General features: G+C 63.6%; 54 protein-coding genes (2 of these 54 only partly in view). 25 read left to right on the top strand and 29 right to left on the bottom strand.

Translation table 11 applies throughout. The annotated features are described in order from the left end of the window. From hflX to dusB, 9 genes are all read right to left on the bottom strand, one after another. A protein-coding gene (gene hflX, locus FHS78_RS15265; RefSeq protein WP_425500305.1) for a GTPase HflX crosses the window boundary here: on the bottom strand, window positions 1–780 show its 5' portion. The gene continues 654 nt to the left of window position 1, outside the view; 780 of the gene's 1,434 nt are visible here — the first part of the coding sequence; the start codon lies at window positions 778–780; its stop codon lies off the left edge, out of view. Window positions 781–789: 9 nt separating this feature from the next. Beyond that, window positions 790–1,038 (bottom strand): RNA chaperone Hfq, encoded by a 249-nt coding sequence (gene hfq, locus FHS78_RS15260; protein ID WP_167095237.1) that lies wholly within the window; start codon window positions 1,036–1,038, stop codon window positions 790–792. 205 nt (window positions 1,039–1,243) lie between these two features. Continuing rightward, a complete protein-coding gene (locus tag FHS78_RS15255; RefSeq protein ID WP_167095236.1) occupies window positions 1,244–2,095 on the bottom strand; it encodes a D-amino-acid transaminase in 852 nt (283 codons plus the stop codon). Between the two features lie 21 nt (window positions 2,096–2,116). Then, window positions 2,117–3,493, bottom strand: coding sequence for a Trk system potassium transporter TrkA (gene trkA, locus FHS78_RS15250; protein ID WP_167095235.1), 1,377 nt, complete (start codon window positions 3,491–3,493; stop codon window positions 2,117–2,119). A gap of 39 nt (window positions 3,494–3,532) precedes the next feature. Beyond that, on the bottom strand, window positions 3,533–4,921 hold the full coding sequence (gene ntrX, locus FHS78_RS15245) for a nitrogen assimilation response regulator NtrX (protein WP_167095234.1): 1,389 nt from the start codon (window positions 4,919–4,921) through the stop codon (window positions 3,533–3,535). Then, entirely contained in the window at window positions 4,911–7,268 is a 2,358-nt protein-coding gene (locus tag FHS78_RS15240; RefSeq protein ID WP_167095233.1) for a sensor histidine kinase NtrY-like, read from the bottom strand. Before FHS78_RS15240 ends, ntrX begins: the two co-directional genes overlap by 11 nt. Before the next feature lie 162 nt (window positions 7,269–7,430). Further along, a complete protein-coding gene (ntrC, locus tag FHS78_RS15235) occupies window positions 7,431–8,873 on the bottom strand; it encodes a nitrogen regulation protein NR(I) (protein WP_167095232.1) in 1,443 nt (480 codons plus the stop codon). A gap of 49 nt (window positions 8,874–8,922) precedes the next feature. Beyond that, on the bottom strand, window positions 8,923–10,062 hold the full coding sequence (locus FHS78_RS15230; protein ID WP_205305335.1) for a two-component system sensor histidine kinase NtrB: 1,140 nt from the start codon (window positions 10,060–10,062) through the stop codon (window positions 8,923–8,925). Next, a complete protein-coding gene (gene dusB, locus FHS78_RS15225; RefSeq protein ID WP_205305334.1) occupies window positions 10,062–11,081 on the bottom strand; it encodes a tRNA dihydrouridine synthase DusB in 1,020 nt (339 codons plus the stop codon). Before dusB ends, FHS78_RS15230 begins: the two co-directional genes overlap by 1 nt. A 144-nt stretch (window positions 11,082–11,225) precedes the next feature. Between dusB and FHS78_RS15220 the strand changes: the two genes are divergently transcribed. From FHS78_RS15220 to FHS78_RS15210, 3 genes are read left to right on the top strand one after another with little or no spacing between them, the layout of a single operon-like run. Continuing rightward, on the top strand, window positions 11,226–12,383 hold the full coding sequence (locus tag FHS78_RS15220; RefSeq protein WP_205305333.1) for a bifunctional 2-C-methyl-D-erythritol 4-phosphate cytidylyltransferase/2-C-methyl-D-erythritol 2,4-cyclodiphosphate synthase: 1,158 nt from the start codon (window positions 11,226–11,228) through the stop codon (window positions 12,381–12,383). A 19-nt stretch (window positions 12,384–12,402) separates the two neighbouring features. After that, window positions 12,403–12,903: a phosphatidylglycerophosphatase A family protein gene (locus FHS78_RS15215; RefSeq protein WP_167095230.1), complete on the top strand. Its 501-nt coding sequence runs from the start codon at window positions 12,403–12,405 to the stop codon at window positions 12,901–12,903. Further along, a complete protein-coding gene (locus FHS78_RS15210) occupies window positions 12,900–13,394 on the top strand; it encodes a CinA family protein (protein WP_167095229.1) in 495 nt (164 codons plus the stop codon). Before FHS78_RS15215 ends, FHS78_RS15210 begins: the two co-directional genes overlap by 4 nt. 121 nt (window positions 13,395–13,515) lie before the next feature. On the opposite strand, the gene FHS78_RS15205 is transcribed toward FHS78_RS15210, so the two are convergent. The 10 genes from FHS78_RS15205 to FHS78_RS15160 form a co-directional block, all read right to left on the bottom strand. Further along, window positions 13,516–13,989, bottom strand: a complete 474-nt coding sequence (locus FHS78_RS15205) for a type II toxin-antitoxin system RatA family toxin (protein WP_167095228.1) — start codon at window positions 13,987–13,989, stop codon at window positions 13,516–13,518. Window positions 13,990–13,997: 8 nt separating this feature from the next. Beyond that, window positions 13,998–14,975 carry a lipoyl synthase gene (gene lipA, locus FHS78_RS15200; protein WP_167095227.1) on the bottom strand — a complete coding sequence of 326 codons (978 nt, stop codon included), beginning with the start codon at window positions 14,973–14,975 and terminating at the stop codon, window positions 13,998–14,000. 117 nt (window positions 14,976–15,092) lie between these two features. Further along, window positions 15,093–15,839 carry a TerC family protein gene (locus FHS78_RS15195; protein WP_167095226.1) on the bottom strand — a complete coding sequence of 249 codons (747 nt, stop codon included), beginning with the start codon at window positions 15,837–15,839 and terminating at the stop codon, window positions 15,093–15,095. 8 nt (window positions 15,840–15,847) lie between these two features. Beyond that, complete coding sequence (lpdA, locus tag FHS78_RS15190; RefSeq protein WP_167095225.1) at window positions 15,848–17,248, bottom strand: dihydrolipoyl dehydrogenase; 1,401 nt, start codon at window positions 17,246–17,248, stop codon at window positions 15,848–15,850. Window positions 17,249–17,260: 12 nt separating this feature from the next. Then, window positions 17,261–18,664, bottom strand: coding sequence for a pyruvate dehydrogenase complex dihydrolipoamide acetyltransferase (locus FHS78_RS15185; protein WP_167095224.1), 1,404 nt, complete (start codon window positions 18,662–18,664; stop codon window positions 17,261–17,263). Between the two features lie 12 nt (window positions 18,665–18,676). Then, window positions 18,677–20,071: a pyruvate dehydrogenase complex E1 component subunit beta gene (locus tag FHS78_RS15180; protein ID WP_167095223.1), complete on the bottom strand. Its 1,395-nt coding sequence runs from the start codon at window positions 20,069–20,071 to the stop codon at window positions 18,677–18,679. A gap of 4 nt (window positions 20,072–20,075) precedes the next feature. Next, entirely contained in the window at window positions 20,076–21,212 is a 1,137-nt protein-coding gene (gene pdhA / locus FHS78_RS15175) for a pyruvate dehydrogenase (acetyl-transferring) E1 component subunit alpha (protein WP_167095222.1), read from the bottom strand. A gap of 148 nt (window positions 21,213–21,360) precedes the next feature. Continuing rightward, the gene (locus tag FHS78_RS15170; RefSeq protein ID WP_167095221.1) at window positions 21,361–21,699 is read right to left on the bottom strand and encodes an FtsB family cell division protein; all 339 of its coding nucleotides are present in this window, start codon (window positions 21,697–21,699) and stop codon (window positions 21,361–21,363) included. 93 nt (window positions 21,700–21,792) lie between these two features. Continuing rightward, window positions 21,793–23,067 (bottom strand): phosphopyruvate hydratase, encoded by a 1,275-nt coding sequence (gene eno, locus FHS78_RS15165; protein WP_167095220.1) that lies wholly within the window; start codon window positions 23,065–23,067, stop codon window positions 21,793–21,795. Between the two features lie 183 nt (window positions 23,068–23,250). After that, entirely contained in the window at window positions 23,251–23,796 is a 546-nt protein-coding gene (locus FHS78_RS15160; protein ID WP_167095219.1) for a PadR family transcriptional regulator, read from the bottom strand. Window positions 23,797–24,161: 365 nt separating this feature from the next. Between FHS78_RS15160 and FHS78_RS15155 the strand changes: the two genes are divergently transcribed. From FHS78_RS15155 to queF, 5 genes are all read left to right on the top strand, one after another. Further along, on the top strand, window positions 24,162–26,072 hold the full coding sequence (locus FHS78_RS15155; protein WP_167095218.1) for a DUF1302 domain-containing protein: 1,911 nt from the start codon (window positions 24,162–24,164) through the stop codon (window positions 26,070–26,072). Between the two features lie 139 nt (window positions 26,073–26,211). Beyond that, on the top strand, window positions 26,212–26,940 hold the full coding sequence (queC, locus tag FHS78_RS15150; protein WP_167095217.1) for a 7-cyano-7-deazaguanine synthase QueC: 729 nt from the start codon (window positions 26,212–26,214) through the stop codon (window positions 26,938–26,940). Then, window positions 26,910–27,584, top strand: coding sequence for a 7-carboxy-7-deazaguanine synthase (gene queE / locus FHS78_RS15145; protein ID WP_246220529.1), 675 nt, complete (start codon window positions 26,910–26,912; stop codon window positions 27,582–27,584). The genes queC and queE overlap by 31 nt, the downstream gene beginning before the upstream one ends. Then, entirely contained in the window at window positions 27,584–27,970 is a 387-nt protein-coding gene (locus FHS78_RS15140) for a 6-pyruvoyl trahydropterin synthase family protein (RefSeq protein ID WP_167095216.1), read from the top strand. Before queE ends, FHS78_RS15140 begins: the two co-directional genes overlap by 1 nt. After that, window positions 27,967–28,434, top strand: coding sequence for a preQ(1) synthase (queF, locus tag FHS78_RS15135; protein WP_167095215.1), 468 nt, complete (start codon window positions 27,967–27,969; stop codon window positions 28,432–28,434). The genes FHS78_RS15140 and queF overlap by 4 nt, the downstream gene beginning before the upstream one ends. Window positions 28,435–28,532: 98 nt before the next feature. Here the strand turns inward: queF and FHS78_RS15130 are convergent, their stop codons facing one another. Then, entirely contained in the window at window positions 28,533–29,495 is a 963-nt protein-coding gene (locus tag FHS78_RS15130) for a lysophospholipid acyltransferase family protein (RefSeq protein WP_167095214.1), read from the bottom strand. A gap of 301 nt (window positions 29,496–29,796) precedes the next feature. On the opposite strand from FHS78_RS15130, the gene FHS78_RS19690 reads away from it, so the two are divergent. The 3 genes from FHS78_RS19690 (at window position 29,797) to FHS78_RS15115 (ending at window position 32,738) form a co-directional block, all read left to right on the top strand. Beyond that, window positions 29,797–31,137: an ATP-binding protein gene (locus FHS78_RS19690; RefSeq protein WP_167095213.1), complete on the top strand. Its 1,341-nt coding sequence runs from the start codon at window positions 29,797–29,799 to the stop codon at window positions 31,135–31,137. A 91-nt stretch (window positions 31,138–31,228) separates the two neighbouring features. Beyond that, window positions 31,229–31,810, top strand: a complete 582-nt coding sequence (locus tag FHS78_RS15120) for a TetR/AcrR family transcriptional regulator (RefSeq protein WP_167095212.1) — start codon at window positions 31,229–31,231, stop codon at window positions 31,808–31,810. 28 nt (window positions 31,811–31,838) lie between these two features. Then, window positions 31,839–32,738 carry a phytanoyl-CoA dioxygenase family protein gene (locus tag FHS78_RS15115; RefSeq protein ID WP_167095211.1) on the top strand — a complete coding sequence of 300 codons (900 nt, stop codon included), beginning with the start codon at window positions 31,839–31,841 and terminating at the stop codon, window positions 32,736–32,738. Between the two features lie 215 nt (window positions 32,739–32,953). Here FHS78_RS15115 and kdsA read toward each other — a convergent pair whose 3' ends face one another. The 5 genes from kdsA to FHS78_RS15090 all read right to left on the bottom strand — a co-directional run bounded on the left by kdsA (window position 32,954) and on the right by FHS78_RS15090 (window position 37,365). Further along, on the bottom strand, window positions 32,954–33,787 hold the full coding sequence (gene kdsA, locus FHS78_RS15110) for a 3-deoxy-8-phosphooctulonate synthase (RefSeq protein ID WP_167095210.1): 834 nt from the start codon (window positions 33,785–33,787) through the stop codon (window positions 32,954–32,956). Between the two features lie 18 nt (window positions 33,788–33,805). Beyond that, window positions 33,806–35,434, bottom strand: coding sequence for a CTP synthase (gene pyrG, locus FHS78_RS15105; RefSeq protein ID WP_167095209.1), 1,629 nt, complete (start codon window positions 35,432–35,434; stop codon window positions 33,806–33,808). 120 nt (window positions 35,435–35,554) lie between these two features. Further along, the gene (gene secG, locus FHS78_RS15100) at window positions 35,555–36,058 is read right to left on the bottom strand and encodes a preprotein translocase subunit SecG (protein WP_167095208.1); all 504 of its coding nucleotides are present in this window, start codon (window positions 36,056–36,058) and stop codon (window positions 35,555–35,557) included. A gap of 195 nt (window positions 36,059–36,253) precedes the next feature. After that, complete coding sequence (locus FHS78_RS15095; RefSeq protein WP_167095207.1) at window positions 36,254–36,835, bottom strand: anti-sigma factor family protein; 582 nt, start codon at window positions 36,833–36,835, stop codon at window positions 36,254–36,256. Beyond that, a complete protein-coding gene (locus FHS78_RS15090) occupies window positions 36,832–37,365 on the bottom strand; it encodes an RNA polymerase sigma factor (RefSeq protein WP_167095206.1) in 534 nt (177 codons plus the stop codon). The genes FHS78_RS15095 and FHS78_RS15090 overlap by 4 nt, the downstream gene beginning before the upstream one ends. A 186-nt stretch (window positions 37,366–37,551) precedes the next feature. On the opposite strand from FHS78_RS15090, the gene FHS78_RS15085 reads away from it, so the two are divergent. Continuing rightward, window positions 37,552–37,956 carry a DUF4168 domain-containing protein gene (locus FHS78_RS15085; protein ID WP_167095205.1) on the top strand — a complete coding sequence of 135 codons (405 nt, stop codon included), beginning with the start codon at window positions 37,552–37,554 and terminating at the stop codon, window positions 37,954–37,956. Window positions 37,957–38,032: 76 nt separating this feature from the next. Here the strand turns inward: FHS78_RS15085 and tpiA are convergent, their stop codons facing one another. After that, a complete protein-coding gene (tpiA, locus tag FHS78_RS15080; protein WP_167095204.1) occupies window positions 38,033–38,791 on the bottom strand; it encodes a triose-phosphate isomerase in 759 nt (252 codons plus the stop codon). Window positions 38,792–39,439: 648 nt separating this feature from the next. On the opposite strand from tpiA, the gene FHS78_RS15075 reads away from it, so the two are divergent. The 11 genes from FHS78_RS15075 to lexA all read left to right on the top strand — a co-directional run bounded on the left by FHS78_RS15075 (window position 39,440) and on the right by lexA (window position 49,803). Further along, on the top strand, window positions 39,440–39,784 hold the full coding sequence (locus FHS78_RS15075) for a hypothetical protein (RefSeq protein ID WP_167095203.1): 345 nt from the start codon (window positions 39,440–39,442) through the stop codon (window positions 39,782–39,784). 185 nt (window positions 39,785–39,969) lie between these two features. Then, window positions 39,970–41,862, top strand: a complete 1,893-nt coding sequence (locus FHS78_RS15070; RefSeq protein WP_167095202.1) for a peptidylprolyl isomerase — start codon at window positions 39,970–39,972, stop codon at window positions 41,860–41,862. Window positions 41,863–41,871: 9 nt separating this feature from the next. Further along, the gene (gene trpE / locus FHS78_RS15065) at window positions 41,872–43,383 is read left to right on the top strand and encodes an anthranilate synthase component I (RefSeq protein WP_167095201.1); all 1,512 of its coding nucleotides are present in this window, start codon (window positions 41,872–41,874) and stop codon (window positions 43,381–43,383) included. 2 nt (window positions 43,384–43,385) lie between these two features. Beyond that, window positions 43,386–44,183, top strand: a complete 798-nt coding sequence (gene murI / locus FHS78_RS15060) for a glutamate racemase (RefSeq protein ID WP_167095200.1) — start codon at window positions 43,386–43,388, stop codon at window positions 44,181–44,183. A gap of 123 nt (window positions 44,184–44,306) precedes the next feature. After that, complete coding sequence (locus tag FHS78_RS15055) at window positions 44,307–44,900, top strand: anthranilate synthase component II (protein WP_167095199.1); 594 nt, start codon at window positions 44,307–44,309, stop codon at window positions 44,898–44,900. Beyond that, a complete protein-coding gene (gene trpD, locus FHS78_RS15050; protein WP_167095198.1) occupies window positions 44,897–45,934 on the top strand; it encodes an anthranilate phosphoribosyltransferase in 1,038 nt (345 codons plus the stop codon). The genes FHS78_RS15055 and trpD overlap by 4 nt, the downstream gene beginning before the upstream one ends. Further along, entirely contained in the window at window positions 45,931–46,728 is a 798-nt protein-coding gene (gene trpC / locus FHS78_RS15045) for an indole-3-glycerol phosphate synthase TrpC (RefSeq protein WP_167095197.1), read from the top strand. The genes trpD and trpC overlap by 4 nt, the downstream gene beginning before the upstream one ends. A gap of 6 nt (window positions 46,729–46,734) precedes the next feature. Continuing rightward, the gene (locus FHS78_RS15040) at window positions 46,735–47,256 is read left to right on the top strand and encodes a GNAT family N-acetyltransferase (protein WP_167095196.1); all 522 of its coding nucleotides are present in this window, start codon (window positions 46,735–46,737) and stop codon (window positions 47,254–47,256) included. After that, complete coding sequence (moaC, locus tag FHS78_RS15035) at window positions 47,253–47,735, top strand: cyclic pyranopterin monophosphate synthase MoaC (RefSeq protein WP_167095195.1); 483 nt, start codon at window positions 47,253–47,255, stop codon at window positions 47,733–47,735. Before FHS78_RS15040 ends, moaC begins: the two co-directional genes overlap by 4 nt. Window positions 47,736–47,751: 16 nt before the next feature. Then, window positions 47,752–48,963, top strand: a complete 1,212-nt coding sequence (locus tag FHS78_RS15030) for a molybdopterin molybdotransferase MoeA (RefSeq protein ID WP_167095194.1) — start codon at window positions 47,752–47,754, stop codon at window positions 48,961–48,963. 132 nt (window positions 48,964–49,095) lie between these two features. Continuing rightward, window positions 49,096–49,803, top strand: a complete 708-nt coding sequence (gene lexA, locus FHS78_RS15025) for a transcriptional repressor LexA (protein ID WP_167095193.1) — start codon at window positions 49,096–49,098, stop codon at window positions 49,801–49,803. 24 nt (window positions 49,804–49,827) lie between these two features. Here lexA and FHS78_RS15020 read toward each other — a convergent pair whose 3' ends face one another. Beyond that, window positions 49,828–51,930: a ComEC/Rec2 family competence protein gene (locus FHS78_RS15020; protein ID WP_167095192.1), complete on the bottom strand. Its 2,103-nt coding sequence runs from the start codon at window positions 51,928–51,930 to the stop codon at window positions 49,828–49,830. Between the two features lie 324 nt (window positions 51,931–52,254). Here FHS78_RS15020 and gltX point away from each other — a divergent pair, with 324 nt between their 5' ends. Then, window positions 52,255–53,667, top strand: coding sequence for a glutamate--tRNA ligase (gltX, locus tag FHS78_RS15015; RefSeq protein ID WP_167095191.1), 1,413 nt, complete (start codon window positions 52,255–52,257; stop codon window positions 53,665–53,667). Window positions 53,668–53,764: 97 nt separating this feature from the next. Next, window positions 53,765–55,078, top strand: coding sequence for a citrate synthase (gene gltA, locus FHS78_RS15010; protein WP_167095190.1), 1,314 nt, complete (start codon window positions 53,765–53,767; stop codon window positions 55,076–55,078). A 61-nt stretch (window positions 55,079–55,139) separates the two neighbouring features. Here the strand turns inward: gltA and FHS78_RS15005 are convergent, their stop codons facing one another. Together FHS78_RS15005 and lpxB are read right to left on the bottom strand one after the other, a co-directional pair. After that, on the bottom strand, window positions 55,140–56,114 hold the full coding sequence (locus tag FHS78_RS15005; RefSeq protein ID WP_167095189.1) for a phosphatase PAP2 family protein: 975 nt from the start codon (window positions 56,112–56,114) through the stop codon (window positions 55,140–55,142). Window positions 56,115–56,240: 126 nt separating this feature from the next. Further along, window positions 56,241–56,886 carry the 3' portion of a lipid-A-disaccharide synthase gene (lpxB, locus tag FHS78_RS15000; protein WP_167095188.1) on the bottom strand. 548 nt of this gene lie beyond the right edge of the window, so 646 of the gene's 1,194 nt are visible here — the last part of the coding sequence; its start codon lies beyond the right edge, outside the window; its stop codon occupies window positions 56,241–56,243.

Raw genomic sequence — 56,886 nt, 5'->3', positions numbered from 1 at the left:
CTCGGCGAAGACGCCCGCTTCCGTCACCCGGTTGAAGAGCGTGGACTTGCCCGCATTGGTGTAGCCGACCAGCGCCACCACGGGATAAGGCGCATCGCGGCGCGTCTTGCGGTGCAGTTCGCGGGTGCGCTTCACCGTTTCAAGCTGACGTTCCAGCTTGGTGATCCGCTCCTGAAGCATACGACGGTCGGCCTCGATCTGGGTTTCGCCGGGGCCGCCGACGAAGCCGAGGCCGCCGCGCTGACGCTCCAGATGGGTCCAGCTCCGCACGAGGCGGCTCTTCTGGTAGTTGAGGTGAGCCAGCTCGACCTGCAACGCGCCTTCGCGCGTATTGGCGCGCTCGCCGAAGATTTCGAGGATGAGGCCGGTGCGGTCGAGCACCTTCACCTTCCAGGCGCGTTCGAGATTGCGCTGCTGGACCGGCGTGAGCGCGTTGTCGACCACGACCAGCTCGACATCGAGCGCGGCGATCTCGCCCTTCAGTTCTTCGAGCTTGCCCTCGCCCACCAGCGTGGAGGGACGCACGGCCTGAAGCGAGACGACGGAGCGGCCGACGATATTCAGGTCGATGGCGTGGGCGAGCCCGACGGCTTCTTCAAGCTGCGTTTCCGCGGAACGGATCGGCACACCCTTGCGGCGCGCATCATGTTCGGCGGATTTCAGCCACGGCACCAGGACATAGGCGCGCGTGGGCTCGCTCCGCGTCACCTGAAAGGCGCGCTTGCCCGATTTCCCGCCATGATCGCGGTCGGTCCCGTCAGACTGTCCGTAGTCGCTCAACTAGCGCTCTCAGGCCTCTTCGCCGTCCTTGTCGCCTTCAAAAAGCTGGACGGGCTGGGCCGGCATAATGGTCGATATCGCATGCTTATACACGAGCTGCGAATGTCCGTCCCGACGCAACAACACACAAAAGTTGTCGAACCAGGTCACTACCCCCTGAAGTTTCACGCCATTGACCAGGAAAATGGTCAAGTTCGTTTTGTTCTTGCGAACGTGGTTGAGGAAAGTGTCCTGCAAGTTATGAGTTTTTTCGCTCATGGGTAAACCCCACTTTTCCATTCATCCGGCCGTCGCTGCACTGGCTCCGGCCTTATTAAAGAGGCGGTCCGGAACAGCCCGCCCTCATTAGACCCCGTATGTATAGTCTGGACGTTTCCCAAAATGCTGCAAGTGCGAAATAGCGTCTCGGCGGACGATTTAACAGAAAAGTGAACGAAATCGGCCGCTTTCCACCTGTTTTCGGTCAATTCAGCTCGGCCAGACGCCAATAGGCGGCCCGCAACCTGGCCCCGACGGGGCCGGGTTTGCCCTCTCCCACCGGTTTTCCGTCCAGACGGATGACGGGAATCACCGGCACGGAGGACGCACTGAGAAACATCTCGGCGGCCTTTGCGGCCTCTTCCACGGTGAAGGGGCGCTCGACCAGCTCGATACCCTCGGCCTTCGCCGCCTCGACCAGAACCTGCCGCGTGACGCCGTTCAGGATTTCGGGACCGAGCGGGCGCGTGACGAGCCGCCCCCCCGCATCGACGAGCCAGACATTGGTCGACGACCCTTCCGTGACGAAGCCCTCGCCGTCCACCAGCAGCGCCTCATAGGCGCCGGCCTCGCGCGCAGACTGCTTGGCCAGAATATTCGGCAGGAGCGACACCGATTTGATGTCGCGGCGCGCCCATCTCTCGTCGGGCCGCGTGACGACGGCAACGCCCGTCCGCGCCTTTTCCAGTTTCGCAGGGTCGCTCCGTTTCGCCGTTATCACGATGGAGGGGCGCAGGAAGTCCGGGAAAGCGTGATCGCGCGGCGCGACGCCCCGCGTCACCTGCAAATAGACGATGCCGTCGCGAACCCTGTTGCGGCGGATCGTCTCCCGCAGGAGGCAGTCCAGCGCCGCGCGCGCGACGGGCATGGGAATACGCAATTCAGCCAGGGAGCGCTCCAGCCTGTCCAGATGGCGGGTTTCGTCGATCAGCTTGCCGTCCCGAATGCCACAGACCTCGTAGACGCCGTCGGCGAACTGGAAACCGCGATCCTCGATATGCACCGCCGCTTCCCGGTGCGGGAGATAGCGGCCATTCACATATGCAATATGCGACAAGACTTCACTCCGCCCTTCGGATCAGAAAAATTCGAGACTGACGCGGAACATCTGCTCGACCTTTTTCACCTGGTCGAAACGGGCGAAGAGAACGACGCGATCTCCGGCCATGATCTCGGTCGTCCCGTCGGGAATGATGACCTCGCCGCTGCGCACGATGGCGCCGACAAGGATGCCGTCCGGCAGGTTGACCTCGCGCAGCGGCTTGCCGACCAGCGGCGAGGTGTCCAGCGCTTCGGCCTCGATGACCTCGGCGGCGCCGTCATGCACCGACTGAAGCCCGCGGATACGTCCGCGGCGCACATGCTGCAACACGCTGGAAACGGTGGTGGCGCGCGGGTTCATGAAGGCGTCGATGCCGAGCGAGCGCATGAGCGGCGTATAGGTGTGGTTGTTGATGAGGCTCATGGTGCGCCCCACCCCTTCGCGCTTGGCCAGCACGCAGGTGAGGATATTGGCCTGATCGTCATTGGTGAGCGTGACGATGGCTTCGGTGTCGGCGATGCCGGCTTCCTGCAACAGCTCTGGGTCCAGGCCGTCGCCGTTCAGCACGATGGTGCGCTTCAGATGGTCGGCGGCGTAGACCGCGCGGTCGCGCTGACGCTCGATCACCTTGACGCGGACGCCGGGATGGTTGCGTTCCAGCTCGAGCGCCACCGACAGGCCGATATTGCCCGCGCCGACGATGATGATGCGGCGGGCTTCCTGTTCCTCATGGCCGAAGATGCCGAGCGTGCGGCGGACATCGCGGATGTCGGCGGCGAAATAGACTTCGTCGTCAACGATCATCTGGTCTTCGCTGCGCGGCACGAAAAGCTTGCCGCCGCGCGAGATACCGACCACGCGGGAACGGAGATCGGGGAACAGCTCCGTCAACTGACGAAGCGGCGTATTGACGATGGGGCAGTCTTCTTCCAGCGTCACACCGACCACGGCGACCTTGCCTTCGGCGAAGTTCAGAATGTCGGACGCGCCCGGCAGAGAGAGGCGGCGCAGCACGGCGCGGCTGACCTCCAGTTCCGGCGAGATGATGACATCGATGGGCAGGTTGTCCTGCGAGAAGAGATCCTGAAAGCCCGGCTGGAGATAGCTCTGGGAGCGGATGCGGGCGATCTTGGTGGGAACGCGAAAGACGGAATGCCCCACCTGACAGGCGATCATGTTCACTTCGTCATGAAAGGTGACGGCGATCAGCATGTCGGCATCCGCCGCGCCGGCGCGGGCCAGCACATCCGGATGCGCGCCATGGCCGACGATCGCGCGGACATCCAGAGAATCCGAAATCTGCTGCACGAGTTGCGGCGACTGGTCGATCACAGTCACATCGTTCTGTTCCGCCGCGAGCTGCTTGGCGATGCCGAATCCGACCTGACCCGCACCGCAGACGATGACTTTCATTTTTCCGGCCTTTTAGTGGGCGCTGTATCTTGAGTTGTCTCAGGCTTCCTGCCTGTTCGATGTTGCCACACCCAGCGATTTCAGCTTCCGGTGCAGCGCCGACCGCTCCATACCGATAAAGGCGGCGGTACGCGAGATATTTCCCCCGAAACGGCTGATCTGCGCAATCAGATATTCGCGCTCGAAGGTTTCCCGCGCCTCGCGCAGGGGCAGCGCCATGATATGTTCGCCGCCCGTGCCGCTGACCGACATTTGCGAGGAGGAACTGACTTCCGCCGGCAGCATATCGGTCGAGATCACGGCATTGGAATCGCCGGAGGTGAGGATGAGCATGCGCTCCACATTGTTGCGCAACTGGCGGACATTGCCCGGCCAGTCATGCGACTGGAGTGCCGCCATCGCATCGTCGGAGACGCGGCGCGGCGGAAGGCCCGTCGCCTTGGACACCTGCGCCATGAAATATTCGACAAGAAACGGAATATCTTCCCGGCGGCTCGACAGCGAGGGCACATGGATCGGCACGACATTCAGCCTGTGGTAGAGGTCTTCGCGGAACCGGGCCTTGGCGATTTCCTCCGCGAGATCGCGGCTGGAGGAAGAGACGACGCGGACATCGACCTTCACACGCTGCGACCCGCCGACACGCTCGAAAGTCTGATCGACAAGCACGCGCAGGATCTTGCTCTGCGTCTCCAGCGGCATTTCGGCGACTTCGTCCAGAAAGAGCGTTCCGCCATGGGCCTGTTCGAAAACGCCGACCTTGCGCGGGCCCGAGGCGGAGGCCTCGGTGCCGAAAAGCTCTTCCTCCATGCGTTCAGGCGCCATATTGGCTGCGTTCAAGGCAACGAAGGCGTGGCCGGCGCGGCGCGAGCGCCCGTGCAGCAGCCGCGCGACGACTTCCTTGCCGGCGCCGGACGGCCCCGTAATCAGGACGCGGCTGTTGGTCGGCGCGACCTTGTCGATGGTCTGGCGAACCTGACCTATCGCGGGCGAGAAGCCGATCATGGTCATGTCGTCGCCGACGCGATTGCGCAGCTCGTCGTTTTCGCGGCGCAGGCGGTAGGCCTCGATGGCGCGCCGCACGATCAGGATGAGCCGGTCCGCCTTGAAGGGCTTTTCGACGAAATCATAAGCGCCTTTCTTGATCGCGGAGACGGCCGTTTCGACATTGCCGTGGCCGGAGATGATGACGACCGGCAGGTCCGGATGACGCTCGCGGATGATGTCGAGCAGTTCCAGCCCGTCGAGCCGCGACCCCTGCAACCAGATGTCCAGAATGACAAGACCGGGCAGCCGCGCCTCGATGGCGGCGAGCGCGCTGTCGCCGTCCCCCGCCATACGGGTCGTATATCCCTCGTCGTTCAATATGCCGGAAACGAGTTCCCGGATATCCGCTTCGTCATCGACAATCAGAATATCAGACGCCATTGACCGCCTCTTCCTTTACTTCTTCCCTGCCGGCCGCGTCGTCGGTGTTGTTTTCTCCGTCGGCCGATTTGCGCTGACGCGGGAAACGAAGCGTAATCCGCGCGCCGCTTTCCCATCCCTCGGCAGCCGGCGCATCGTCCAGCTCCAGCTGCCCGCCATGGTCTTCCATTACCTTGTTCACGATTGCGAGGCCGAGGCCGGTGCCCTTGGCCCGCGTCGTCATATAGGGCTCGGTCAGACGCCTCCTGTCCGTCTCGGGAAGGCCGCATCCTGAATCCGTCACCTGGATTACGATGTGTTCGGGCTCCGCGGACAGCACGACGTCGATGCGGCCGATCTGCTTTTTATCGGCTCCGCTTTCCGCCGCGCCGTCCTCGCCCTCTTCCTCGTCGTCCTCGGCATCGTGGCCGCGAATGGCTTCCGCCGCATTCTTCAGAATGTTGGTGAGGGCCTGGCTCACCAGACGTCCGTCGCATTCCAGCAGGGCCGAGGTCTCCGGCAGGTTGAGGGTGTAGTCGATGTCGGAATTGGCCACGCGCTGCAGGAAGACGGCCTGACGCAACACTTCGTTGAGGTCGACCGTCTTTATCATGGCCGAGGGCATGCGCGCGAAGGAGGAGAACTCGTCCACCATGCGGCCGATGTCGTTGACCTGACGGATGATCGTCGAGGTGCATTGCTCGAAGATTTCCGGGTCGGTGGTGATTTCCTTGCCGTATTTGCGCCGGATGCGCTCCGCCGACAATTGAATGGGGGTCAGCGGGTTCTTGATCTCATGGGCGATGCGGCGCGCCACATCCGCCCAGGCGGCGGTACGCTGGGCGTGGACCAGTTCGGTGATGTCGTCGAAGGTAAGGACGAAACCGCCCTGCCCGCTGCCGGTCATTTCGCGCGTCACGCGAATATTGAGGGTGCGTTCCTGACCGCTCTGGAGGAGGACGACCTGGCGATGCGCCGTGCGCTCGGGGTAAGCGCGCGCATCGGCGACGGCGCCGTACATTTCCGGCACGGCCACCATGATGTCGCGGCCGATCATCTCGTCCGCCGTCTTGCCGAAGAAGCGCAGCGCGGCGCGGTTGGCAAGGGTGATATGGCCTTCATTGTCGAGGCCGAGCACGCCCGCGCTGACGCCGGAGAGCACGGCCTCTGTGAACTGGCTGCGCTGGTCGAGCTGGTGGTTGGCGGCCACAAGCTCGGTACGCTGACCTTCGAGCTGGCTCGTCATGCGGTTGAAGGAGTTGGAAAGATCGTCGATCTCGTCGCCGGTGCCTTCCATCTCGACGCGGGTCGCCAGATCGCCCTCGCGCACGCGCTCGGAGGCCCGCACGAGGCGCGAAATGGGCTCCACGATGCGGTTCGCCGCCCAGAGGCCGAGCCAGATGGCGGCCAGCAACGTGATGAGCGCCACGGCGACATAGATGAGCGCGAAGGTAATCTGGAAGGTGAAGCGGCGCTTCTCCAGATCCTCATATTCGCTGACCGCCTCGCGCGACTGGGCCAGATGGCGCAGCACCTTGGCGTCCACGACGCGCGCGACATAGAGATAGGCGTCCTGATAGGCGTTGAGCTTCACCAGGGCGCGGATCTGGTTTTCGTCCTGCACGGTGATGAGCACCGCCTCGCCCTGATCGGCGCGGTTCATCTGCTCGCCGGTGGGCATGCCGATTTCCGGCGCCATGCCGGCCACCGCCTTGGCCAGGATGCGGCCGCCGGAATTGACCACATAGGCGGAGGGGAGCGAGCGCAGGACCGCCTGCGCGGCGACGAGCTTTTGCAGGCGCTGGGGATTGCCCGCGACATAGGGGGCCGCGCGGTCGAGGTCGGTCGCCATGGCCAGCACGTCGCCGCGCAGCACATGGTCGTGCTCGTTCATATAGGCTTCGGCGACCGACTGGGCGTTGGAAATGACGAGCTGCAAGCGGTCGGAGAACCAGCGGTCGAGGCCGCGATTGAGCGTCACGCCCGCGAAGACGGCCACGATGATGGCCGGCATCACCGCCACCAGGACGAACATCGTCACCAGCCGGGCATGCAGCTTCGCGCCCGCCGTGCCGCTGACGCGGGCCATGATGATGCGGATGATGCGCCAGCAGATGAGCGCGAACAGCAGCAGGACGATCGCCAGATTGGCGATCAGCAGGGTGATGATGAGGCCTTCGCTGGGCTTGAACGGGGTCAGCCCCGTCAGCAGCATATAGGTGAAGGCGCCGAGGACGATCGCCAGGATGACAAGCCCCACGGCGAACACGGTGGAAAAGCCGCGCCGCGCCATTATGCGCCACATCCGGCTCTCAACGGCCTTGAACCAGTCGGCCCCGACCTTGCCCGCATCGAATGTAGAGGTCATGTCACGTTCCCGCAGGCCGGTTTCCGACGGCGCCGATGCGCCGCGCCAGGTTCCGCTGTGCCTAATACGCCACGCACCCTGTGTGCCGCCGGACGATATTGTCTCGCCAATCGCGTCCGATCAACCACATTGTGGCTGTATTACATCACCATGACGTGAAGTTCACTTGATTCCGCGGATTACCTGTATGTCCAGCTCCCGGATCTTCTTGCGGAGCGTGTTGCGGTTGATGCCGAGAAGATGGGCGGCCTTGATCTGGTTGCCCCGCGTCGCGGCCAGAGACATGGAAAAGAGCGGCTTTTCGACCTCCAGCATGAGGCGCTCATAAAGGCCGGCCGGGGGCAATTCATCGCCATGGGCGGCAAAAAGCCGGCTCAGCGTGCGCTCGACCGCCGCCGAAAGCGGTTCGTCGGCGGGCGGCTGGGCCTCGGGCTTGCCGAATTCGGGCTCGGCCAGCTCCACCTCCAGAATATCGGCGCCGATGGTCTCCTCGGTATAGAGGGCCGCCAGACGCCGCACGAGGTTTTCCAGCTCGCGCACATTGCCCGGCCAGCGATAGCGCTTCAGGAGTTCCATGCCTTCCGCGTCGATCATCTTGGTCGCCAGGCCCTCCTGCTCGGCCAGGGCCAGGAAATGGCGGACGAGATCGGGGATATCCTCCGAACGCTCGCGCAGAGGGGGCAATCGAATGGGCACCACGTTCAGGCGGAAGAACAGGTCTTCGCGGAACAGGCCCTGATTGATGAGCTGGCGCAGGTCGCGGTTCGTCGCCGCGACGATGCGCACATCGGTCTTGATGGGGGTGCGGCCGCCGACGGTGGTGTATTCGCCCTGCTGAAGCACGCGCAGAAGACGGGTCTGGGCCTCCATCGGCATGTCGCCGATTTCGTCGAGGAAGAGCGTGCCGCCCTCGGCCTGCTCGAAGCGGCCCGTGGCGCGCTGGTTGGCGCCGGTAAAGGCGCCCTTTTCATGGCCGAAGAGTTCGCTCTCGATCAGCTCGCGGGGAATGGCGGCCATGTTCACGGCCACGAAGGGGCCCTTGCGGCGGCGGCCGTAATCGTGCAGCGCGCGGGCCACCAGCTCCTTGCCGGTGCCGGACTCGCCGGCGATCATGACCGTGAGGTCGGTCTGCATCAGGCGCGCCAGGACGCGGTAGATGTCCTGCATCGCAGGCGAACGGCCGATCAGCGGTATCTTTTCGCCGTCTTCTTCCTTGGAACGCGCCACCGCGGGTTCGCGCGGCTGCGTCATCGCCCTGTCCACCACGCGGATGAGTTCGTTGAGGTCGAAGGGCTTGGGCAGATATTCGTAAGCGCCCCGCTCGGCGGCGGTGATCGCCGTCTTGAGCGTGTTCTGCGCGCTCATGACCACAATCGGCAGTTCCGGACGCGCCCGCTTGATCCGGGGAATAAGGTCGAATGCGTTCTCGTCGGGCATCACAACGTCGGTGATGATGAGATCGCCGTCTCCCTGATTGACCCAGCGCCAGAGCGTCGAGGCATTGCCGGTGGAGCGAACCTCGTACCCAACCCGGCCAAGAGCCTGGTTCAGCACGGTGCGGATCGCTGCATCGTCGTCGGCCAGAAGAATGGTTCCACTCGGCATAATATACTCCGTTTACGGAACGCTTTTTTAAAGCGCTTGTTGAAATGCCTTACGGCATCCCCTCCTCGTCGTGTTCGATAGCGGCGGGAACGCCTCCCGAATGCATCGGCATCAAAACGCGGAAGAGCGCGCCATGCGGCTGGTTCTCGCATTCGATGATGCCGCCATGATCGCCGACGATCTTGGCGACCAGAGCAAGCCCGAGCCCCGTTCCCGAGGACTTGGTCGTCACGAAGGGATCGAACAGATGTTCCACCAGATCGTCGGGAACGCCCGATCCGTTGTCGATCACGCAAATTTCAAGCGGCAGGCTCACCCGGTCGCGGCTGCCCGGCATGGAAAGGCGCACGCCGGGGCGATAGGCCGTGGTCAGCGTGATTTCGCCGTCGGCGCGGTCGATCGCCTCGGCGGCGTTCTTCACGAGATTCAGGAAAACCTGGATGAGCTGGTCCTTGTCGCCCAGAACCGGCGGCAGCGAGGGATCGTATTCCTCGGCGATCTTCACATTGCTGGCAAAGCCGGTCTGCGCGAGCTGCTTCACATGGCCGAGCACGAGATGGATATTCACCGGCTCGCGCGGCACGGGACGCTCGTCGGAGAAGACTTCCATCCGGTCGACGAGTTTGCAGATGCGGTCCGTCTCGTCGCAGATAAGGCGCGTCAGCGCCTTGTCGTCGGCGGTGCCCGAAATTTCCAAAAGCTGGGCCGCGCCGCGAATGCCCGACAACGGGTTCTTGATCTCATGCGCCAGAATGGCCGCCATGCCCGTGACAGAGCGCGCCGCGCCGCGATGGGTCAACTGCCGGTCCATCTTCTGCGCCATGGTGCGAACCTGAAGCAGCAACAGACAGTGCCCCGGATACTCGACCATGGGCGAGACCTGAATGTCGACCTGACGCTCGCCGAAGCGCGGGCTCGAAATTTCCACGCCGTATTCATTGACCGACACGCCCCGGTCCAGAACCTGTTCGATCAGCGAGAGAACCGGGCTGCCGAAGGCGATGATCTCGTCGAGCCGGTGCCCTTCGAGCAGGGCCGAGCTGGAGGCGAAGAATTCCTGCGCGCTGTCGTTCACATATTCGATGTGCTGGTTGCTATCGATCAGGATGACCGGATGCGGCATCGCCTTGAGAATGACCGCGGCCTCGGGCGGCATGCTCGACGAGGGGGACTTGACGGCCTGAGACATTACGCAGCCTCCCGCTTGGCGACCGGTTCGGCTTCGGCCGCGAACTCGTAAAAGCGAGCCAGCTCGCCCAACACTTCCTCGGGATCGTCCATGCGCACGATGCGGCGGCGCAGCGCCATGGCTTCCTCCGGGAAGGCGCGGGACGCCGCTTCGAGGTACCAGACGAGATGCTTGCGCGCGAGACGCGCGCCATGCGCGCCCTCATAGTGCTCCAGCATGTCGCGATAATGGGAGAGGACGATCCCGCCCTGCTCGGCCCAACCGGGATCGGGCAGTTTTTCGCCCGTCTCCAGATAATGGCCGGCTTGACGCAGGAACCAGGGACGGCCCTGCGCGCCCCGCCCGACCATCACGCCGTCGGCGCCGCTTGCCGCCAGGATCGCCTTCGCGTCCTCGCAGGTCAGCACGTCGCCATTGGCGATGACGGGCACCGTGACGGCCTTCTTGACCTCGGCGATGAAATTCCAGTCCGCGCGGCCCTTGTAGAACTGGCAGCGCGTCCGCCCGTGCACGGTCAGCATCCGGACGCCCGCGGCCTCGGCCCCGCGGGCCAGCTCCGGCGCGTTGCGGCTGCTGTCGTCCCAGCCCGTCCGCATCTTCAGGGTGACGGGGACCGAGACCGCATTGACCGTCGCTTCCACCAGCGTCAGCGCATGGTCCAGATCGCGCATCAGGGCGGAGCCGGACAAGCCGCTCGTGACCTGTTTGGCGGGACAGCCCATGTTAATATCGATAATGTCTGCGCCGGCCGCTTCGGCCATTCTGGCGCCTTCGGCCATCCAATGCGCCTCGCGGCCCGCCAACTGAATAACAAGGGGAGAGAACTCGCCCGCGCCACTTGCCCGCCGCACGACATCCGGCCTTTCCTGCACGAGCTGATCGCTGGCGACCATCTCGGAAACGACCAGCCCGGCGCCGCAGCGCGCCGCGACGCGACGGAACGGCAAATCGGTGATACCGGCCATTGGCGCCAGAAGGACACGCGACGAGAGACTATGAGACGCAATCTCTATGTTCAAAATTTAGGCACCAAGTTTGACTGCACATTTTTTTGACAAGCTACCCTTGCGAGGGCATTTCGGCAAGAAAATTCGCGATATTTGCCGAAATCATGAGCAGTTTTCCACACCTGCCTCCAACAGGGCACGATTTGAGGGTGGATTATGAAGATTGTCGCTCTCATCGTGGCCGCCGGCCGGGGCAGCCGGGCCGGGCCGGGCGCGCCCAAGCAGTTTCGCGATCTGGGCGGCGAGCCGGTGTTGCGGCACACGCTGCGTCGCTTTGCAGGGCACCCGGGGGTCGAGGCTGTGCTGACCGTCATCCATCCGGACGACCGGGACGCCTTCGAGGAGGCCGCTGCCGGGCTTTCCGGCCTCCTCCCGCCCGTTACGGGGGGCGACACGCGGCAGGCCTCCGTGCTGCGCGGGCTGGAGGCGCTGGAGAGCGAGGCGCCCGATGCCGTGCTCATTCACGACGGCGCGCGCCCTTTCGTTTCCGCGCGGCTGATCGACGATACGATCGAGGCGCTTCAGACGCATCGCGGCGCGATGCCCGGCCTGCCGGTCGCCGACACGCTGCGCCGCTCGCATGACGGGCTTGCAGGCGATGCCGTTCCGCGCGACGGCCTGTGGCGCGCGCAGACGCCGCAGGCGTTTCACTACCCTTCCATCCTTGCCGCGCATCGCGCCGCCCGCGACGGAGGTAATGCATCCTATACGGACGATGTGGCCGTGGCGGCGGCCGCCGGGATCGACGTCGCGGTGGTGCCGGGCGATGAAGACAATTTCAAGATCACAAGCGCGGAGGATCTGATGCGGGCAAGCAGCACGATTGCCGGGACGGGCGAATATCGCACCGGCCAGGGCTTCGACGTGCATCGCTTCGGCCCCGGCGATCATGTGATGCTGTGCGGGGTGAAGGTGGCGCACAGCCAGGGCCTTCTGGGACATTCCGATGCCGATGCCGGGTTGCACGCCATTACCGACGCCATTCTGGGCGCCATCGCGCAGGGCGATATCGGCCGGCATTTTCCGCCCTCCGACCCCCAATGGAAGGGGGCGTCGTCGGATCTCTTTCTCGCTCACGCGGCCAGGCTCGCCGATGAGGCGGGCGCGACGGTTACGCATGTGGACCTGACGCTCATTTGCGAGAAGCCGAAGATCGGACCCCATGCGGACGCCATGCGCGAGCGCATATCGGACATCTTGCGGATCGGGCCGGAACGGGTCAGCGTGAAGGCGACGACGACGGAAGGGCTCGGATTTACCGGGCGCGGAGAAGGCATCGCCGCGCAGGCCGTTGCCACGCTTCGTTTCCGCTGACGAGGACGAGGGACCGCTTATGGTGCAACTGACCAGCCCGCCCCGGGGACTTTCCTTCAGCCATCCGGTGGTGCTGATCTCCACTTGGTTCGGCAGCGGCCTTCTGCCCAAGGCGCCCGGCACATGGGGATCGGTGGCGGCGATGCCCTTCGCCCTGCTGATCTGGTGGCTCGGCGGCGCGCTCTGGCTGGCGCTCGCGGGCGTCGCGCTGTTCGCGGTGGGGATATGGAGCTCGCAGCGATATACGCTGGCGCTCGGACGCGACGACCCGTCCGAAGTCGTGGTGGACGAGGTCGCGGCGCTCTGGCTGGTGCTGTCGGCACTGCCGGTGACGCCGTTCAACTGGTTTGCCGGATTTCTGCTCTTCCGCATTTTCGACATCGTGAAACCCTGGCCGATAAGCTGGGCGGACGGTCGCATCAAGGGCGGAATCGGCATTATGCTCGACGACATGATCGCGGCCTTCTATGCCGTGCTTTTATTCGTCGCCATCGACATTGCCATTGCGAGCCTGACATGAGCCTGTTTCCCACGCGCCTTCTTCATCTTGCGGAATTGCTGGTCGGGGATCTGAAGGATGCGGGCCTGAAACTCGTAACGGCGGAATCCTGTACGGGCGGGCTTATCGCCGGACTGCTGACGGAGGTGGCGGGCTCTTCCGCCGTGGTGGAGCGCGGGTTCGTCGTCTATTCCAACGAGGCCAAGCGCGAAATGCTCGACGTGCCGGGCGACCTGATCGCCGATTTCGGCGCGGTGAGCGAGCCTGTGGCCCGCGCCATGGCGGAAGGCGCGCTCAACAACAGCCGGGCGCATATCGCGATTTCCGTCACGGGCATTGCAGGCCCCGGCGGCGGCACGCCGATGAAGCCGGTCGGCCTCGTTCATTTCGGCGCGGCGCGGATGAACCGGCGGCTGGAGCATGAGATGGAACGGTACGGCGATATCGGGCGCGGCGAGGTTCGGCTGAACAGCATCGAGACGGCGCTCAATCTCGTCCGGCGGATGATGTGAGGGGTGGCATATAACGTCATTGCGAGCGTCCGTCTGGGCGCGCGGCAATCCAGAGCCGCGGACTCAGCACTGGATTGCTGGGTCAAGCCCGGCAATGACGGGAAATCCGATGTGAACGGCGTTAACTTTCAGCCGTGTTCCCGTAAAGTTCGTCCGCGCGCTGAAGGAAGGCGCCCATCATCTTCGTCAATGCCCGGTCGAAGAACTCGCCGATCAGGCGTTCAAGCATGCGGCTCTTGAACTCGAAGTCGATTTCGAAATGCACGCGCGAGGCGCCGCCCTCCAGCTCCTCGAAGCGCCATCTGTTCATCAGGTGCTTGAAGGGGCCCTTGATATAGCCGACATCGATGGCGAGATTGCGCGGGTCCAGCAGGACGCGACTGGTGAACTGTTCGCGCAGGAGCTTGTAGGAGACGATGAGATCGGCCACGACGATCTCGCCGCCCGGCATTTCGGCGCCGGCGGGCTCGCGCTTGCGGATGCGCGCGGCATTGCACCAGGGCAGAAAATCCGGGTAGCTGGCGATGTCCGCCACCAGCGCATACATATCGCGCGCGCTGTAAGGCACGTCCCTGCTCTGCTCATGCGCGGGCATGGATAGCCTCAGGCCCCTTTGGCGGCGACCGCCGCATTGCGCGCGTCGCGCAGCTTCGCGAAGTCCTCGTCGGCGTGATAGGAGGAGCGCGTCAGCGGGCTCGACGACACCAGCAGGAAGCCCTTGGTGCGCGCGATCGTCTCGTAGGATTTGAACTCGTCCGGCGTGACGAAGCGGTCCACCGCCGCATGCTTGCGCGAGGGCTGGAGATACTGGCCGATGGTGAGGAAGTCGATATTGGCCGAGCGCATGTCGTCCATCACCTGAAGCACTTCCTCGCGCCCCTCGCCCAGCCCGACCATGATGCCGGACTTGGTGAAGATCGTCGGGTCGAGTTCCTTCACGCGCTGCAAGAGGCGCAGCGAATGGAAATAGCGCGCGCCGGGGCGGATCTTCAGATAGAGCCGCGGCACGGTTTCCAGATTGTGGTTGAAGACATCGGGGCGCGCTTCCACCACGCGCTCCAGCGCGCCGTCCTTGCGCAGGAAATCCGGCGTCAGGATTTCGACGGTGGTGCCGGGCGAATATTCGCGGATGCGCTCGATCACGTCGACGAAATGCTGAGCGCCGCCATCGGCCAGGTCGTCGCGGTCCACCGAGGTGATGACGACATGGCGCAGGCCGAGCTTGGCAACCGCTTCGGCGACATGCTCGGGCTCTTTGGTATCGACGGGGGCCGGCAGGCCGGTCTTCACGTTGCAGAAGGAGCAGGCGCGGGTGCAGGTGTCGCCCAGGATCATCATGGTGGCGTGCTTCTTGGTCCAGCACTCGCCGATATTGGGGCAGCCGGCTTCCTCGCACACCGTGACGAGCTCGTGCTCCTTCACGATCTTCTTCGTTTCGCGATAGACGGGCGAGCCGGGCGCCTTCACGCGGATCCATTCCGGTTTACGCAGGATGGGCGTATCCGGGCGATGGGCCTTTTCCGGGTGGCGCGGGCGCGGCTTCGCGGCCGCTTCGCTCGTCTTGTCTACGATCGTGACCATAATCTCCGCCATTGCTGAGGTGGTTGGCACATGGATAGACGTTCTGGGGGATTGAAGCAAATCGCGCGTGAATCCCGATTCAATTCAAGCCGGCGCGCCGGGGCGGTCGCCAGGCTGCTAGCGTTCCGGCGCCTCCCCCGCCCGCGCGGCCCGGCGGCGCGAGGCCCAGAGGTTGAGCGCTTCCACACCGACCGAAAAGGCGACCGCGAAGTAGAGATAGCCCTTGGGGATATGGAAATGCAGGCCGTCGGCGATGAGCGACACGCCGATCAGGATGAGGAAGCTCAAGGCCAGCATCTTGACCGTGGGGTGCGCTTCCACGAAGGCGCTGACCGGCTCGGCGGCGAAGATCATGACGATGACGGCGATTACCACGGCGGTCGCCATGATCTCGAAATGATCGGACATGCCGACGGCGGTCATGACGCTGTCGAAGGAGAAGACGATGTCGATGACGGCGATCTGAAGCACGACCATGGCCAGCATGCTTTTCGTCGTCTTCGCCACGCCGAGATCCTCTTCCGGATCGCCCTCGACGGATTCGTGAATTTCGAGGGTGGATTTGGCCAGCAGGAAGAGGCCGCCGCCCAGCAGCAACAGGTCGCGCCAGGAAACGGCGAAATCCTCCAGCACGAAAACGGGGTCGGTGAGCGTGACGACCCATGCGGCGGATGCCAAGAGGCCGAGCCGCGTGACCACGGCGGCGATGAGCCCGAGCCGGCGCCCGAGCTTTTGCTGGTGCACGGGCAGGCGCCCGGCCACGATCGACAGGAAGATCAGATTGTCGACGCCGAGAACGACCTCGAGCACCGTCAGCGTTGCAAGACTTGCCCAGGCGTCGGGCGACAACAAAATGTCGAACATGTCAGCCGTCAGATGTGGAGTGCTTTCTGATACGCATCGAGCACGGACTCATGCATCATCTCCGACAATGTGGGGTGTGGGAAGATGGTGTGCATCAATTCGGCTTCCGTCGTCTCCAGATTTTTGGCCACCGTATAGCCCTGAATGAGCTCTGTCACCTCCGCGCCGATCATGTGGGCGCCGAGAAGTTCGCCGGTCTTCTCGTCGAAAATGGTCTTGATGAGCCCCTGATCCTCGCCGAGCGCGATGGCCTTGCCGTTGCCGGTGAAGGGGAAACGGCCGACCTTGACCTTGTGTCCCTGCTCGGTCGCCTGCGCCTCGGTGAGGCCGACGCTGGCGATCTGCGGCGCGGAATAGGTGCAACCTGGCACCTTTTTCGTGTCGAGCGGATGGAGACCCTTCACGCCCGCCATATGTTCCACGGCGATGACGCCTTCATGCATGGCCTTGTGCGCAAGCCAGGGCGCGCCGACGAGATCGCCGATGGCATAGACGCCCTTGACGCCGGTGCGCAGCCATTCGTCCACGACGACATGGCCCTTCTCCACCTTGATGCCGGCTTCTTCCAGACCGATGTCCTCCACATTGCCGTCGATGCCGACGGCGGAGATAACGCGCTCGACCTCGATGGTTTCGGACTTGCCTTGCGCGTTGGCGATGGTCGCCTTGACGCTGTCCTTCTGCTTGTCGAGCTTTTCAACCTTCGCGCCGGTCATGATCTTCATGCCGCGCTTCTTGAAGGCGCGGGCGGCCATCTTAGAAATTTCCTCGTCTTCCACCGGCAGGATGCGGTCCATGACCTCGACGACCGTGACCTCGCATCCGAAGGCGCGATAGAAGCTTGCGAATTCGATGCCGATGGCGCCGGAACCGATCACGAGTAGCGATTTCGGCATGGCCTCGGGTACCATGGCCTCGCGATAGGTCCAGACGAGCTTGCCGTCGGGTTCGAGGCCGGGGAGCGTGCGCGCGCGGGCGCCGGTGGCGAGGATGATGTTCTTCGCCGTCAGCGTCTGTTTGCCGTCCTTGCCGTCGACGGCGATCTTGCCCTCGCCCGCCAGCGCGCCGGTGCCCTCGATGACGTCGATCTTGTTCTTCTTCATCAGGAAGCCGACGCCCCGGGAGAGCCGTTCCGAAACGTCGCGGCTGCGCTTGACGACGGCGGCGGCGTCATAGGTGGGTTTTTCGACCTTGAGGCCGAATTCCTGCGCCCGCTCGATGAGGTCGTAAACCTCCGCCGAGCGCAGCAGCGCCTTTGTCGGGATGCAGCCCCAGTTGAGGCAGATGCCGCCCAGCTTGTCGCGCTCGACGATGGCCGTCTTCATGCCCAGTTGCGCGGCGCGCACCGCGGCGACATAGCCGCCGGGGCCGGAACCGAGGATAACGAGGTCGTAGTTTTTCTCACTCATGGGGCCGCCTCCTCACAGCAACATGCGGGCGGGGAATTCCACGAAGCCCTTGAAGGCGTCGAGGAAGCGGGCGCCGAGCGCCCCGTCGATGGCGCGATGGTCGCAGGACATGGTGACGGTCATGACGGTCGCCACCTCGATCTTGCCGTCCACGACCACGGTGCGTTCCTCGCCCGCGCCGACGGCCAGAATGGCGGCCTGGGGCGGGTTGATGACGGCGGTGAAATGCTTGATGCCGAACATGCCGAGATTGGAAATCGAAAAGGATCCGCCCTCGAATTCCGACGGCTTCAGCTTCTTGTCGCGCGCCCGGCTGGCGAGTTCCTTCGCCTCGGTGGCGATTTGCGCGAGCCCCTTCCCTTCGGCGGCGCGCAGAATGGGCGTGATGAGCCCGCCCTCCAGTGCGACGGCAATGCCGATGTCCGAATGCTTGTGCCTCAGCAGGGCGTCGCCCGCATAGGACACATTCGCTTCCGGCACCTTCTTAAGCGCCAGCGCCGCGGCGCGAATGAGGAAGTCGTTCACCGACAGCTTGACGCCGCTATCGGCCAACTCGTCGTTGAGTTCCTTCCGGACACGGAGGAGTTCGTCCAGTCTGCAGTCCACCGTCAGGTAGAAATGCGGAATTTCCTGCATGGACTGGGTGAGGCGACGCGCGATGGTCTTGCGCATACTGTCGAGCGGCACTTCCTCGTAAGAGCCTTCCTCGTAAAAGGCGCGGGCATCGATGCTCTGAGCGGGTGCCGGGGCCTGCCCTGCCCCGCGCGGCGCGGCGGCGCCGGGTTTGGCGCCCTCCACATCGGCGCGGACGATACGGCCATGCGGACCGGTGCCTTTCAGCCCCTTGAGGTCGACACCCTTTTGCGAGGCGATGCGACGGGCAAGCGGGCTCGCGAAAATGCGCTCGCCGCTTTCATCGGTCGGCGCGGGCGGGGCCTTACCGCCGGGATCGGGCTGCTTCTGCGCAGGCTCCTTCCCGGATGCCTGTTCTTTCGGGGCGGATTTGCTTTCGCTTTCCGACTTCGCGGGAGAGGGTTTGCTGCCGCCCTCCTCCTTCTTTTCGGCCTTGCCGCTTTCTTCCGATCCGTCTTCTTTCGATCCGGCGGCGGTATTGCCGCTGGTCAGCGGCGAGTCCTTGGAGGGGTCGTAGCCTTCGAGGTCGTCGTCGCTCTCGCCCTCCTGCAGGAGGACGGCGATGGGCTTGTTGACCGCGACGCCTTCCGTACCTTCATCGACGAGGATCTTGCCGACCGTGCCTTCATCGGCGGCTTCCACCTCCATGGTGGCCTTGTCGGTTTCGATCTCGGCGATCACGTCGCCTGAATTGACGGCATCGCCTTTCTTGACGTGCCATTTGGTGAGCGTGCCTTCTTCCATCGTCGGCGAGAGGGCGGGCATCAGAACCGGTGTCGGCATGTTTCCCTCCCCTCAGCGATAGCAGACGGTTTTCACCGCCTCTATCACTTCATCCGCACTCGGAAGCGCGAGCTTTTCCAGATTGGCCGCGTAGGGCATGGGCACATCCTTTTGCGTGACGCGAAGGATGGGCGCGTCGAGATAGTCGAACGCCTTTGCCTGCACCTGCGCGGCGATTTCCGCACCGACGCCGCAATGCGGCCAGGTCTCGTCCACCGTCACGACCCGGTTCGTCTTTTTGACGGACTCGATCACCGTGTCGATGTCGAGCGGGCGAATGGTGCGCAGGTCGATCAGCTCCGCGTCGATGCCCTCTTCTTCCAGCTTCGCCATCGCATCGAGGCAGTAAGTAATGCCATGGCTGTAGGAGACGAGCGTCACGTCGGAGCCTTGCTTCATCACCCGCGCCTTGCCGATGGGCAGCGTGTAGTCGTCGAGCTGCGGCACGTCGAAGCTCTTGCCGTAGAGCACTTCATTTTCGAGGAAGATGATCGGGTTCGGATCGCGGATGGCGGCCTTCAGAAGCCCCTTCGCATCCGCCGCCGAATAGGGCGCGATGACGATGAGGCCGGGGATATGCGAATACCAGGACGCATAATCCTGACTGTGCTGCGCGCCGACGCGCGCCGCCGGACCGTTCGGACCGCGGAACACGATGGGACAGGACATCTGCCCGCCCGACATGTAGCGCGTCTTCGCCGCCGAGTTGATGAGGTGGTCCATGGCCTGCATGGCGAAGTTGAAGGTCATGAACTCGACAATGGGACGAAGCCCGGCCATGGCCGCGCCGACGCCGAGCCCGGCGAAACCGTGTTCCGTGATCGGCGTGTCCACCACGCGCCTGTCGCCGAATTCGGCGAGAAGGCCCTGCGTGACCTTGTAGGCGCCCTCATATTGCGCCACTTCCTCGCCCATGACGAAGACGCGCTCGTCGCGGCGCATCTCCTCGGCCATGGCGTCGCGCAGCGCTTCGCGGACGGTCTGCTCCTCGAATTCGGTTCCTTCAGGAAGCTCCGGATCGGATGCGACCTTCACCGCGGGCGGCGCGGGCGCTTTTTCATCTTCCCCGGAGGTCTCTTCTTCATCCGCGTCCTCATCCGCGTCTTCGGCGGGTTGCGGCGCGGACGCCTCCGGCTTTTCCTCGCTTACGCTGTCGGTGTCTTCCCCCTCGCCGGCCAGAAGCGCGATCACTTCGTTGACCTTCACATTCTCGGTGCCTTCGGGCACGACGATCTTTGCGACCGTGCCGTCATCGGCGGCCTCGACTTCCATCGTCGCCTTGTCGGTTTCGATTTCGGCGATCACATCGCCGGAGCTGATCGTGTCGCCCTCCTTCACATGCCATTTGGCAAGGGTGCCTTCCTCCATGGTGGGAGAGAGCGCGGGCATTGTTACCTTGATCGACATTCGCTTACGCCCCCTCGCTCAGTTCCACGACATCCGTCCAGAGTTCGGACGGGTCGGGCTCGGGTGACGACTGGGCGAACTCGGCCGCTTCGTTGACCGTTTTCTTGATGTCCTTGTCGATGCTTTTCAGCTCGTCCTCGCTCAGCTTGTGCTGTTCGATCAGGCGCTTGCGGACCTGTTCGATGGGATCGTGTTCGGAGCGCATCTTGTTCACTTCTTCCTTCGCGCGATACTTGGCCGGGTCCGACATGGAATGGCCGCGATAGCGATAGGTCATCATTTCCAGCAGATAGGGCCCCTTGCCCGCGCGGCACCATTCGACCGCCTTGCGGCCGGCCTCGCGCACGGCGCGCACATCCATGCCGTCGACCTGTTCGCCGGGGATGTTGAAGCTCGTGCCGCGTTTGGACAGATCGGTCTGGGCGGAGGCGCGCGCCACGCTGGTGCCCATGGCGTACTGGTTGTTCTCGATCACATAGACGACGGGCAACTGCCAGAGCTCGGCCATGTTGAAGCTCTCATAGACCTGGCCCTGATTGGCCGCGCCGTCGCCGAAATAGGTCAGGCAGACGCGGTCGGTGCGATTGTACTGGTTGGAGAAGGCAAGCCCCGTTCCGATGGGCACCGGCGCGCCGACGATGCCGTGGCCGCCATAGAAGTTCTTCTCGACACTGAACATATGCATCGAGCCGCCCTTGCCCTTGGAATAGCCCCCTTCCCGGCCGGTCAGCTCCGCCATCACGCCCTTGGGGTCCATGCCGGTGGCCAGCATGTGTCCGTGATCGCGATAGCCGGTCACGACCTGGTCGCCGTCCTCGATGGCGCCCTGCATGCCGATGACGACCGCTTCCTGGCCGATATAGAGATGGCAGAAGCCGCCGATGAGCCCCATGCCGTACATCTGGCCCGCCTTCTCTTCGAAGCGGCGGATCAGCAGCATGTCGCGATAGGCCTTCAGATCCTCGTCCTTGTCGAAGCCGGCAGGCGACGACTTCGATGCGGACTTGCCCCCCGACGCGGATTTGCGGCGCGCGGGCGTCTTACCGGCGGTCGAACGCTTCGCCGTCGAGGATTTGGCGGTTGAGGATTTACCGGACGGCTTTTTCCGGGAGGTTGCGCTCGAGCGGGAGCGAGTAGCCATGGGGGGCGGCCTCCAATTTCAGCTTTTGTGCAGCACCATGTTGCACATGCTATTGGAGACAGCATATCCGCCGTTCGTAAAGGTTTGTTTTCAAATAGACTTTTATTTATTAACCGAATTTCGGTTAATCGTGCTTCAAGGCAATCGATTAGCGATTCCGGGCGGAACGATCGAGAATGACGATTTCGTTCGGATCGGCATAGCCGAGCGCCGCCCGGGCCCGCTCGTCGAGCAGATCGGGATCGAGGCTTTCCGGCCGCAGCAGCGCCACGCGCCTGTCCAGCCGGTCGCGTTCGCCGCGCACCTCCTTCAGCTCTTCCTGAAGCGTCGCCACCCGATCCTGAAGAGTCAGCCAGTTGATGAAGCCGTAGCGTCCATGCATCGCGTGATAGGCGAAATAGGCGACCGCGATCGCTGCGACGAGCGGCACAAGCGCGTCGCGCAGGCGAAGGTTCCGGGTGGGGCGAATCAGGTCGAGCGTTTCCATGACCGGTAAGGAATCACATCGCGATTCTTTCGGTCAAGGACTATTGACTCGCCGGAGCCGAAATGATTCCCGGGCGATTCCCGACGGGCCTTTTCAGCCCTTCAGAACCGAGGTTCCGGCATATTCCGCGGCCGGCCCGAGCGCCTCTTCGATACGGATGAGCTGGTTGTATTTGGCCAGACGGTCGGAGCGCGCGAGCGAGCCGGTCTTGATCTGACCGCAATTGGTCGCGACCGCGAGATCGGCGATGGTGGCGTCCTCTGTTTCGCCGGAGCGGTGAGACATGACGGCGGTGTAGTGCGCCTTATGCGCCATCTCCACCGATTCCAGCGTTTCGGTAAGCGAGCCGATCTGGTTCACCTTCACGAGAATGGAATTCGCAACGCCGCGGTTGATGCCGTCCTTCAGGCGGGTCTTGTTGGTGACGAAAAGATCGTCGCCCACGAGCTGCACACGCTCGCCGATGGCCGCCGTCAGCGCCTTCCAGCCGTCCCAGTCGTCCTCGGCCATGCCGTCTTCGATGGAGATGATCGGATAGCGGCTCACCAGATCGACGTAATAGTCGACCATGCCGGCGGCATCGAGCTTCTTGCCCTCGCCCTTCAGGTTGTAGGTGCCGTTCTCGTAGAACTCGGTCGAGGCGGCGTCGAGCGCGAGGTAGATGTCCTCGCCCGGCTTGTAGCCGGCCTTCTCGATGGCCTTCATGATGAAGCCGATGGCCTCGTCGGTCGAAGACAGGTTCGGCGCGAAACCGCCCTCGTCGCCGACATTGGTGTTGTGGCCGGCGGATTTCAGTTCGTTCTTCAGCGTGTGGAAGACTTCGGAGCCCATCCGCACCGCATCCGCGATGGAAGCGGCGGCGACCGGCATGATCATGAATTCCTGGATGTCGATCGGATTGTCGGCATGTTCGCCGCCATTCACGATGTTCATCATCGGCACCGGCAGGATGCGCGCCGACGGGCCGCCCAGATAGCGGAAAAGATGCTGGCCGAGCGACGCGGCTTCGGCCTTGGCCATGGCGAGCGACACGCCGAGGATCGCATTGGCGCCGAGACGGGACTTGTTCTCCGTGCCGTCGAGTTCGCACATGATCCGGTCGATCTGGATCTGCTCGCCGGCATCCATGCCGCCGATGGCATCGAAGATTTCGCCGTTTACCGCGTCCACCGCCTGCTGGACGCCCTTGCCCTTGTAGCGTTCGCCGCCGTCACGCAGCTCCACGGCCTCATGGGCGCCCGTGGACGCGCCCGACGGCACGGCGGCGCGGCCCAGCGCGCCGTCATCCAGCAAGACATCGACTTCGACCGTCGGATTGCCGCGGCTGTCCAGGATTTCCCGGCCAATGATATCGATGATGGCTGCCATTGAGATTCGCTCCACTGGGTTGTTTTTTCTGGATCGGGACCTGAATGCGCCTGAAAACGCCCGTCCCGGTGCCAGCCTTTCGACCGGCACAGGATTGGGCGTTTTCATAGCGGACAGGCGGGGCCGGCGAAAGCCCCTTAATCCCCCAATTGGAGCCTCATACCATCCCGCGAGGCACGAATATCAGTTGGCCGCCGCCATCCTGGCGGGACCATAGGCACTATCGAGCAGCCATTCGCGGTTCTGGCGGATATAGGCCAGCTGAGCCTCGACGATCGCGCGTCCCAGACCGGCCGCGAAGACCTGCCCGGCATTGCGATCCTGCTCGGCCTCCCGGCGGTCGAGATCCCCGAGTATCCGCTCCGATTCCTCGGTCTGCCGGTCCAGCAGTTCCTCGAGCCTTTCGCGCGGCAGAAACGGCGCGAAGGACAGGATGAACAGGAATTCAGAGCGGAGCTTGTGCTTGGCCGTGCAGGTCATCAGCGCATCCAGACAGGCGCGCCTCCCCGCTTCGGTCAACTCGTAGATCTTCTTGTTCGGCCGATTGTCCTGTTCGACTTTCTCGAAGGTGACCAGCCCTTCAGTCGCCAGCTCATTCAGCGCCGGATAAAGGTTTGAAAGACTTACATCGAGCAGTTCAGAGATGTCCTGCTCCATGATTTTCTTGATGTCATAGCCAGTGGCTGGACCGCCCATCAATACGCTGAGCAGCAATTCCTTGGTGTTCAACCCGCTTCCCTCCCCGTCAGCAGATTTCATTTCAAAAACCGGTTTTGTCTTTGGTGTGCCCTCCCGGCACTTGCCTCGTGAGTTATTTGTCTATATCGGGTTCATATATAGGTTTTTTAGACCTAGAATGAATAGATATATAACAGATTGACCACACGACGTATCACTCCTCCTCCTCCTCCTCCTCGATCGTCAAGGTCAGCATCCCTCACCACCTCGTAGCCGGCTCCGGCGGGGCCGGCTGCATACTTTACCCAACCGCCGATAGGGAACGCTAACAGGGAACTCCTAGCAGCTAGGGGGGTAACAATATGAAATTACGGGTACTTAGCGGGTCTGTCACCCGCGAAGATCGGCGGAGTACGTTGCTTTCCGCAATATTCGCCGCCTCAGCGCTTCTTGCCGCTACGTTTTCCGGGGCCGCACATGCCGAGGAATTCAAGTTCGGCGACCTCAGCATTTCGACCGCAACCACGCTGAAAGCCGGTGTGACCATGCGTGCAAGCGCGCGCGACTGCCGCCATGTGAACTCCAAGAACGGCGGCTGTGTGCAGGGCGACGGCGCCGGTACCGGCATGAACTCCGACAATGGCAATCTGAACTTCGGCCCGGGCGACATCACCAGCGCCACGGTTCGCGCCACGATGGACATTTCCGGCAAGTGGAAGAATTACGGCTTCTTCGTCCGTCCGACCGCCTTCTACGACCAGGTCTATGCCGCCAACAACATGGACTTCTACGACCTGACGCCAACGGCGCAGGGTGTGGCGAACGGCGAAGCGAAGATTCTCGATGCCTATGTCTATGGCTCCTTCGACATCGCCGGCCACCAGACCACCATCCGCTTCGGCAAGCAGGTGCTGAACTGGGGCGAAAGCCTGTTCATTCAGGGCGGCGTCAACAGCTTCCAGGCCGCCGACGTGACGGCGATCCGCGCGCCCGGTTCGGAACTGCGCGAAGGCTACACGGCCATGCCGATGCTGGTCTTCCAGACCGCGCTGACGCCGGATATCAGCCTTGAGGCTTTCTGGCAGTTCGCCTATTCGATCACGCGCCTCGATCCGGCCGGTTCGTTCTTCTCCACGGACGACATTACGGGACCGGGCTCTCTGCCCTCGGTCCTGAACGCCAATTTCGACGATCCGCAGAACTGCGCACCGGACGGCTCGTATAATCCGGCGGACTACCTCAACCCGAACAGCAACCCGATCTGTCTGGATCGCACGGCGGATCGCGGTCAGGACTCCACCAACCAGTTCGGCGCCGCGCTGCACTATTACGCAGCCGATGTCGGCATGGGAACGGATTTCGGTCTCTACTACATCCGCTTTTCCAGCCGTCTTCCCTATCTTGGCTTCACCAATGGCCCGACGGACTTCCAGACGACCTGCGACACGCTCGCCGGTACGCCGGGCGCTTGCTCTGTGCCTGCTGTCGCCGCCAGCATTGCCCCTCTCGCCTTTGCCATCGGTGCCAACCAGGCAACCTACTTCTACGACTTCCCGACCATCGAGACGATCGGCGCGAGCTTCAACACCACGATCGGCACCACTGCCGTGGCCGGCGAGCTGACCTTCTCGCCGAAGATGCCCTTCGGTATCAACGACAGTGCAATGAACGCTTCCCAGATCGACGGTCTGGGTGCGACCGATCCGCTCGCCGACGCCAATGGCTTGCCGAACGGTCCGATCAGCCTGCTTCCGTTCAATCCCGGTGCAGGTCAGTCGACGCTCTCGCATATCGACCTCGATGCCTATCAGGGACAGTTCAACACGATCGACGCCTTCTCCTCGACGGATCTGATCCCGTCGACGCTGGGCGCCGACAGCGGCTACTTCCTGTTCAACATGGGCTTCGTCTATGTGCCGAACGCAGACAAATATCCGCTGAACCGTGGCGGCGCGGAAGGTGGCTATCCGAATGTTACCGGTGCTGCCATCCTTCAAGGCTCGCCCTTTGCCACCAACCCGCAATATGCGACGGAGTGGTCGACGGGCTATGTGATGCGTCTGGGCGTGGACTACAACAACGCCTTCAATACGCCCTTCACCGTGTCGCCCTATCTGGCATGGCGCCAGGACCTCACCGGCTGGTCGCCCGGCCCGAACACGGCCAACTACCAGCAGGGCCTGAAACAGGTCGGTATCGGTGTCGGCATCGACTACCAGAGCTCATGGCGCGCGAACCTCGCCTATGTGAACACGTTCTCGAACGACTGGACGGTGACGATGACCGACCGCGATTACGTGCAGGCGAGCATCTCCTACGCGTTCTGATCCCCGGATCGGGCCACGACCAACCCCGGGGGCTTCCGCCTCCGGGGTTTTTCTTTTCCGGCACGCGCTTGACGCTGGGGCGAGGCTGCTGTTCAACACCTCGATCCCGGCCTGTACGGCCCTCACGCATCGAAAGAAAATGGCTCAGACCCCGCAAAAACCGGACAAGGCTCTCGTTCTCTTTTCCGGCGGACAGGATTCGACCGTCTGCCTGGCCTGGGCGCTGGCGCGCTATGAGAAGGTGGAGACCATCGGCTTCGATTACGGCCAGAGCCACAAGGTGGAGCTGGAATGCCGTGAGCGGGTGCGTGAGCGGCTCTGCGAGCTGTTTCCCGATTGGGCTGCCCGGCTCGGGCCGGATCACATGCTCGACCTCACCACGCTGGGCGCCATCAGCGACACGGCGCTGACACGCGAAGCCGAAATCGAGATGGGAGAGGACGGCCTGCCGACCACTTTCGTGCCGGGCCGTAACCTGCTCTTCCTCACCTATGCCGCCGCGCTGGGCTATCGCCGGGGCGCCTTCACGCTGGTGGGCGGGATGTGCGAGACCGATTATTCCGGCTATCCGGATTGCCGGGACGAGACCATGCGCTCACTCCAGCAGTCGCTGTCTCTCGGCATGGCAAAGCCCTACACCATCGAAACGCCCCTGATGTGGATCGACAAGGCGGCCACATGGGCTCTGGCGGAAGAGCTGGGCGGCAAGGCACTGGTGGAGCTCATTATCGAGGACACCCATACATGCTACCGGGGCAACCGTCGCCAGCGGCATGACTGGGGCTATGGATGCGGCACCTGCCCTGCCTGCGAGCTTCGCGCGTCGGGCTATGAGAAATGGCGCGCCGCGCAGGCCGCAGGGCGGTAAAGGCGGGGTCCATGTATTCGGTGAAGGAACTTTTCTACACGCTTCAGGGTGAAGGCGCGCAGGCCGGCAGGCCCGCCGTTTTCTGCCGTTTTGCGGGCTGCAATCTCTGGTCCGGGCGCGAGCAGGACCGCGAAAGCGCGCAATGCACCTTCTGCGACACGGATTTCGTCGGCACGGACGGCCCCGGCGGCGGTAAATTCAAAACAGCCGATGAGCTTGCCGATGCCGTCGCCGCGGCGTGGGAAGGCGACACCGACGACACACGCTATGTCGTCTGCACTGGCGGCGAGCCGCTGCTTCAACTTGACAGCGAGGCCATTGCTGCGCTTCATGCGCGCGGTTTCGAGATCGCCATCGAGACCAATGGTACGCTGAAGGCCCCTGAAGGGATCGACTGGATTTGCGTGAGCCCCAAGGCGGACGCCCCGCTGGCGCAGCTCACGGGCGCCGAATTGAAGCTGGTCTTTCCGCAGGCCGCCGCCATGCCGGAACGCTTCGAAACGCTCGCCTTTCGGCATTTTTATCTGCAGCCGATGGACGGCCCCGACCGCGAAGCGAACACCCAGGCCGCCACAGCGTATTGCCTCAAGCATCCGAAGTGGAAGCTGAGCCTGCAAACACACAAGATGATCGGTATTCCGTAATGCGTATCTATAAGGAATTCATGTTCGACGCGGCGCATTACCTTCCTTATGCGGAGGAAGGTCATCCGAACCGCAGAATGCACGGACATTCGTTCCGCGTCGTCGTCTGGCTGGAGGGCAAACCCGATCCGGCGACGGGGCTCGTTCGCCATTTCGAGGATGTAGAACGCGAGTTGATGAAGGTGCGCGGCGAGCTGGACCATCACCTGCTGAACGAGATCGAGGGCCTTGAATTTCCGACGCTGGAAAAGATTTCAGCCTGGATCTGGAATAAGCTCAAAGGCCCGCTTCCGGAGGTCGCCCGCATCGAAATTCACCGGGCCTCCTGCAATGAAGGTTGCGTCTATGACGGGCCGGAAGACAACAAGGCCGAGGACAAGGCATGACGAAGAAGAGCAGCAAGCCGGAGGTTTCGCAGCTTGGCCAGAGTGTGGCCGTTCCCGCCTCGCCCGATGAGGCGGAGCTGGAGCGCGTTCCAAACCCTCATCCGGATACGGATTATATTGCGCGCTTCACGGCGCCGGAGTTCACATCGATCTGCCCGGTCACCGGGCAGCCGGATTTCGCGCATCTGGTGATCGACTATGCGCCGGGCAAATGGCTGGTCGAGTCCAAATCGCTGAAGCTCTATCTCCAGTCCTTCCGCAATCACGGCGCCTTCCACGAAGACTGCACGGTCGCCATCGGCAAGCGGCTCGCCACGCTGCTCGAGCCGAAATGGCTCCGGATCGGCGGCTACTGGTATCCGCGCGGCGGCATTCCCATCGACGTCTTCTGGCAGACGGGCAAGCTGCCCGAGGGCGTGTGGGTGCCCGATCAGGGCGTGCAACCCTATCGCGGCCGGGGCTGAGGCGGCGGCGGACTATCGGGTCGTGCCCGGACATCCAGTTGTAACGGACGCCCGCTGGATTGCTTCGTCGCTTCGCTCCTCGCAATGACGGAAAATCCTTAATAGGCGACCCGGAAGCGGTCGGGGCGGTTTCCCTTTTCCGCTCCGCCGGTCTCTCCGGGCGGGTCGAGCTGCAGCCGCCGGGCAAGGCGCGGCCCGTAATGGGCGGGAACGCCGCGTCCACCCATGCCATAGGCGATGCCGCGCAGATGTTGCGCCAGAGCGTAACGGTCGCGGAGATGGGCGATCTCCTCGAAGGGAATGACATCGCCGATCCGCACGCTCAACTCTCCGCCCATCTGCTTGCGCACTTCACGGAAGAGGAGCGCGATGCGCAAGGTGGAACTGACATGACTTGCCGCGTGAAAGGCCCAGCCGTTTTCGCCGTCGAAATAAAGCGGCACCACGCTTGCCTGCGATTTCTGAATGAGTTGCGAGACGAAGGGCTTCCAGGCCGGATCGAAGGCGGGCCGGCGGGAAAAGGCCCCGGGCCGGGTGGAGACCGTTCCGCCCGGAAAGACGACAAGCGTGCCGCCCTCCCCGAGGTAACGCCGGGCCTCGGCCCTGGTCCGCAAATTGGTGGCCATCGCCTCGCGCGTCAGCCGGAAATCGATCGGCAGCGAGTTCAGGCGCATTTCGTCCGGCCCGGTCAGGAGCGAATTGATCAGAATACGAAAATCGCCGCGGGCGCGGCCGGCGAGCACACAGGCCCCGATCCCGTCCAGCACGCCATAGGGGTGATTTGAAACGAAGACGAGCGGTCCGTCTTTCGGGATCGCGGCGAGCTTCGCTTCGTCGTAAGCCAGTCTCAGACGCAGCAGGCGCAGGCCCGCCTCGAAAAACGGTTCGCCCGGCAAGGGAGCGGCCCGGTTTTGCAGATAGAGCCGCATAAGCGCGCGCTGCCCGACCAGACGTTCGACGATCCGGATGGTCCGGCGCCTCAGGGCGCTGTCTCCCGGCGTGGCGAAACTGAACTGCTCCTCCAGACCGGGCGGCGGCGGATACGCTGAATTATCCATCATGAAACGAGCCTAGTCCGCCGGGGGTGACGTTTTCGTGTCAAAAAGACACCGATCGCTCTTTCGCCGTCAACCCGGCAATATTTTCCGGAATATATGGCGGGTTTCCGCCGGTATTTCCTGTATGCCTCAGGTGGAAACCGAAAATTTCAGTAAATATTAATTTACGCCTTACTCCGTAAAATCGAGGCTGGTTATAGCTTGAGCAACGCATACGGTAACTGGAAAAACTGTGCGGCAATTTCAGCCAGATCGGCAACTCTCCTCCCGCGCCTATCCGGACGCGGGGACAGACTCGTTCGACGTGGATCGCGAACTCGACGCGATCTTCCTGGAGAATGTCGCCCCGGTGGGTTTGTGTTTCGCAGTGCTCTATGTCGTCTTCACCGCCCTGCACCCTTTTTCCCTGCCTCCCGATGTTGCGCAGGTCATGGTGCCGCTTGCCGGTGCGACGGCGATCTTGGCAGCGGTCACCTCCATCATGGTCTGGACGGACAATATTCCTCTCAAATTCGCCTATCCGGTCGGGGGGGGCCTCGTGCTCATGGGGGTGCTTAATGCCGGAGTCCATATGTGGCTGACCGAGGATCTCGATCAGTCCACGAATTTCGCGCTCGGCTTCATCGTGGTCGGCCTCTTCTTCCTCTCCTGGAGGTTTCTCGCGGTAGCCTATTTCGTGATCTTCGTCACATGGGCGGCCGTCGCCGGGACGTTTCCGGATGTCGAACTGGAGTTCGAGCATTTTTTCATCATGAACGTCATTGCGATGGTGCTCGGCGTGCTGGCGCAATGGCTGCGCGTCAGCGTACATCGGCGCCTGCTCTTCATGCGGCATGAGGCCAATCTGCGAGAGCAGCGGCTGGCCGAAGCATTCGCCAAGGAAAAGCTCTATGCGAGCGCGCAAAAGGCCAACCGCTCCAAGACCGAGTTTCTGGCCAATATGAGCCATGAGCTGCGCACGCCCCTCAACGCCATTATCGGCTTTTCCGAAACCATGATGCACGAAATTTTCGGTCCGGTCGGGAACGATCGGTACAAGGAGTATATCAAGGACATCAACGGCGCCGGGACCCATTTGCTGTCGATGGTGAACGACATTCTGGACCTGTCGCGGGTGGAGCTGGAGAATGTCAAGATCGAGCCCCAGCCGGTCGATCCCGAAACGATCTGCAAAAACTGCCTGCTGATCCTGCGCAGCCGGGCCGACAAGGGCAGCGTGGAGCTGAACTTCGACGTCTCGGAGCCGGTGGCCCAGATCGCGTCCGACGAACGGCGGATAAAACAGATACTCTTCAACCTGCTCGGCAATGCCGTGAAGTTCACCCCGCCGGGCGGCACCGTCACGCTGGCGCTCGCGCCGTCGGAGGATGGCGGTATCCGCATCAGCGTGCGCGATACCGGCATCGGCATGAACGAGGAACAGCTCAAACATGCACTGGAACCCTTCTGGCAGGCGGATACGGGGCTCGACCGCGCCTTCGAGGGCACGGGACTTGGCCTTGCGCTGACCGACGAACTCGTGCGCGTCCTGCAAGGGCAGTTCGAGATCGAGAGCCGGCCCGGCGTCGGGACGACGGCGACGGTCACGCTCCCCAAAGCCATCCAACCCGAAGCGGAAGAAAAGACAGCGCGCGCCGCCGACTGAGAGACCGGCTCCCGCACCCGCACCCGCACCCGCACCCGCATGAGATCGATCAGGGCTTGCGCGGGCACTCAATCTTTTTATAATAACCATTATGCCAAAAAAGATCGACCATGAGCTACGCCGCCTCGACTTCACGGAAGCCGCCATTGCCGTGATCGGCCGGCAAGGAATCGACAATACGCGGCTGATCGATGTCGCCCGGGCCGCCAATGCGACGACGGGCGCGCTGACGCATTATTTCGAGGGCAAGGACGCTGTGCTGCTGGCCGCCTTCGACCATGTCGCCCAGCATATCCTGCGCGATCTGCTGACGGAGTCGGACGAAAGCCTCATCGACCGGGCCGCCCAGGCGCTACCGCTGGACGAGGAAGGCGTGATGTACTGGCGCGTCTGGATATGCTTTCTGAGCCGGGCGGTCGCGGACCCGGCCCTTGCCCGCATCAACAACGATTATCATGACGAATTCCGCCAGCGGCTGGCCCGCCTGCTGGAAACGGAGCAGGCGGCGGGCCGGTTGAGCCGCGACGTCGATCGCGCGGAAACGGCGGAGGCGGTGATCGCCGTGGTGGACGGGCTCGGCGTTCACGCCGCCATGCAGCCCGACACATGGACCGCCGAGCGCCTTCGGAAACAACTCGACACCATGCTTCGTCCGCTTTTGCCGATGCCATGAGACGGCCGCACGATCAGGGAGGAAACCCATGCCGAAACTCGATACGCTGCCCGCCAATGCCAGCACAGACGAGATTCTGACCGTCCTCAAGCGCGACGGCGCTCTGATATTGAAGGACGTACTGACGCCCGACCAGGTTGCGCAGGTGCTGAAGGAGACCCTGCCCTATATCGAGGCGACGCCGCCCGGAGAGGACGATTTCACCGGCCGCAAGACGACACGCACCGGGGCGCTTGTCGCGCGCTCCGAAGCCGCCCGCGAGATGGTCGCCAACAAGACGATCACTGAAGCGGCGCAGGCCTTCCTCAAGCCCTTCTGCGAACGCATCCAGCTTCACCTGACGCAAATCATCCGCATCAGGCCGGGCCAGCCCAAACAGCAGATCCATCGCGACCGCTGGGCCTGGGGCACCTACATCACGAATGTGGAGCCGCAGTTCAACACGATCTGGGCGATCACCGATTTCACGAAGGAAAACGGCGCGACGCAGGTCTGCCCCGGCAGCCTGGACTGGCCGGACAATTACGAACCGTCCGACGACGAGATCGGCTATGCGGAAATGTCCGCCGGGTCGGTGCTGATCTATTCGGGTGGGGTTTTTCATGGCGGCGGCGCCAACAACTCCAATGGCGACCGTATCGGCATCAACATCACCTATACGCTGGGCTGGCTGCGCCAGGAAGAGAACCAGTATCTGGCCTGCCCGCCGGACATCGCGAAGACGCTCTCGCCGGAGCTGCAGGCGCTGATCGGCTATTCGATGGGGAGCTATGCGCTGGGCTATTACACGCCGCCGCTGCCGCCCGGCGAAGGGCCGGAAATCGTGCCGCCGGAATATGCGCTGGGCAATGCCGATGTGCAGGCGGCGCAATTCGGCTCGGAGGAATTGCGGGCGGAAGTCTCGGCGGCGATCAGGGGCGAGAAGTAAGTCTCAATCCGGCGACCCGGGCGCGCCGTGTCAGAAGCGCATTCGTTCGTTCTTCCCTCCCCCTTTCGAGGGGGAGGGTCAGGGAGGGGGTGAAGCGACGAACACCAGCGTATGCGATTGCTGCGCGGTCCTCCCCCCACCCGAAAAATCCCGACAGGATTTTTCGACCTCCCCCTTAGGGGAGGTGAAGAGTTTGCGGATTTCCTTCGATGCGATTACGCCGCCTTGGCGAGGTCGTCGAAGGCCTTGAGGCGCGTCAGCAGCGCTTCGAGGCCGTCGAGGCGGACCATGTTGGGGCCGTCGGAGGGCGCGTTGTCCGGATCCTGATGGGTTTCCATGAAGACCGCGCCGACGCCGATGGCGACGGCGGCGGACGCCAGCACCGGCACCATCGCCCTATCGCCGCCCGACGAGCCGCCCTGCCCGCCCGGCTGCTGTACGGAATGGGTCGCGTCGAAAACGACCGGGCAGCCGCACTGCTCCTTCATGATCGGCAGCGCGCGCATGTCCGACACCAGCGTATTGTAGCCGAAGCTCACGCCGCGCTCGGTCGCCATCACATTGGGATTGCCCGCATCGACGACCTTGTTGACGACGTTCTTCATGTCCCAGGGCGCAAGGAACTGGCCCTTCTTGACGTTCACGACCTTGCCGGTCGCGGCGGCGGCTTCCAGCAGGTCGGTCTGGCGGCAGAGGAAGGCCGGGATCTGGAGGACATCCACGACGGAGGCCACTTCCGCGCATTGTTCGCGCTCATGCACGTCGGTCAGGACGGGCACGCCGAACTCCTTCTTCAAATCCTCGAAGATCGGCAGCGAAAGCTCGAGCCCCAGACCGCGCTTTGCATTGCGGCTGGTGCGGTTCGCCTTGTCGAAGGAGGTCTTGTAGATGAAGCCGATGCCGAGCTTCGCCGTGATTTCCTTGATCGCGCCCGCCATATCGAAAGCATGCTGGCGCGTCTCCAGCTGGCAAGGCCCCGCGATCAGCGTGAAGGGCTTGTCGTTGGCGATTTCAAGGTCGCCGATCCTGACCGTGCTGTTCGCAGGCATGCGCTTATGGCCTAACTGTTAAACCAGTCGGCTCTGCTCCACCGCCGCGGCGATGAAGGAGCTGAACAAAGGATGTGGGTCGAAGGGCTTCGACTTCAACTCCGGATGATACTGGACGCCAATATACCAGGGATGGGACGGCAGCTCGACGACCTCGGGCAGGAGCCCGTCCGGCGAGGTGCCGGAGAAGAGGAGCCCGGCCGCCTCCAGCTTTTCCCGATAGCCCATATTGACTTCGTAGCGGTGCCTGTGGCGCTCGGAGATGGCGGTTGAGCCATAGATCTCCGCGACCTTGCTGCCTGCTTTCAGGGCGGCGTCATAGGCGCCGAGGCGCATGGTGCCACCGAGATCGCCATTGGCCTTGCGCTGGACGAGTTCGTTTTCCTTCATCCATTCCGTCATCAGGCCGACCACGGGCTCGTCGGTCGGGCCGAATTCGGTGGAGCCGGCGTTCTCGATCCCGGCCATATTGCGGGCCGCCTCGATCACGGCCATCTGCATGCCGAAGCAGATGCCGAAATAAGGCACGTTGCGGGTGCGGGCGAAATTGGCCGCCGCGATCTTGCCGTGGGCGCCGCGCTCGCCGAAGCCGCCAGGCACCAGAATGCCGTTCACTTCTTCGAGATAATAGGCGGTATCGCCGGTCTCGAAGATTTCCGATTCCAGCCATTCGAAGTTGACGCGCACGCGGTTGGCGATACCGCCATGCACCAGCGCCTCGGTCAGCGACTTATAGGCGTCCTTGAGGCCGGTATATTTGCCGACAATGGCGATCGTCACATCGCCTTCCGGCTCGCGGATGGCGGAGGTGATGTTGTGCCACTGGGCGAGCCTGGGCTCGGGGCTGTCCTCAATGCCGAAGACGCTCAGCACCTCCGCGTCGAGCCCTTCCAGATGATAGGCGTGCGGGACGTCATAGATCGTGTCCACATCCAGCGCCTGAATGACGCCGGTTTCGCGCACGTTACAGAAGAGCGCGATCTTGCGGCGCTCGTCCTTGGGGATGGCGCGGTCGGCGCGGCACATCAGGATGTCGGGCTGGATGCCGATGGACCGCAGCTCCTTCACGGAATGCTGCGTCGGCTTGGTCTTCATCTCGCCCGCGCTGGGGATGAAGGGCAAGAGCGTCAGGTGGATGAAGCATGTCTGTCCGCGCGGCAGTTCGTTGCCGAGCTGGCGGATCGCCTCGAAGAACGGCAGGCCTTCGATGTCACCCACCGTGCCGCCGATCTCGCAGAGCACGAAATCCACGCCGCCCGCATCCGACAGGACGAATTCCTTGATGGCGTCGGTGACATGCGGGATCACCTGGACCGTACCGCCCAGATAATCGCCGCGTCGCTCGCGGGCGATGATCTCCTGATAAATCCGGCCGGTGGTGATGTTGTCGGAGCGGGCCGCCGGGACGCCGGTGAAGCGCTCGTAATGACCGAGATCGAGATCGGTCTCCGCCCCGTCATCCGTGACGAAGACTTCGCCGTGCTGGATCGGGGACATGGTGCCGGGGTCCACATTCAGATAGGGGTCCAGCTTGCGCAAACGCACGGAGAAACCACGCGCCTGAAGAAGCGCGCCGAGTGCTGCGGATGCGAGACCCTTACCGAGTGAGGAAACCACGCCGCCGGTGATGAAGATATACCGCGTCATGGGCTCTCAGATTACATCAACCAAAACGATTCGGTGCGCGCCAATTCGATGGCGCACCGGTTTTTTTCAAAGAATGAGGGAAACTGTCCGGAATCCGGACATCCTCACCGGGCCGGGCCCTTACTGCGCCTGCGGAACGCTGGGCTCTTCATTGGCAGGCGCCGTGGGCGTACCGGCCTCGCCGGCGGTGCCGTTCGCGCCCTGAGCCGCGCCCTCGCCGCTCCCGGCCTGTGGCGGCGCCACTTCGTCGGAGGCGGCCGGCGGCGTCACGGCGTCGCCCGTGCTTTCGGGCGCCGGTGTCAGGCCGCTGCCGACCGGCGCCGGGACGTTCACATCATTGGTCTGGCCGGGCGCCGTTTCCGGGGGCGGTGCGATATTGTCCAGAATGGAACCGCCGGAACCGCTGTAAGTGGCGAGAATGCCGAGGCCGAGGCTGGTCAGGAAGAAGAGCCCGGCCAGAAAGGCCGTCGCCCGCGTCAGCGCGCTGCCCGCGCCGCGCCCGCTCATGAAACCGCCGCCATCGCCGCCAATCCCCAGCGCGCCGCCTTCGGACCGCTGAAGCAGAACCACGGCGACCAGCGCCACGGCGATCATGAGATGGATAATCAGAAGGATGGTAGCCATGAAGTATCCGGGGCCTTCCTGCCAGGCAAATGCTGCGTGGTCTCACATTCCAGAAAACACAAGTCGCCCGGATTCGGGCCTTGCGGCGCGATCCGGCTCTTGGCGGCGGGTTTTAACGCAAGACAGGCGCGCTTTCCAGCCCTGTTGCGTGTGCGAGAAGGCGAGGATGCCGAAAACGAAGTCCGGCCCGCCTTCTCAGGACCCCCGGCGCCCCTCCGGAGCGACCAGGCTTGCCGGAACAGACGGGAAAACGGGCTTTTCGGCGGCGGTTTCGCCCGATGGCGCCATGGCTTCGGACACAGGCGTCGCGCGGGGCGCCGCGGGGGGCATTGCAAGCGGCGATATGGCCGTTGCCGGGGGCTCCGCTTCCCGGTCGAGGCGAACCACCGGCACCGGCTGGCTATTGGCCCTTTCCACGGTTCGCGTTTCCTCCGATTGCCGCCCGAGAAAAAAGCCGAGAACGAGCGCCGCCGCGGCGGCGGCGATACCGGCGGCCAGAGGCCCCCTCGCAAGGCGCCGGGGGCTGGGCCCGAATGCACCGGAAAACCGGGAGCCGCCCGCCGCCGCATAGGGAAAAGCCGTGCGGATTGCCGCGTTGATCTGGCGAATCTCGCGAACCTTTCGGGCGGCTTCCGGGGTCCGCTCCAGATGCCGCTTCACGGCGTCCCGCAGCGAGGGGTCGTCGGCCAACTGCCGATCCGCATAGTCGTGAAGCGAGAGAGCGATATCCGCTTCGGCGTGTGAGCCACTCGGGCGATTGTCGTTCCTGCCCTTCATTTCACTCTCCTGAGCCGCCGGGTGCTCCTTCGCGCGGCGATCTCGCTTCCTCCGCGCATGGACTGGCGGAGCGTTTCCCGGCCACGGGACAATCTCGACCTGAGCGTACCGACCGGAATGCCGAGAATGTCCGCGGCCTCGTCATAACTCACGCTCTCAAGCGCCATGAGCAGAACGGGCGCGCGCTGGGGCTCGGGCAAGGCCGCAAGCGCCCGGAGCATATCATCGGCCATGAGCCTCGCTTCCTGAGGCAGGAAACTTTCAACGCCCGATGCCGCCATGACGTCTTCCTGCATTTCCTCATGCGGCACGCCCGCTCCCCGCCGCGAATTCAGAAAAACGCGGTAGAGGATCTTGAAGAGCCAGCTCCGCACGCTGCCCTCGCCGCGCCAGGAGCGGCGTTTGCGCCAGGCACGCTCCAACGTGTCCTGCACGAGATCGTCGCCCTCATGCTGCGATCCGCACAGGGAACACGCAAAGCGCCTTAGATGCGGAATTTCGGCTTCCACACAGCGCGCCAGATCGTTCATTTGTCGGCGGCCTTCTCCTGTTGCGGTCGGCCACCACACCCAACAGACACTTGTGGCGAGAAAAAGTTCCGCCGGCGCTTTCAAAAATTTTCTTCGTGGCGTGGAACCAATCGGCGCCGGACGTGTCCGATGGACAGGTCCCGGCCGTCAGGGCCGGCCAAAACGAACGACAAAAGGAGCTTCTTCATGCGCCGATCCTACGGTAAGGCCCCCGCAGCCCTTCTGACCGCCGCTGTGCTCGGATTGTCCAGCGTTGCCGGCATGGCGACGCCGGCCATGGCCCAGTCCACCTCCTCGCAGCAGGAGGCCCCGCACTACGCCCCGGCCAAGCTGAAGGCATTCGCCAAGACAGCGCTTCAGGTGCAGCAGATCAACAAGGCGGCCAAGGAGAAATTCCAGGGCGCTTCCAGCAAGGACGAGCAGGAGACCATCCAGAAGGAAGCCTATGCCGACCTCAAAAGCGCGATCACGTCGCAGGGCATGACGCTCGAGGAATATAACGAGATCGCGAGCGCCGCGCAGAGCAACAAGGACCTGCGCCAGAGGATCACGAATTACATGATGAAAATGCAGGACTCCGGCGGCCAATAATCGGGGCCGCCCGGCAAAATCAAGGCGGGAGCGGAACGGTCCGCCCCCGCCTTTTCAGTGTCGGCGTATGTTTATGTCAGGCGCTCGCGGCGACGATGCCGTAGAAGTCGTCGGCTTTCAGGCTCGCGCCGCCCACCAGCGCCCCGTTCACATTCTCCACGGCGAGGAGTTCGGCGGCGTTGGACGGCTTGACCGAGCCGCCATAGAGGATGCGGACTTTCTCGCCCTCGTCGCCGAAGCGCTTCACGAGTTGCTTGCGGATTTCCTTGTGGACCTTCGCCACATCCTCCGTCGTCGGGGTGCGGCCCGTGCCGATGGCCCAGACCGGCTCGTAAGCGACCACGGTGGTACGCGCCGCGATGCCGTCGGGCAGCGAACCCTTGAGCTGGCGGCGGATCACCTTGAGCGCGGCGCCCTCGTCCCGCTCGGCCTCCGTCTCGCCGACGCAGACAATGGCGGTCAGCCCGGCCCGGTGGGCGGTCTCGGCCTTGGCGCGAACGAGCTTGTCCGTTTCGCCATGATCGGCCCGGCGTTCGGAATGGCCCACGATCACATAGCGCGCACCGAGATCCTTCAGCATTTCAGCCGACACGTCGCCCGTATGGGCGCCGGAGGCGGCGGCGTGGCAATCCTGGCCGCCGATGGCGACCGGGCTGCCCTTCGCCGTTTCCTTCAGAAGACCGACGATGGTCGCGGGCGGGCAGATGAGTACGTCGCAGGCGGGCTTGCCGCCCCTGGCCAGCTTGCGCGCCAGCTTCGTCACCTCGCCCTTGGAGGCGCGAAGGCCGTTCATTTTCCAGTTGCCCGCGATGAGAGGTTTGATGCGCCGTGCCATTGCTACTGTCCGTCCCTGTCCGATAAGCCGCATTTGCAGAAAGCCGACCGTTTAGCAGAAGCGCCAGAGGCCGCCAACTGCGCGCTTCTCCGTCATGGATGCGGCAAATGCGTCAAATAGAACACACCAAAATCTAAATTCTCATAATCATGACTAATTGTTTTCCAAGTAAACGACTCGGGCGTAGGTTGCGCGCGATGGAAAAGCAATTCATGGAAATGGTCCTCTGGACCTCCGGTCGAACCTACTCGCCTTCGGGGCCGAGTCGCTTGCGCGTGCTTAAATAAGCCTGCCATATCGACGTTTTGCGGCCCCATCCCACGGATCGGGGCCTTTATATTTTCCGGGCTCCGGTTTACCCGCTGTCATCCATAACCCGGAGTCACATATGTCTTTCCAATACTATCCGGAATGGTGTCGCGCTTCCCGCTCCACCATCTGACCCACCCCGGCCCGCGCCCGCCGCGGACCGTCTGTTTGCGTCCCTTAACGAGTATTCGAGCCCTTTCGGCTCTTTGACGGTTTTCGCTTTCAAGCCTGCCGCTTGAGAGAACGGGAGAGCTGTCTCCGAAGGGTTACCGACCCTCGAATACTTCAAAACGACTTGGCGCTTTCTTCGCCCATGCGGAGAGAGAATGGAGGAGATTTATGTTCACGTTCATGCTCGACGGGTTCGCCCGCCGAACGCGCACCGCCACCGTGCTGGCCGCCCTCGCGACCTATCTGGGGCTCGCCTTTCACGACCAGCCGCCCGACGACGCGCTGGAGACGCTTTTCGTCCTGATGCCGGCCCTGGAGGTCGGGTTCGTCGCGGGGCTCTTCGCCCTCGCTTTCGATGAGGACGCCGATCCGATGCCCGTCGCGGCGACGCGGTTCCTCGGCTGGCTGGTCGTCGTGCTGGCCGCGATCTGGCTTACGAATCTGCTGGCCCGGGCCAGTGTGGACGCCTATGTGCGCCTGGGGGGACCGCCGATATACGAGGCACCGCTATGAAATGTCCCCACCCTGCCGATTTGTAAGGAAAATCAAACGGGAAGCGCGGGTGAGCGGCTTGCAGGCACATGACCCCGCACCTATCATGCCGCCCGATTTGGGGGACGGTGCCGTATCGTCCCCCACCCCATCCCAAGACGCCGGTCCGGCCCGATTTCCGGGCGGCGCCCAATGGAAAGAAGATCATGCTCGATACACTGCGTAAAACCGCCTCCGGCTGGATCGGAATGGGCCTGATGGGTCTGCTGGTCGTGAGCTTCGCGGTGTGGGGCATCGCCGACATCTTCCGGGGCTACGGTTCCTCGGCGGTGGCGACCGTCGGCTCGCAGGAAATCGGCGCGGCGGAATATCAGCGCGAAATCTCCAACGAGACGCGCCGCCTCTCGCAGCGCTACGGCCAGCCGATCACGCCGCAGGTGGCGCAGCAGCTTGGCGTCAACCAGAGCGCGCTGGGGCGCCTTATCGGCCTTGCCGCGCTCAATGGCGGCGCGGAGGAACTGGGGCTGGCGGTGAGCGACGAGAAGGTCGCCCACAACATCATGACGGACCCGAACCTGCAGAACACGTTCGGGAAGTTCGACAAGCGGACGTTCGAGCTGGCGCTCTCCCGCGCGAACACCTCCGAGGAAGCGTTCATCAAGGACCGCCGGGAATATCTGATCCGCGACCAGCTGATCGGCGTGATCGGCAGCGGCATTCATGCGCCCGACGCGCTGGTCGACGTGATTGCGACCTTCCAGAAGGAGACGCGCGATGCGACCTATCTGGTGCTGCCGCCCTCGCTTGCCGGCGAGGTTGCCGAGCCCGACGACAAAGCGCTGGAGGCCTATTACCAGAAGATTTCGGGCCGCTTCCAGAAGCCGGAAACACGGAGCTTCAGCGTGATGCAGCTCACGCCCGACGAGGTGGCGGAAACGATTTCGGTATCGGAAGACGAACTGAAGACGGCCTTCGAGCAGCAGAAGGCGAGCTTCGACACGCCGGAAAAGCGCGACGTCATCCAGATCACCTTCGATACCAAGGAAGACGCGGCGGCCGCCGTCGCCAAGCTGCGCAGCGGCACGCCGGTGGAAGATGTCGTGAAGGCGCGCGGCCTTGCGATGGAAGATGTAGAGCTGGGGCTCGTCAGCAAGACACAGATGCTGTCTTCCGATATCGGCGAGGCGGCGTTCTCTCTCGAACCCGGTCAGGTCAGCGATCCCGTGGAAGGGCCGCTTGGAACCGTGGTGCTGAAGGTCACAAAGGTCGAGCCGGCCGTGACCAAGACGTTCGACGAGGTGAAAGACGAGCTGCGCAAGAACCTGGCGATGCAGCATGCCCGCGAGGAAATCTACAATATCCAGAACTCGATAGAGGACGACCGCGCCGGCGGCATGTCGTTCCGCGACGTCGCGGAGAAGAACGGGCTGTCGGTCCAGAGCATCGAGGGCGTCACTCAGGACGGCAAGACGCGGGACGGCAAGGACGCGGAGCTGCCCGAGCTGCCCGGTCTTCTGGAGACGGTCTACGACTACGGTCCCGACGAGCAGATTCCGCCCCGCGACAACGGCAAGAGCGGCTATTACTGGGTGCATGTGGACCAGCAGACGGACGCGGAAATTCCGCCGCTGAAGGATGTGCGCGGCAAGGTCGTGTCGGACTGGAAGGAGCAGCAGCGCAAGACGAAACTCCAGGACCTCGCCCGGACGCTGGCCGAGCGCGGCAACAAGGGCGAAAGTTTCGACAAGATCGCCGCGGAGTTCGACCGCAGCGTGCTGGTGCAGCAAGGCATTCAGCGCTATGCCCGCAGCGATACCTTCTCGCGTGTCGCGGTGACGCGCCTGTTCGCCACGCCCAAGGGCGGCTTTACCTACGGTCCCGTGATGGTCGGCGACAGCATGCTGGTGATGCAGGTGAAGGATATTCACAAGCCGGAGCTTGCCGCCGATTCCGACGAGTACAAAAAGCTCAAGGCGGACATCAAGGACTCGATCGCCTCCGACATGATCGGAAGCATGGTCGCGGGCCTGCAACAGAAGCTGGGCGTGAGCGTCAACCAGCTGATGGTGGAGCAGGTAACCGGCACCACCAGCCAGTAAGTGACGAGCATGATCTTTCCCGAATATCCGGATTTCGAACGCGCTTACGAAGCGGGTGAACCGCAGGTCGTCTATACGCGGCTGGTTGCCGATCTGGAGACGCCCGTTTCGGCGATGCTGAAGATCGCCGACGGGCGGCCGAACAGCTTTCTGCTGGAATCCGTCGAAGGCGGCGACACGCGCGGGCGCTATTCCATCATCGGCCTCAAACCCGATGCGATCTGGCGCTGCATGGGCAACAAGGCGGAACTGAACCGGCAGGCCCGGGTCGATTCCAGCTCTTTTGCGCCCTGCGACAAGGACGCCCTCGATTCGCTCAGGAGCTTCATCGAGGAATCGCGGATCGAGCTGCCCGACGAATTGCCGCCCATGGCGGCGGGCGTCTTCGGCTATATGGGTTACGACACCGTTCGGCTGATGGAAAACCTGCCGAACGAGAACCCCGACGCATTGGGACTTCCCGACGGGCTGTTCCTGCGCCCGACGGTGATTGCCGTTTTCGACGCGGTGAAGGACGAGGTGACGGTGGTGACGCCGGTGCGGCCCGAAGCCGGCGTCAGCGCGCGGGCGGCCTTTGCGCGCGCGGGCGAACGGCTCAACGACGTCGTGGCGGATTTCGACCGTTCCATCCCGCATCTGTCGCAGGATACGAATATCGACGACCTGCAGCCGCCGAAATCGAACACGCCGCAGGAAACCTATTTCAGCATGGTGGAGCGGGCGAAGGAATATATCGCGGCGGGCGACATCTTTCAGGTAGTATTGTCGCAGCGCTTCGAGACGCCGTTCACCCTGCCCCCCTTCGCGCTTTATCGCGCGCTCCGTCGCATCAACCCGTCGCCCTATCTCTATTTCCTCAATTTCGAGGATTTCTCCATCGTCGGGTCCAGCCCGGAAATTCTCGTTCGCGTACGGAACAATCGCGTCACGATCCGCCCGATCGCGGGGACGCGCCATCGCGGCAAGAACAATGCCGAGGATGCGGAGGTCGCGGAGGAGCTGCTTTCCGATCCGAAGGAGCGCGCGGAACATCTGATGTTGCTCGATCTCGGGCGGAACGATGTGGGCCGGGTCTCGAAGATCGGCAGCGTGGAGGTGACGGAAAAGTTCGCGCTCCAGCACACATCCCACCTCATCCATATCGTGTCGAATGTCGAAGGCGATCTGGACCCGGCATATGATGCGATTTCCGCGCTGATCGCTGGCTTTCCGGCGGGCACCGTGTCCGGCGCGCCCAAGGTGCGCGCCATGGAGATCATCGACGAGCTGGAGCTTGAAAAGCGCGGCGCCTATGCGGGCTGCGTGGGGTATTTCTCCGCCGCCGGCGAAATGGATACCTGTATCGTCCTGCGCACGGCCATCGTGAAAGACGACAAGATGTATGTGCAGGCGGGCGGCGGCGTGGTCGCGGATTCAAGCCCGCAAGGCGAGTATCAGGAAAGCGTCAACAAGGCGAAAGCGCTTTTCCGCGCCGCCGAGGAAGCCGTGCGCTACGCCTCGCAGGGCGGACGCAGGCAGTGACCATGACGGCCGCTGCCGGACCGATCCTCGTTTTCGATTCCGGCATAGGCGGCCTCTCCGTTCTCGACGCGATCCATTCGCTGCTGCCGACGCGCCGATGCATCTATGTGGCGGACGATGCGGCCTTTCCCTATGGCGAATGGGAAGAGGAAGCTCTGATCGAGCACATCGTCGGGGTCATGGACAGGCTCGTCGATTCCTACGCGCCGCGCGCCATCGTCATCGCCTGCAATACGGCCTCGACGCTGGTGCTGCCCGCGCTCCGCGCGCGCTTCACCATGCCCATCGTCGGCACGGTCCCGGCCGTCAAGCCCGCCGCCGGGCGCACGCGGAGCGGCGTGATTTCGGTGCTCGCCACGCCCGGCACGATCGCGCGGGACTATACGCGCCAGCTTATCGACCAGTTCGCCGCCGATGTGCATGTCGAACTGGTCGCCTCGCGACGGCTTGCCGCCATGGCGGAGAAACTGCTTCAGGAAGACGAGATCGACGCCGAAGCCGTCCGGGAGGAGATCCTGCCCTGCTTCGTCGACACCGGGATCGGGCGCACCGACATCGTGGTGCTGGGCTGCACGCATTATCCCTTCCTGATCCCGCATATGAGCGCCGTTGCGCCCTGGCCCGTGGACTGGCTCGACCCCGCGCCCGCCATCGCGCAGCGGCTCGCGGCGCTGATCGAGAGCGATACGCGGATCGCCGAGGGTGAGGGGTTCACGCTCTTTACCGGCGGCGCGTCCGCCCCGCCCCTTCTTGCCGGCATGTTGCGCGCGCGCGGCGTTCCCGTCGGCGGAGATGAGTAACGCATTGATATTGCGGGACCATCGGTCCTATTGTGCGATCTTTCCGGACCGCATTATAACCGCGCCAATCTGCGCTATATTGACCGGAATATCCGGTTGTTCCTTGCTTCTGAAAGCCCGGCCATGCTGCTTCTGATCGATAATTACGACAGCTTCACCTACAACCTCGTGCATTTTCTCGGGGAGCTGGGGGCGCGCACCGAGGTGCACCGGAACGACAAGATCACGGTCAACGAAGCGCTGGCGAAAGAGCCTCAGGCCATCGTGCTGTCGCCCGGCCCCTGCGATCCGGACAAGGCGGGCATCTGTCTCGAGACGATCGAGGCGGCGGCGGCCCACAAGATCCCGCTGCTGGGCGTCTGCCTCGGCCATCAGGCCATCGGCCAGGCCTTCGGCGGCAAGGTGGTGCGCGCGCCCGTGCTGATGCATGGCAAGATGAGCGACATCCATCATCACGGCAAAGGCGTCTTCCGCAACCTGCCGAGCCCCATCGAGGCGACGCGCTATCACTCGCTGATCGTGGAACGGGAAAGCCTGCCCGACTGCCTGGAGGTCACCGCCTGGACGACGGACGGGATCATCATGGGTATGCAGCACAAGGAGCTGCCCATTCACGGCGTGCAGTTCCACCCGGAAAGCATCGCGTCCGAACACGGGCATGAAATTCTGGCGAACTTCCTCCAGTTCGCAGGCTTCAACGTGATGGAGACGGCATGAGCGACCTGAAGCCCGTTCTGGCGAAACTCTCCGAAGGCGAAGAACTCACGCCCGAGGAAGCCCGCTCCGCCTTCGGCCTCATCATGGAGGGCGAAGCAAGCCCTGCGCAGATCGCCGCCTTCCTGATGGGGATGCGGGTGCGCGGCGAGCGCGTGAGCGAGATCACCGCCGGGTCCACCGTGCTGCGGGAAAAGATGCTGCGCGTCGACGCGCCGGACGACGCCGTGGACATTGTGGGTACGGGCGGCGACGGCGCGGGCACCTACAACATCTCGACGGCGGCGGCGCTGGTGACCGCGGGCGCGGGCGTTCCCGTCGCCAAGCATGGCAACCGCAAGGCCTCCTCGCTTTCCGGCACGGCGGATGCGCTGCAGGAACTGGGGGTCAATCTCGACGTGACGCCCGATGTCATCGCGCGCAGCATTCGCGAGGCCGGGATCGGCTTCATGTTCGCGCAGGCCCACCACCCCGCCATGCGGCATGTGGGGCCGGTGCGCGTCGAACTCGGCATCAAGACGATCTTCAACCTGATCGGGCCGCTTTCCAATCCGGCGGGCGTGACGCGGCAGATCGTCGGCGTCTATTCGCGCGAGCTGGTGCGGCCTTTCGCCGAGGCGCTGCGCAATCTCGGTTCGGAGAAAGCCTGGATCGTGCACGGCACGGTGCCGGGCATGGGCGGGCTCGACGAGCTGACCACGACGGGCATCAGCTTCGTCGCCGAGCTCGACAAGGGCGCGATCCGCGAATTCGAGATCGCGCCGGAAGATGTGGACCTGCCACGCGCCGAGATCGCCCAGCTCAAAGGCGGCGACCCGGCGCATAATGCGCAGGCCATTCGCGACCTGCTGGCGGGCGAACCAAGCCCCTATCGCGATATCGTGCTGCTGAACGCGGCCGGTGCGCTCGTCGTGGCCGGGAAAGCGTCCTCGCTGGAAGACGGCGTGACGCTGGCACGGACGAGCATCGACAGCGGCGCGGCAGCGAAGGTTCTGGAGCGTCTCGTGCAGCAGACCAACAATCAGGTGCCGGCATGAGCGACATTCTCGACAAGATCGGCGCCTACAAGCTGGAAGAGATCGCGGCGGCCAAGGCGGCGCGGCCTCTGGCGCAGATTGAGGAGGCGGCTTCGGCGGCGTCGCCGACGCGCGGCTTCTACAAGGCGCTTTACGATGCCTGTGCGAGCGGCGGCTACGGGCTCATCGCGGAGATCAAGAAGGCGAGCCCGTCCAAGGGGCTCATCCGCGAAGACTTCAACCCGCCCGCGCTTGCGCGCGCCTATGAGGCGGGCGGTGCGACCTGCCTTTCCGTGTTGACGGACGGTCCGTCCTTCCAAGGTGCGCCGGATTATCTCACCGCCGCACGCAACGCGGTGCTGCTGCCGGTAATCCGCAAGGACTTCATGTACGACATCTATCAGGTGGCGGAAGCCCGTGCGATGGGGGCAGACGCCATTCTCATCATCATGGCCGCGGTGAGCGATGCGCAGGCGCGGGACCTGGAAAACGCCGCCATGCATTGGGGCATGGACGTGCTGGTGGAGGTGCATGACGAAGCCGAGCTGAACCGCGCACTCACCCTCAAGAGCCCGCTTCTCGGCATCAACAACCGCAACCTCAAGACCTTCGAGACGACGCTGGAAACGACCGAGCGGCTGGCGCCTCTCGTTCCGTCCGGCAAGCTGATCGTCGGCGAAAGCGGCATCTTCACGCCGGACGATCTGGCGCGCCTTGCCAAGGCCGGCGTACGGAGCTTTCTCGTCGGCGAAAGCCTGATGCGGCAGGCTGATGTGGAAGCGGCGACGCGCAACCTTCTCGCCCACGCGGCCTGACAACTCATGCCCTATCGCATACGCCATGCGCGCCCCGACGAACTCGGCCTTCTGGCCGGGATCGAGAAGGATGCGGGCATGACGTTCGCCGAGGTGGGGCTGAAAGAAATTGCCGATCACCCGCCGGCCGATATCGCCTATGTCCGCGCCTTCCTGCGCGGCGGCGCGGTACTCGTCGCGGTGGACGAAAAGGACGAGCCGGTGGGGTTCGCGCTGGTCGGCTTCATCGACCGGGCGGGCCATCTTTTCGAGCTGTCCGTTCATCGCGCGCATGCGCGCAAGGGGCTCGGCGCCCGGCTGGTGGCGGCGGCGGACGGATTTGCCTTTGCGCAGGGCGCGCGGCGGATGACGCTTTCCACCTTCCGAGACGTTCAATGGAATGCCCCGTTTTACGCGAAGCTCGGATTTCGTATCCTGCCCCAGGATGACTGGACACCGGGTCTTTTCATCCTTCGGATGCGCGAGGAAGATGGCGGCCTGCCGATGGACAGGCGGTGCTTCATGGCAAAGGAGCTGAACGAGAATTGAGCGGCCCCAAGTTTTCCCATATCGACGAGAGCGGCGCAGCCAATATGGTCGACGTGTCGGAAAAACCCGTGACGGCGCGTGTGGCGACGGCATGCGGCCGCGTGACCATGGCGCCGGAAACGCTTACCCTCATTCGCGAGGACGGGTTGAAGAAAGGCAATGCGCTGGAGGTGGCGCGGCTGGCGGGCATCATGGCCGCCAAGCAGACATCGAGCCTCATTCCGCTTTGCCATCCCCTGGCCATCAGCAAGGTGGAAGTTCACCTCGCTCCGTCCACGGAGGAGAGCGCCGTCGACATCGAGGCGACCGTCAAGACGAGCGGGCAAACCGGCGTGGAGATGGAAGCGCTGACGGCTGTCAGCGTGGCGGCGCTGACGCTTTACGACATGGCCAAGGCCGTGGACAAGGCCATGCACATCACCGATATCCGGCTGACGCATAAGAGCGGCGGCAAGTCGGGCGATTACAACGCAGACTGACTGAAAGGCCTTTCCCATGGCCGACACCCCTCTCCTTTCCGTTATCGATGCGCGGTCGAAAATTCTCGCCGCGCTCCATACGGTTCCGTCCGAAACGGTGCCTCTGTCGCAGGCGCTGGGGCGCATTCTCGCCGAAGACGCGATCGCGCGGCGGACGCAACCGCCCGCCGACCTTTCCGCCATGGACGGCTATGCGGTGCGCGCCGGGGACACCGCAAACGTCCCGGCCAGACTGGACGTCGCGGGCGAGGCGCCCGCCGGCGGCGCCTATGACGGCGACCTGAAGGCGGGAGAAGCGGTGCGCATCTTCACCGGCGCCCCCCTGCCCCGCGGGGCCGACGCCATCGTCATTCAGGAGGATACCGTTCGCGAAGGCAAACATGTCGTCGTCAATGAAGCGGCCAAACCGGGCGATCATGTGCGCGCGACGGGGCTCGACTTCCGGACCGGGGACAGCGGCATCCTGCACGGGACGCGGCTCAACCATGCCGACATCGCGCTGGCGGCGGCGATGAATGTCTGTGAGCTGAAGGTTGCGCGGCGGCCCGTCATCGCCTTTTTCTCGACGGGCAACGAGCTTGTGCGCCCCGGGGACGAGCCCGGCGCCCATCAGATCGTCTCCGCCAATAATGACGGGCTGGCCGCCCTGATATCCGAAGCAGGCGGGGAGCCGCTCGATCTGGGGATCGCGCGGGACGAGGAAGCCGACATCCGGCAGACGGCGGAACGGGCCAAGCAGGCGGACATGCTGGTGACGCTGGGCGGCGCCTCGGTGGGCGATCACGATCTCGTACAATCCGCCCTCACGCCGGACGGGCTCGATATCGAGTTCTGGCGGGTCGCCATGCGCCCCGGCAAACCGCTCATGTTCGGCGCGCTGGGCGAGCTGCCCATGCTGGGCCTGCCCGGCAACCCCGTATCGGCGCTGGTCTGCGCGGTGCTTTACCTGAAGCCCGCCATTCTGCGGATGCAGGGCGGCAATCCGGGGCCGCATTTCGTCATGGCGCGGCTCGGGCGGGAGGTGCCCGGCAATGGCGCGCGCGAGGACTATATGCGCGCGGCGCTGGACCATATCGACGGCGAACTTTCCGTGGCTACGCCTTTTGAAAAGCAGGACAGTTCGATGCTCTCCACGCTGTCCCAGGCGGGCTGCCTGATCGTCCGGCCGCCCTTTGCCGACCCGGCCAAACCCGGGGAAATCGTGAAGATTCTCCCGCTGCGCGCGTAAGCGGAAAATTATCCACAGGGCGCTTGACGCTTGTGGAGAACCAAAGTAGAACTCTTTCAGACGTTTTTGTTTTGTTCCTGAGTTCCGATCACACGGAACCGAGGCACGGCACAGGCTTGGAGGGGTTCCGGGATGCTCACCCGTAAACAGCATGAATTGCTCATGTTCATCCATGAACGTGTGAAGGAGAGCGGGGTCCCGCCCAGCTTCGACGAGATGAAGGATGCGCTCGACCTGCGCTCCAAATCCGGCATTCACCGGCTGATCTCCGCGCTGGAAGAGCGCGGCTTCATCCGCCGCCTTCCGCACCGGGCCCGGGCGCTCGAAATCCTGAAATTGCCGGAGTCCTCGCAGCCCAGCCTCGCGGCCAACCGGGCCAAGGGCTTCTCCCCCAGCGTGATCGAAGGCAGCCGCGGCAAGACGAGCCGCGATCTGATGCCCTCCTCGCAGGAGGAACGCTCCCTCACCGTATCGGTGATGGGCCGCATCGCCGCCGGTACGCCGATCGAGGCACTGCAGGAGGAAAGCCACCAGGTCGATGTGCCGATGAGCCTGATCGGCTCCGGCGAGCATTACGCGCTGGAGGTCAAGGGCGACTCGATGATCGAGGCCGGCATTCTGGATGGGGATACGGTTCTCATTCAGCGATGCGATACCGCCACCAGCGGCGACATCGTGGTGGCGCTGGTGGACGGCTATGAGGCGACGCTGAAGCGGCTGCGCAAGAAAGGCGACAGCATCGCGCTCGAAGCGGCGAACCCGGCCTATGAGACCCGTATCTTCGGACCCGACCGGGTGAAGGTTCAGGGCAAGCTTGTCGGGCTGTTGCGCCGCTACTGATCTTTCTTTTTCGCTCTTCCCCTGTCAGGGTGGACGAACCCAGGGCCGCGCTCCCCGCGCGGCCCTTGCCGTTTCCAGGCGCGGCTTTTCGTCCGTATCCAGATAAACCGTCGTCGCGCCGTTTCGCCAGAAATCGAAGAAATCCAGAATGAGGCCGGCGCGGCAGCCCTTGCGCAGGCCCTTGCCGACCGGGACGGCCGAAATCACGATGTCGGCCAGTTCGCAATCCTCCGCGACCGCACCGACGGTCCTGGAATAGGCGATAAGGGGCCGGTTCTTTTCGTGGAAGGCACAGCCCCGCGCATCGCAACGCCATGGCGCCCCCTCGCGCGCGGCCGCGTCTCGCGGACTTCGCCGGTCGCCTTCCACACGCAGCCATTGTTGCGCCGTGTATGACGGCCGTGCCGAGGTGAGATGGATCTTGCCGTCGAGATCGCGCGCGGCGACGATCTCTCCTTCCCGCCCGATGAGAATGTCGGGGCGCGGCAGATACGGCCAGAGTAAAAGGCCGCCCAGCAAAGGCAGCACACCCAGCCAGCGCCAGTCGCGACGCCAGAGCGCGATCCACAAACCGCCAAAGGTCACAAGCGCAAGGGCGCCGAGCGGAGCTGACGGCACAAGGCGGTCCGCCCCGCCCCAATGCGCCACGTCATGCGCGACCTCCAGCATCCAGCCGATGCCCTTGCCCATGACCCAGAAGGCGGGCGCATCGGCCCCGAAGGGCATGAGAATGAGACCGATCAGGGCGGCGGGCATGACGAGGAGACCGACCAGCGGCATGGCGGCAAGGTTTCCCGCCAGACCGTAAAGGGCCAGCCTGTTGAAATTGAAAGCGGCATAAGGCGCGGTCGCCAGCCCCGCCACGAGGCTTGTCAGCGTCAGTCCTGCGAAATAGAGCAGGACGAAACGCGGCCATTGCGCGGGCCCTTCGCGCCAGTCCCCCCTTGCGGAGGCGATGACGCGCTGGACGCTTTTGCTCTCGTAAAAGGCCACGAGAGCGACCGCGGCGGCGAACGACATCTGAAAGCTGGCGCCCAGCAGGCTTTCCGGCTGCCAGAGCAGAACGACGGTCGCCGCCAGCGCGACATTCCGCAGGCTGATGGCCGGGCGGTCCAGCAGGATCGCACCCAGCATCAGCGTGACCATGATGAAGGCGCGCTGCGTCGCAATCGCCCCGCCGGACAGCATGAGATAGAAGAAGGCCCCGCCAAAGGCCATGCATGCCGCCCATTTCTTGACCGGGTAGCGCAGGGAGAGCGCCGGAACGGCGGCCAGCGCGGCGCGCGCGAGCCAGAACAGCGTGCCGCTGAACAGCGCCATATGCAGGCCGGAAATGGCCAGCACATGGGCAAGCCCCGCCGCGCGCAGATCTTCCGTCACTTCTTTGGGGATGGCGCGGCGCTCTCCGGTTACGAGCGCGGCGGCGACGGCGCCCTCCGGCCCACCGATGGAAGTCCTGATACGGGTGGCGATCGCGTTGCGCAGCGCGGCAATGCGCGCGCGCAAGCCGCCGGAAGACGGGGCGAGTATCTCCGGCGCGGTATAGGCGAAACCGACCGCGCCGAGACCCTGGAACCAGGCCTGCCGCGCATAGTCGAACCCGCCGGGCAAGACCGGTTCGGGCGGCGGCATGAGGCGCACACGGAGACGGATTTCCTCCCCCGGCCGGAGCGAAACATCCTTCAACCGAATGCGCAGCCGCGCCATGGCGGGCCGATTTTCCGGGGCGAGACCGGCAAAGGCGGATGGCGCCACCAGCACGGTGAGGTCGCCGTTTTCCCCCTCCTCCACGAAGAGAACCTTTCCCGTCAGCTCGCCGGCGGTTTCATCCGCCAGGACCGGCGCCGCGACGATAGCAGTGCGCAGCGAGGCCGCGGCGAAGCCCGCCGACACGACCGCCAGAACGGAAAGGACAAGCAGCGGCCAGGAAGAACGGCGAAAGGTCCACACGGCGCAGGCGAGAAGCCCGACGCAGATTAGAGGTAGCCAGAGCGGCGGCTCCACCGGAAGCGCGAAATAGGCCGCGATCCCGCAGGCCAGGAGCACGGGCAGCCAGAGAAACCAGCGGTCGGTTTCGGCAGCAAAACTGCGGGAAATGGCGCCCGATCCCGCGCGGAGCCCTGTCAAAAACCGTAGAATCGCTTCCCGCCCCATGCCCGATGGAGGCCGTTTCATGCCCTGCCCGGCGGTAAATGCCGCGGGCTATGCCCCCTCCACATACGGCAAAAGCGAAGCAATCCGCGCCAACGCCTTCAAAACAAAGGCGTTTTTCGAAAAAAGTTCGGACTTACGCTGCGTTGCCGCAATGTGCTAGAACTCCCCCGTCCCGCAGCGGACCCAGAGGCCGATTTACGCCACGGGCGAGGTCCCACCTTGGGTCAAAGCTTGCCAACAATCTGTTCCCCTGCCTAGCCGCCTCAACAAGCGGCAACGGATGGATGACGGAAGAGCATGCCGGAAGAGAAGAAAATCATAACGCGTTTTGCCCCCTCGCCGACGGGCTTCTTGCACATCGGTGGCGGCAGGACTGCCCTTTTCAACTGGCTCTTCGCGCGCCATCACGGGGGCACGTTCCTGCTTCGCATCGAGGACACCGACCGCGAGCGTTCGACCGACGAAGCCATTGCCGCGATTTTCGAGGGCATGCGCTGGCTGGGCCTGGACTGGGACGAGGAACCCGTCTTCCAGTTTTCCCGCCAGCAGCGCCATATCGAAGTCGTGCAGCAACTTCTGGCGCAGGGCCATGCCTATTACTGCTATGCCAGCAAGGAAGAGCTGGACGAGATGCGCGAAAAGGCCAAGGCGGAAGGCCGGCCCTGGCGCTATGACGGGCGCTGGCGCGACCGCGATCCGTCGGAAGCGCCGGACGGCGTGAAGCCGGTCGTCCGTTTCCGCTCGCCGGATGAAGGCGAAACGCTGGTCCGCGACCATGTGATGGGCGAGGTGCGGTTTCCCAACGACCAGCTCGACGACCTCATCATCCTGCGCAGCGACGGCTCGCCGACCTATAATCTCTCCGTCGTGGTGGACGATCACGATATGGGCATCACCCATGTCATTCGCGGCGACGACCACCTGACCAATGCCGGGCGCCAGAGCCAGATCTATCAGGCCATGGGCTGGGACGTTCCCGAATTCGCCCATGTGCCGATGATCCTCGGTCCCGACGGCGCCAAGCTGTCGAAGCGGCATGGCGCGCTCGGCGTCGACGCCTATCGCGATATGGGATATCTGCCCGAAGCCATGCGCAACTATCTGGCGCGGCTGGGCTGGAGCCATGGCGACGACGAGATCTTCTCCACCGAGCAGGCCATCGAATGGTTCGGGCTCGACACGGTGGGCCGCTCGCCCGCCCGTTTCGACTTCGCCAAGCTGGAAAGCCTGAACGGCCATTATATCCGGCAGGCGGACGATGCCCGGCTCGCCGAGGACATGCTGGCCCTCATGCATCGCCTGGAAGGCTGGGAGATCGACGAGACATTCCGCGAAAAGGTGGCGCAGGTGATGCCGGCGGCCAAGGAGCGCGCCAAGACGCTGCTCGAACTGGCCGACGCGGCCTCGTTCCTGCGCGTCAAACGCCCGCTCTCGCTGGACGAGAAAGCCTCCAAGCTGCTCGACGACGGCGCGCGCTCCCTGCTCGGCAAATTGCACGGGCGGCTTTCCGACAACGACGTCTGGGAGACCGCGAGCGTGGAGGCCACCGTGCGCTCTTTCGCGGAGGAAGAAGACCTCAAGCTCGGAAAGGTGGCGCAGCCCTTGCGCGCCGCCGTGACGGGCACCACCGTTTCACCGCCCATTTTCGACGTTCTGGCAACGCTGGGACGCGAGGAAGCCCTGGGGCGGATCAAGGATCAGGCGGCCTGAGCGCCCGGTGGGGGCGACAGGACCAATAATTGGACGATCAACACCTGAACCGGCATGGCGCAAGCAGGCCGGCACAGCCAGAAGAGGACAGGCAGCTATGACACAGCACGGAACGAAAGCGGGATCTTCGACCTCCGCCACGCTCACGGTGGATGGCAAATCCTATGACCTGCCGGTCTATGACGGATCCCTCGGCCCGAGCGTCATCGACATTTCAAAGCTCTACGGACAGAGCGGAAGTTTCACCTACGATCCGGGCTTCACGTCCACGGCGAGCTGCGAATCCGACATCACCTTCATCGACGGTGAAGAAGGCGTGCTGCTTTATCGCGGCTATCCGATCGACCAGCTCGCGGAAAAAGGCAACTTCATCGAAACCTGCTATCTGCTGCTGAACGGCGAACTGCCGTCCGACGCGGAATACAAGGAATTCGAACGCGCCATCACCATGCACACCATGGTGCATGAGCAGATGACCTATTTCCTGCGCGGCTTCCGCCGGGACGCCCATCCCATGGCCATCATGTGCGGCATGGTGGGCGCCCTTTCGGCCTTCTATCATGACAGCACGGACATCAACGATCCGATGCAGCGCATGATCGCCAGCCGCCGCATGATCGCGAAGATGCCGACCATCGCCGCCATGGCCTACAAATATTCCGTCGGCCAGCCGGTGGTCTATCCGCGCAACGACCTCGATTACGCGGAAAACTTCCTGCATATGTGCTTCTCGGTTCCGGCCGAGGACTACAAGGTCGATCCGGTGCTGGCGCGCGCCATGGACCGCATCTTCATCCTGCATGCCGATCACGAGCAGAACGCCTCGACCTCGACGGTTCGCCTTGCCGGCTCGTCGGGCGCCAATCCGTTCGCCTGTATCGCAGCCGGCATCGCCTGCCTCTGGGGCCCGGCGCATGGCGGTGCGAACGAGGCCGCGCTCAACATGCTGCAGGAAATCGGTTCGGTGGACCGCATTCCGGAATTCATCGGCCGTGCCAAGGACAAGGACGATCCGTTCCGCCTGATGGGCTTCGGTCACCGCGTCTACAAGAACTACGATCCGCGCGCCCGCGTGATGCAGCAGACCTGCCATGAGGTGCTGGGCGTTCTGGGCATCAAGGACGACCCGCTTCTCGACGTGGCGCTGGAGCTCGAAAAGATCGCGCTCAACGACGAATATTTCGTCGAGAAGAAGCTCTATCCGAATATCGACTTCTATTCGGGCATCACGCTGAAGGCGATGGGCTTCCCGACCACCATGTTCACCGTGCTCTTTGCGCTTGCCCGCACCGTGGGCTGGGTCGCGCAGTGGAACGAGATGATCCAGGATCCGGGCCAGCGCATCGGCCGCCCGCGCCAGCTCTACACCGGCGCGCAGGCACGCGACTATGTGGATATCGCCAAGCGCTGATTTCCCGACAGGACGAAATGCGAAAGGGCGCCCTCCGGGGCGCCCTTTTTGTTTGCCGCCGTCAGAACGACACGGCCCCTTCGCAGGACGGTTCCCAGTCCTCGCGGGCATCCCTTCGCGCAAACATGCCCTTGTAGAAAGGCATGAATGCGAAGGCGGCGCATATCGCGACGGCAACCACCGCCCCCGCGATCAGGTCGATGAAATAGTGCGCGCCGAAAACGGGCGTCGCCGCGATCATGACGACGGTATAGACGAATACGGCCGGGAAGAGCGATGTCCGCCAGAAGCTGACGGCCAGCACGATGCCCGCCGCCGTGTGGAAGGAAGGGAACACGGTCAGGCCCGGCATTTCGCCGATACGAAGCGTGTGGGGAAGTCCGCTTCGCATCTGATTGAGCGCGTCGATCGCATAGACACCGGGCACGGTCTTGAAGTGGGCGATGCTGGAGACGTCGCCGAAATATGTCGCGACGCTGCCTTTCGCGGGCAGGAACACGCCAATCGCCGTGCACACCACGGCGGCGATCATGAATGTTTCCATGAAATATCTGGCCCGCTTCATCTCGTTCTTCCAGACGAACAGGACGAGCCCGATGAAGCTGACCGCCGAGAGCGAGGTGTAGCTGTAGTCCAGAACCGTCTGGACGCCGCCGTTCAACTGAACGAAGCGGAAATAGCTGTGCCAGTCGATGGGCAAAAAACTGTCCCAATGGATCAGCATTTTGTCGGTAAGGGGCAGATCGAACGACATGCTGGCCTGGTTCAGCACCCGGAGCGCGACCCATGCGACCAGCAGAAAGGCGATCCCCTGCATGAAGTGAACGAGCCGGCCGGAAAGTCTCTCCATGACCGGCGCGCTGAAGCTGCGCCGCTCGATCGCCCATGACAGGACGAGCAGGATCGCGACCTGCACCGACAGCAAAACGAATTCGGAGCCTGCGAGGGAGACGCTGGAAAAGGCGAGCCAGATCGCATCCACCGCTGCCACGATCAGAACGAGCAGATAGGCATTTCGTCCCGGAAACAGCTGCATCCCTGGTCCTCACGCATTTTCAGCAGAGGCATTATCGGCAGGGATATTTTCCACTTTGTTAAGGGCGCGCCGCTGCGCCCGCGAACCCCGAGCAAAACTGTCTCAAGATGGGAAGGCGGACGGCTTTCAGGGCGCGGGCAGCGCCTTGGTATCGAGGATTTCCAGCACGGCGCGCGCGGCGCGTATGCTGGGATGCTCTCCCCCGGCGCCCATGCGGGTTTTCAGCTCATCGAGATCCGCCAGCGCGCGGCGGCGCTCCGGCGTGTCCCGGAGAAGGGGCAGCAAGGCAGCGCCCAGATTTTCGGGCGTACAGCGATGCTGCAAAAGCTCATGCACCGAGGGCCGGTCGAGGATGAGGTTCACCAGGACCACGGACGGCACCTTCAACATGCGGCTGACCAGCGAGCCGGCCATGCGGTCGATGCGGTAGCCGATGACCATGGGCACACGGGCAAGACCCAGCTCCAACGAGACCGTGCCGGAAGCCGCCAGCGCGGCGTTCGCCGCATCGAAGGCGGCGCGCTTTTCCGCTTCGTCCTGAATGACGGTGACGGGCAGCTTCCATTTCGCGACTTCCGCCCGGACATAGTCTCCCACATGGGGGACGGTCGGCAGCACGATTTGAAGGCCCGGTACTTCCTTTGCCAGATTGGCCGCGGTCTCCCCGAAAATGCCCATCAGCCGCTTCACCTCGTTGACGCGGCTGCCGGGTAGCAGAAGGAGAAGAGGCGTATCGGCGGAAATGCCGTGCGCCTCACGAAAGCGCTTTCCC

The organism is Parvibaculum indicum, assembly GCF_011762095.1.
GTDB classification, from domain to species: Bacteria; Pseudomonadota; Alphaproteobacteria; order Parvibaculales; family Parvibaculaceae; genus Parvibaculum; species Parvibaculum indicum.
Note: the sequence above shows the minus strand (reverse complement) of the source record. Positions and strands in the feature narration are given on the sequence as shown.

Bases quoted from the DNA above. Each gene is read 5' to 3' on its own strand.
- hfq (WP_167095237.1), bottom strand. From the start codon at position 1,038: ATGAGCGAAAAAACTCATAACTTGCAGGACACTTTCCTCAACCACGTT.
- trkA (WP_167095235.1), bottom strand. From the start codon at position 3,493: ATGAAAGTCATCGTCTGCGGTGCGGGTCAGGTCGGATTCGGCATCGCC.
- ntrX (WP_167095234.1), bottom strand. From the start codon at position 4,921: ATGGCGTCTGATATTCTGATTGTCGATGACGAAGCGGATATCCGGGAA.
- FHS78_RS15240 (WP_167095233.1), bottom strand. From the start codon at position 7,268: ATGACCTCTACATTCGATGCGGGCAAGGTCGGGGCCGACTGGTTCAAG.
- ntrC (WP_167095232.1), bottom strand. From the start codon at position 8,873: ATGCCGAGTGGAACCATTCTTCTGGCCGACGACGATGCAGCGATCCGC.
- FHS78_RS15230 (WP_205305335.1), bottom strand. From the start codon at position 10,062: ATGTCTCAGGCCGTCAAGTCCCCCTCGTCGAGCATGCCGCCCGAGGCC.
- FHS78_RS15220 (WP_205305333.1), top strand. From the start codon at position 11,226: ATGAAGATTGTCGCTCTCATCGTGGCCGCCGGCCGGGGCAGCCGGGCC.
- FHS78_RS15215 (WP_167095230.1), top strand. From the start codon at position 12,403: ATGGTGCAACTGACCAGCCCGCCCCGGGGACTTTCCTTCAGCCATCCG.
- FHS78_RS15210 (WP_167095229.1), top strand. From the start codon at position 12,900: ATGAGCCTGTTTCCCACGCGCCTTCTTCATCTTGCGGAATTGCTGGTC.
- FHS78_RS15205 (WP_167095228.1), bottom strand. From the start codon at position 13,989: ATGCCCGCGCATGAGCAGAGCAGGGACGTGCCTTACAGCGCGCGCGAT.
- lipA (WP_167095227.1), bottom strand. From the start codon at position 14,975: ATGGTCACGATCGTAGACAAGACGAGCGAAGCGGCCGCGAAGCCGCGC.
- FHS78_RS15195 (WP_167095226.1), bottom strand. From the start codon at position 15,839: ATGTTCGACATTTTGTTGTCGCCCGACGCCTGGGCAAGTCTTGCAACG.
- lpdA (WP_167095225.1), bottom strand. From the start codon at position 17,248: ATGAGTGAGAAAAACTACGACCTCGTTATCCTCGGTTCCGGCCCCGGC.
- FHS78_RS15185 (WP_167095224.1), bottom strand. From the start codon at position 18,664: ATGCCGACACCGGTTCTGATGCCCGCCCTCTCGCCGACGATGGAAGAA.
- FHS78_RS15180 (WP_167095223.1), bottom strand. From the start codon at position 20,071: ATGTCGATCAAGGTAACAATGCCCGCGCTCTCTCCCACCATGGAGGAA.
- pdhA (WP_167095222.1), bottom strand. From the start codon at position 21,212: ATGGCTACTCGCTCCCGCTCGAGCGCAACCTCCCGGAAAAAGCCGTCC.
- FHS78_RS15170 (WP_167095221.1), bottom strand. From the start codon at position 21,699: ATGGAAACGCTCGACCTGATTCGCCCCACCCGGAACCTTCGCCTGCGC.
- eno (WP_167095220.1), bottom strand. From the start codon at position 23,067: ATGGCAGCCATCATCGATATCATTGGCCGGGAAATCCTGGACAGCCGC.
- queC (WP_167095217.1), top strand. From the start codon at position 26,212: ATGGCTCAGACCCCGCAAAAACCGGACAAGGCTCTCGTTCTCTTTTCC.
- queE (WP_246220529.1), top strand. From the start codon at position 26,910: ATGGCGCGCCGCGCAGGCCGCAGGGCGGTAAAGGCGGGGTCCATGTAT.
- FHS78_RS15140 (WP_167095216.1), top strand. From the start codon at position 27,584: ATGCGTATCTATAAGGAATTCATGTTCGACGCGGCGCATTACCTTCCT.
- queF (WP_167095215.1), top strand. From the start codon at position 27,967: ATGACGAAGAAGAGCAGCAAGCCGGAGGTTTCGCAGCTTGGCCAGAGT.
- FHS78_RS15130 (WP_167095214.1), bottom strand. From the start codon at position 29,495: ATGATGGATAATTCAGCGTATCCGCCGCCGCCCGGTCTGGAGGAGCAG.
- FHS78_RS15120 (WP_167095212.1), top strand. From the start codon at position 31,229: ATGCCAAAAAAGATCGACCATGAGCTACGCCGCCTCGACTTCACGGAA.
- FHS78_RS15115 (WP_167095211.1), top strand. From the start codon at position 31,839: ATGCCGAAACTCGATACGCTGCCCGCCAATGCCAGCACAGACGAGATT.
- kdsA (WP_167095210.1), bottom strand. From the start codon at position 33,787: ATGCCTGCGAACAGCACGGTCAGGATCGGCGACCTTGAAATCGCCAAC.
- pyrG (WP_167095209.1), bottom strand. From the start codon at position 35,434: ATGACGCGGTATATCTTCATCACCGGCGGCGTGGTTTCCTCACTCGGT.
- secG (WP_167095208.1), bottom strand. From the start codon at position 36,058: ATGGCTACCATCCTTCTGATTATCCATCTCATGATCGCCGTGGCGCTG.
- FHS78_RS15095 (WP_167095207.1), bottom strand. From the start codon at position 36,835: ATGAAGGGCAGGAACGACAATCGCCCGAGTGGCTCACACGCCGAAGCG.
- FHS78_RS15090 (WP_167095206.1), bottom strand. From the start codon at position 37,365: ATGAACGATCTGGCGCGCTGTGTGGAAGCCGAAATTCCGCATCTAAGG.
- FHS78_RS15085 (WP_167095205.1), top strand. From the start codon at position 37,552: ATGCGCCGATCCTACGGTAAGGCCCCCGCAGCCCTTCTGACCGCCGCT.
- tpiA (WP_167095204.1), bottom strand. From the start codon at position 38,791: ATGGCACGGCGCATCAAACCTCTCATCGCGGGCAACTGGAAAATGAAC.
- FHS78_RS15075 (WP_167095203.1), top strand. From the start codon at position 39,440: ATGTTCACGTTCATGCTCGACGGGTTCGCCCGCCGAACGCGCACCGCC.
- FHS78_RS15070 (WP_167095202.1), top strand. From the start codon at position 39,970: ATGCTCGATACACTGCGTAAAACCGCCTCCGGCTGGATCGGAATGGGC.
- trpE (WP_167095201.1), top strand. From the start codon at position 41,872: ATGATCTTTCCCGAATATCCGGATTTCGAACGCGCTTACGAAGCGGGT.
- murI (WP_167095200.1), top strand. From the start codon at position 43,386: ATGACGGCCGCTGCCGGACCGATCCTCGTTTTCGATTCCGGCATAGGC.
- FHS78_RS15055 (WP_167095199.1), top strand. From the start codon at position 44,307: ATGCTGCTTCTGATCGATAATTACGACAGCTTCACCTACAACCTCGTG.
- trpD (WP_167095198.1), top strand. From the start codon at position 44,897: ATGAGCGACCTGAAGCCCGTTCTGGCGAAACTCTCCGAAGGCGAAGAA.
- trpC (WP_167095197.1), top strand. From the start codon at position 45,931: ATGAGCGACATTCTCGACAAGATCGGCGCCTACAAGCTGGAAGAGATC.
- FHS78_RS15040 (WP_167095196.1), top strand. From the start codon at position 46,735: ATGCCCTATCGCATACGCCATGCGCGCCCCGACGAACTCGGCCTTCTG.
- FHS78_RS15030 (WP_167095194.1), top strand. From the start codon at position 47,752: ATGGCCGACACCCCTCTCCTTTCCGTTATCGATGCGCGGTCGAAAATT.
- lexA (WP_167095193.1), top strand. From the start codon at position 49,096: ATGCTCACCCGTAAACAGCATGAATTGCTCATGTTCATCCATGAACGT.
- gltX (WP_167095191.1), top strand. From the start codon at position 52,255: ATGCCGGAAGAGAAGAAAATCATAACGCGTTTTGCCCCCTCGCCGACG.
- gltA (WP_167095190.1), top strand. From the start codon at position 53,765: ATGACACAGCACGGAACGAAAGCGGGATCTTCGACCTCCGCCACGCTC.
- FHS78_RS15005 (WP_167095189.1), bottom strand. From the start codon at position 56,114: ATGCAGCTGTTTCCGGGACGAAATGCCTATCTGCTCGTTCTGATCGTG.